The organism is Nonomuraea sp. NPDC049309 (genome assembly GCF_043196965.1).
In the GTDB taxonomy this organism is placed as follows: domain Bacteria; phylum Actinomycetota; class Actinomycetes; order Streptosporangiales; family Streptosporangiaceae; genus Nonomuraea; species Nonomuraea fastidiosa.
The window spans coordinates 686,757-744,427 of the sequence record NZ_JBICSH010000003.1 but is presented as its reverse complement, the minus strand read 5'-3'; the positions used below and the strand labels follow the sequence as shown (position 1 = coordinate 744,427).

Sequence of the window (57,671 nt, the reverse complement as noted above, 5' to 3'; positions counted from 1 at the left end):
GTGCCCCGGTCGCGGCGGCTGTCCAGGCCGTCGTCCTTGGGCTGGTCGGCCTGGTCGCCGGTCCTGCCGTCGCCGCCGTGCTTGTTTCCGTCGTTCTCGCACCGCTCCCCGGAGGCATCCGGCTTGTCACCGGTGCCCGGCTTCCCGTCCGCATCCGGCTTTCCGTCCGTGCTCGGCTTGTCGCCCGAGTCCGGCCGCCCGCTGGCGTCCGGCTTGCCATTCGAGTCCGGTTTGTCGCCCGAGTCCGGACGCTGCCCGGCATCGGGCTTCTCACTGGGAGCGTCGGGCTTCGCGGGCTTGGCATCGGGCTTGTCGCCAGGCTTGGCGTCGGGCTTGTCCTCAGGGACGCCGGGCTTGGCGGGCTTGTCGCCGGGCTTGTCGTCGGAGGCGCCAGGCTTGGCGGGCTTGTCGCCGGGTTTGGAGTCGGGTTTGGCGTCGGGCTTGTCCTCGGGGGCGCTGGGCTTGGCGGGCTTGGCGTCGGTGCCGTTCTTGCCGTCCGTCGCGGACTCCCCGCCACGGGGGTTCTCGTACCGCCCGCGTTCGCCCGGCACCTCCTTGGAGTCGTCGCCGGCGGTGCCCGAGCCCGCCTTCGGCGAATCCACCCGCTTCTCCAGCGTGGCCAGCCGCTTGTTGACGTCGCGCACCATCACGTCGATCGCGTCGGCGACCTGCACGGGACGGTGGGTGGTCTGGGTGGGCAGTCCGGCCTGGTGCAGGGCGTTGCGGACCCGCTCTTCGGTCGTACGCATCCGCTTCGCCGCCCGCTGCACCTCGGCCAGCAGGTCACGGACCAGCTTGGGGTCCATGCCGTCGTACTTGCCCATGCGCCACTCCCCGACGTCTAGCCGCTCCGCGCCTCACGTAACCACGGCGAGAGCGGCTTTACAGCCGGAATAAGCAGCGGGTATACGACCTAATCGTCGGTGGCGACGTAACCGATGATGCCGCGCAGCTTCTCCACCGGGATGGCCCCGCGCCGCAGCAGGCGGGGGACGGCGGTGGTGAGGTCGAGGATGGTGGACGGGGTGTTGTCGGTGCTCTTGCCGCCGTCGAGGTAGACCTCGATGGCGTCGCCGAGCTGCTCTTCGGCCTCGTCGACGGTGGTGGCGGCGGGCGAGCCCGACCGGTTGGCGCTGGAGACGGCCATCGGCCCGGTCTCCTTGAGCAGGTCGAGCGCGACCGGGTGGAGCGGCATGCGTACGGCGACCGTCCCCTTGGTGTCGCCCAGGTCCCACGACAGGGCCCTGTTGGCCTTGCAGATGAGCGTCAGCGGCCCGGGCCAGAAGGCGTCGATGAGGTCCTGCCCGTACGGCCCGAGGTCGTCGACGAGTGCGGTGGCCGCGCGTACGGTGCCGACGAGCACCGGCGGCGGCATGTCACGCCCGCGTCCCTTGGCCTCGAGCAGCTTGGCGACCGCCTCCGGTGTGAAGGCGTCGGCGCCGATGCCGTAGACGGTGTCGGTGGGCAGCACCAGCAGGTCGCCGCGGCGCACGGCGGCCGCGGCCTCCATCAGCCCGATCTGCCGCTGGTCCGGATCGGAGCAGTCGAAACGTCGTCCCACGGTTGGTATGCCTCGCTCCGCTCAGCGGTGAACGGCGCTGACGAGGCGCCCTCCTTCCTCCACGTACGGTCGCCGCGGCATCCAGGCGGCCAGGAGCGGGCAGCGCCGTTTGGCCTGCATCCTAGTCCTGGCCCAGCCTGGCCGTGACGAAGCGGTCTCGTCTGGTGAGGTCCTGCCGCAGGCGGACGTCGCGCCAGCCGTGATCCTCGGGGAACGTCAGGTAGACGGCCCTGCCCTGCTCGTCGGCGTGCTCCACGGCGACCCAGCCGCCGGGCCGCAGCAGCCGGCGCGCGGTGCGCTCGACGGCGCGGATCTCGCCGAGGCCGTCCTCGCCGGAGCCGTAGAGCGCCCGGGAGGGGTCGTAGTCGCGCACTTCGGGGTCGCGCGGGATGGAGCCCGGCGGGATGTAGGGCGGGTTGGAGATGACGAGGTCGACCTTGCCGTTGAGCTCGGGCAGCGCCTCTGCGAGGTCTTCGGGGTGCAGGTGGGTGCGCCCCTGGCCGAGCTCGGAGATGTTGCGCTTGGCCCACGTGTACGCCTCGGGGTCGACCTCCACGGCGTGCACCTCGGCCAGCGCCACCTCCTGGGCGATGGACAGCGCGATGGCGCCCGAGCCGGTGCCGAGGTCGACGACGAGGGGCGCGGTGACGTCCATCGCGCGCAGCGTCTCGATGGCCCAGCCGACCATCACCTCGGTCTCGGGGCGCGGCACGAACACGCCGGGGCCGACCGCCAGCTCCAGGTAGCGGAAGTAGGCGTGACCGGTGATGTGCTGCAGGGGCTCACGGGCCTCGCGCCTGGCGATGCCCTCCCAGAACAGCGCGTCGAAATCGGAGTCTTTGACGGTGTGCAGCTCGCTTCTGCGCACACCGTGGACGAATGCCGCGATCTCCTCTGCGTCGGTGCGCGGCGAAGGAACGCCTGCCTCGGCGAGCCGGGCGGTGGCGAGCGCGATCTCGTCCAGCAGCAGTGTCATGAGTGTTGTGCGAGCTTCTCCGCCATCTCGGCGTCGATGAGGGCCTGAGTGACGGCGTGGAGTTCGCCGTCGAGAACCTGGTCGAGGTTATACGCCTTGAAGCCGACGCGGTGGTCGGAGATGCGGTTTTCCGGGAAGTTGTAGGTGCGGACGCGCTCGGAGCGGTCGACGGTGCGGACCTGCGACTTGCGCTCCGCCTGGGCGGCGGCCTCCGCCTCCTCCTGGGCCATGGCGAGCAGCCGGGCGCGCAGGATGCGCATGGCCGACTCCTTGTTCTGGAGCTGGCTCTTTTCGTTCTGGCAGGAGACGACGACGCCGGTGGGGATGTGGGTGATGCGGACCGCGGAGTCGGTGGTGTTGACGCTCTGACCGCCGGGCCCGCTTGAGCGGTAGACGTCGATGCGCAGATCGTTGGGGTCGATCTGGACGTCGACCTCCTCGGCCTCCGGGTAGACGAGCACACCCGCCGCGCTGGTGTGGATGCGGCCCTGCGACTCGGTGACGGGCACCCGCTGCACGCGGTGGACGCCGCCTTCGTACTTCAGCCTGGACCACACGCCCTCGTCGCCCTTGGCGCGGATGCCGACCGTGACGTCCTTGTAGCCGCCGAGGTCGGACGGCTGGGCGTCGATGATCTCGGTCTTCCAGCCGAGCCGCTCGGCGTAGCGGAGGTACATCCGCAGCAGGTCGCCGGCGAACAGCGCGGACTCCTCGCCGCCCTCGCCCGCCTTGATCTCCATGATGATGTCCTTGTCATCGTTGGGATCGCGCGGGATGAGCAGGTGGCGCAGCCGCTCTTCGAGCTGCGGGATGCGGGCTTCGAGCTCGGCGGCCTCGGCCGCGAACGCCTCGTCCTCGCCGGCCAGCTCCTTGGCGGCCGTCAGGTCTTCGCGGACCGACTGAAGCTCGCGGTAGGTGGCGATGATGGGAGTGAGCTGGGAGTAGCGCTTGCCAAGCGTGCGGGCCTTGTGCTGGTCGGCGTGCACGGCGGGGTCGGCGAGCTGCGACTCCAGCTCGGAATACTCCTTGAGCAACTCGTCGAGGTTCACCGCGGGTCCTTCGTGTTTCGAGGTTCGGGCTTATCACCAACAACGCCGACCCGGCGCACGCGTGTGCGGCCGGGCCGGCGTACGTGGAGCTACTTGCCCGTGGACTTCTTGCCGAAGCGCTGCTCGAAACGGGCCACCCGGCCGCCGGTGTCGAGGATCTTCTGCTTGCCCGTGTAGAACGGGTGGCAGGCCGAGCACACGTCGGCGTGGATCACGCCGTTCTTGGCCGTGCTGCGGGTGACGAAGGTGTTGCCGCAGGAGCAGGAGACCTGCGTCACGTGGTAGTCAGGGTGGATGTCGGGCTTCATTGCTGTCCTTTCGGGGTGCGGCCGCCGGGTCGCCTTCACGCATGGCGTGAACCGGAGCCGCGAAATGGTCAGCTACCAGTGTGCCAGATCGTGAAACCATCCCAGGCCATCACGCATTCCCCACTCCCCTGATCAAGGCCGGATCACGGGGAAACGCGGGGAAACGCGGGGAGGAGCGCGGTGACCGGGCGGGGCGCCACGTGCGGCCCGATGGCGGGAACGTACGGAGACCGGCCGCGGGCGGGATCGCGTGCGGGCCGGTCCCGGACACGCGTGAGGGGTGGCGGTGGGCCCGCCACCCCTCACGACGCGCGCGCTATCCGCGGTCGTTGCTCACCGTGGTCGTCTGGACCTGCAGGAGGAACTCCGCGTTGGACTTGGTCTCCTTCATCTTCTCCAGGAGCAGCTCCAGCGCCTGCTGCATGTCGAGCGCGTGCAGCACCCTGCGCAGCTTCCAGACGATCTGCAGCTCCTCCTTGGCCATGAGGATCTCTTCCTTACGCGTGCCGGACGCGTCGACGTCGACCGCGGGGAAAATGCGCTTGTCGGCCAGGGACCGGTTGAGCTTGAGCTCCATGTTGCCGGTGCCCTTGAACTCTTCGAAGATGACCTCGTCCATCTTCGACCCGGTCTCGACCAGGGCCGTGGCGAGGATCGTCAGCGAGCCGCCGTTCTCGATGTTGCGGGCGGCGCCGAAGAAGCGCTTGGGCGGGTAGAGCGCCGTCGAGTCGACACCACCCGACAGGATGCGCCCGGACGCGGGGGCCGCGAGGTTGTACGCGCGGCCGAGCCGGGTGATCGAGTCGAGCAGCACGACGACGTCGTGGCCCAGCTCCACCAGGCGCTTGGCCCGCTCGATGGCGAGCTCGGCGACCGTGGTGTGGTCTTCGGCGGGACGGTCGAAGGTGGAGTGGATGACCTCGCCCTTGACCGACCGCTGCATGTCGGTGACCTCTTCAGGCCGCTCGTCCACGAGCACGACCATCAGGTGGCACTCGGGGTTGTTGCGGGTGATCGCGTTGGCGATCGCCTGCAGCACCATCGTCTTACCGGCCTTGGGCGGGGAGACGATGAGGCCGCGCTGGCCCTTGCCGATGGGCGAGACGAGGTCGATGATCCTCGTGGTGAGGACGTTGGGCTCGGTCTCGAGGCGCAGGCGCTCCTGCGGGTAGAGCGGCGTCAGCTTGTTGAAGTCGGGCCGGTTGCGGGCCTGCTCCGGGTCCATGCCGTTGACGGTGTCGAGGCGGACCAGGGCGTTGAACTTCTCGCGGCGCTCGCCCTCGCGCGGCTGGCGCACGGCGCCGGTGATGACGTCGCCCTTGCGCAGGCCGTGGCGGCGGATCTGGGAGAGCGAGACGTAGACGTCGTTGCTGCCGGGCAGGTAGCCGCTCGTCCTGACGAACGCGTAGTTGTCGAGGATGTCGAGGATGCCGGCGATCGGGATGAGGACGTCGTCCTCGTTGATGACGGGCTCGCCGCTGTCGTAGCGGTCGCGCCCGCGTCCGCGGTTGCGCTCCCTGAAACGTCCCCTGCGGCTGCGTCCGCTGCGCTCTTCCTCTTCGCCGCGCTGCTCGGTACGGTTGCCGGACTCGGCGGCCGCGGCGCGCTCGCGCTGGTCGCCGCGACCCCCATCGCGGCCTCCCTCGCTGCTGTTGCGCTCACCGTTGCGGTCGCCGTTCCGCTCGCCGCGCTCGCGGCGCTCGCCACGGCTGCGGCGCTCGCGCCTGCTCTCGCCGCGCTCGGAGCGCGACTCGCCCTGGCCGGCCTCGGCGGGCTGCGACTGCTGCTCTGCGACGGGCTCCGCCGGGGCCGCGGCGACCGGCTCCGGCGCGCTGGCGGCGGGCTCGGGCGCGGCTGCGGCGGGCTGCTGCGCGGGCTCTTCCGTGGTGGTCTTGGCGCGGGAACGTTCCCTGCGCGTACGGGTGGGTCGCTCCGCCGCTGGTGCCTCCGCAGGAGCCGCCGCGGGGGCCTCGGCCACCGTCGCGGCCTGCGCTGCGCCTTCTCCGGAACCGCCACCCTGCTTCTCCTGGATGGCCGCGATGAGCTGGCTCTTCCGCATGCGCCCGGTCCCGCTGATGCCCAGCTCCGCTGCGATCTTCTGCAGCTCGGGCAGCACCTTGGCGGACAGGCCGGTGCCGGAGCGACGCGCACGCGGCTTGGCCGCTGCGCGGGTGGGGGTGTCGCCGGACGCCGGCTCAGCGCCTGATGCGTCGGAGAGGAGTTCGGTGGTGTCGCTCAACTAAAAGGTCCTTCCCAGGGGTCGGGCGCCGGATTTGTTCTTCCGGGCGTCCCGGAGGTGCTTGCGATCCGGCGGGACAGACCGGGTCGGGGTGCACTCTGCGATCTTCGGCTGTCGCTTGAGACGGCCGCCACTCTTGGGGAGGGGTTCGTCAACGCCGCCGATGGCCCTTGGCGCGTGACTGACACCCCCCAGATTGCTGTCGCCAACCAGATGTCGAGATGATTCGAACGCGCAGGTCCCCGTCGTCGCCACCTCGCGTTGCGCCAACCGGGTGTGGGCCAACCGGAGGCAACGGATTCCGGGGAGACAGCCGCGCTGCCCACGCCTCGCGACGTGAAGCATGATGCAGCGATGTATGGCTGACAAGCACGCACCCACCAAGGGGGCATCTGGTGCGGCTATCAGCCTAACATCACCAGCGCACACGGCTATTCCCTGAAGGTCTAAAGAGGTTTCAGCGTGTCTCGGGGAACTGAACGTTCGCACCGACCGGGTCGACGTCCATTTGCTGGATGTGCCAGTCATTACCCACTTCTGGCGCGATCAAATCCTGCGAATCCGATGACGAAAACGCAAGGACCGTGGGCCCCGCTCCCGAAACCACCGCGGGCACGCCCACTGCACGGAGACGTTCTACCAGATCCGCGCTCTGTCGCATGGCAGGCGCGCGGTATTGCTGATGGAGCCGATCTTCTGTGGCGGCGAGCAGCAGCCCGCGCTCTGGCCGCTGGGTGAGCGCCGCGATCAGCAGCGCGGCCCGGCCGGCGTTGAAGGAGGCGTCCTCGTGGGGCACGTCCTTCGGCAGCAGCCCCCGTGCGGCCTCCGTGGACAGCCGCGTCGAAGGGACGCAGACCACCGGACGGATGCCCTGGTCAGGGACCAGTTTCAGCCTATGCGGCCGCCCGGTGTGGTCGGACCACGCGATGGTCAGCCCGCCGGAAAGACAGGGCGCGACATTGTCGGGATGGCCTTCCATCTCCGTGGCCAGCGCATAGACGTCGTCGTCGCTCAGAGCGGCCCGCGGCAGGTCGGGACCTGCTAGGGCGCGCGCGGCGAGAATGCCGGCGCACACCGCCGCCGACGACGACCCGAGCCCCCGTGCGTGCGGGATGCGGTTACGGCAGTGCAGGCGTATGCCCTCCGGCTGGGGCACTCCCATGCGGTCGAACGCCACGCGCATGGCTTTGACGACCAGATGCCCCTCGCCGGTATCGACCTCCCCCGCTCCCTCTCCCTCCACGACGACGTGGACGCCGCGCTCCCCGGTGAGCGTGGCCGTGACCTCGTCGTGGAGGCTCAGCGCGAGCCCGAGCGCGTCGTAACCCGGCCCGAGGTTGGCCGACGTCGCGGGCACGCGGATGTCAACGGTCCTCATTCGTTCACTTTTCCTCGTAATCCCCCGTCAGGCGAGGTTGAGCGCCGCCGCGGCGGCGTGGACGTCGATGGGGATGACCACCGGCGCGGGCGCCCCCGAGATCGCCCAGTCCGGATCCTTGAGCCCGTTACCGGTGACGGTGCAGACGATGCGCTGCCCCGGCTCCACCATGCCCTGCGCGTGGGCGTGCAGCAACCCCGCTACGCTCGCGGCGGAAGCGAGCTCGACGAAGACGCCCTCTTCCTGCGCCAGCAGCTTGTACGCCGCCGCGATCTGCCGGTCGGTCACCGCCTGGATGACGCCGCCCGACTCGTCGCGGGCCGCGGTGGCCAGCGACCAGGACGCCGGGTTGCCGATGCGGATGGCGGTGGCGATCGTGTGGGGGTGGGACACGGGCGCGCCGTGCACGATCGGCGCGGCGCCGCTGGCCTGGAAGCCGAACATGCGCGGGCGCTTGGTGGCCACCCCGTCCTCGGCGTATTCGCAGTAGCCCATCCAGTAGGCCGAGATGTTGCCGGCGTTGCCGACGGGGATGCAGTGGATGTCGGGGGCGTCGCCGAGCGCGTCGACGATCTCGAACGCGGCGGTCTTCTGGCCCTGCAGCCGGAACGGGTTGACGGAGTTGACCAGCGCGATCGGATATTCGGACGACAGCTTGCGCGTCATCTCGAGGCAGTCGTCGAACGACCCCTCGACCTGCAGCAGCGTGGCGCCGTGCACGAGCGCCTGGGCCAGCTTGCCCATGGCGATCTTCCCCCGCGGCACCAGCACGGCGCAGGTCAGCCCGGCGCGCACGGCGTAGGCGGCGGCCGAGGCGGAGGTGTTGCCGGTGGAGGCGCAGATGACGGCCTTGGCCCCGTCTTCGACGGCCTTGCTGATGGCCATCGTCATGCCGCGGTCCTTGAAGCTGCCCGTCGGGTTGGCGCCCTCGACCTTCAGGTAGACCTCGCACCCGGTGAGCGCGGAGACGCGATGCGCGGGGACCAGCGGCGTGCCGCCTTCGAGCAGCGTGATGACGGGGGTCTTCGCGGTGACCGGAAGACGCTCGCGGTACTCCTCGATGAGGCCACGCCATGACCTGCTCATAGTGACTCCCTACCTGCGCTGTTGGGCACAGAGTGTACGGGGTGCCGGGGACGGTCGCGGAGCGGCGTCCACAGGTCGGACATCCGCCGTACTTCTGTATTGGACAGTCGCGCTATTCAGGAAATACGCAGCATCTCCCGATAAGGTCTCGGCCAGGGGGTCATGACCATGAACGCGCGTCCTGCTCTGCGGCAGAACGACTATTCACCGGTGTCGGCACCGCCGCTCGGCGCCTGGTCACCCGCCCTTTCCGTGAGCGTGGTCATCCCCGCGCGCGGAGGGCAGGACAAGCTCGACCTGACGCTGGCGGCGCTGGCGGCCCAGACGTATCCGGAGCACCTCATGGAGGTGCTGGTCGTCGACGACGGCAGCGACCCGCCCATCCGCCTGCCCGAGATCCGCCCGTTCAACACCCGCCTGGTACGGGTGCGCGACGGCTGGGGCATCTCGAACGCGGTCAACACCGGGGCGAAGGCCGCCGACGGCGAGATCATCCAGCGGCTCGACTCCGACATGGTGGCCTGCAAGGAGCACATCGAGGCGCTGGCGCGCTGGCATCACGTGACCGACTACCTGGTCACGATCGGCATGAAGAAGTTCGTCGACGCGCCTCCCGTCACCCCTGAGCAGGTCTTCCGGGCGGGACACCTGGGAGAGCTGTTCGATCTGGAGACGGCGGTGGCCAGCTCGACGGAGGCCACGATCGCCAAGACCGACGGCCTGCGCAAGAGCCGCAACCCGTACCACGTGTGCACCGGACCGACCTTCGCCCTTCCCAGGGAGGTCTTCCACGCCGTGGGCGGTCTCGACCCGACGGTCGCGCGCGGCGAGGACACCGAGTTCTCCTACCGGCTGGCCATGCACGGCGTGGTCTTCATCCCCGACATGGACGCCCAGGCCGTGCATCTTGGACTGCCGTCGCAGCACCGCGACAGGGAGCGCGCGGTGCGGGCGGTGGAGCCGTACCTGGCGCACCGCATCCCGCTCCGCCGCGACCTGCGCAAGGAGCCGGGACGGCGGTGGCTGGTGCCGTATGTGGAGATCGTGTACGACATAGCGGGCGCCTCGGAGCAGCAGGTGCGGCAGGCGGTGTCCGCCGCGCTGGACGGCAAGCTGCAGGACGTCGTGGTGACGCTGGTAGGGCCGTGGTCGCGGCTGGCCGGCGGGCGTCACTCGCTGTCCGACCCGGACTTCGAGCCGCGGCTGCTGCGGGATCTGTTCGCGCACGACGAACGCATCAGGCTCATCGACGAGGCCGCGCCTTCGCCCGCGCCGATCCCGTTCCGCTACCGGGGCCCGGTGGACGTGCCGCTGCACCGGGTGACGCTGGAGCGCATGATCGAGTCGGTGCAGAAGGACCTGACCGGGGTGCTGGTCGTGGACCTGCCCGGCGGTCGCACGGCCCGGCTGGAGCGCACCTCGGCGCTGGGCCGGGCGCTGCTGCTCACCGGCGGAGGCGCGGTCGTGGACGGCGCCGACGGCGTGACCGACCTGAGCGGCGTCGACGACGTCGACAAGATCATCGAGGTCACGCACGGCGTACGGCACGAGCCGCCCGACCGCTTCTGGCCCGCACCCAAGCAGCCCGGCCAGCCGAAACAGCCCGCCCAGGCGCAGCGGTCCGGGCAGGCCGAGCAGCCTGGTCAGGGCGGCGCGGCCCCGTCGCCCGCGCCGAAGGCCGGTGCGCAGGCTCCGAGCGCGCCGCCGCAGAAACGGCTGCTGCGCCGCATCAAGTCGGCCCTCCGCAACACCTGACCGCACCCGCGGAAGGCCCGGCCCGCCAGCCGGGCCGAGGCCGCGGTCTCGGCGCCGTCCCGCGTGACGGCGGTCAGCGTTCGCGGCGCAGGGCGCGTCTGAACGTCGTCGAGACGATCGAGCGCAGGTTCTTCCTGGCCCGGTCGGCGGCGGCGAGGCGGCGGCGCAGCGTGCCGATCTCCCGCCGCAGCGTGCCGACCTCGCGCCGCAGCTCCACGGCCGACTTGCGCCAGTTGCCCGCCTCGTCGCGCCACTTGGCGACCTGCGCCCGCAGCCGCTCGGTCTCCTTGCGCAGCCTGGCCGCCTCCTCCAGCGCGGCCAGCCGCTCCTTGTACGCGCCGCGCCGCCCCTGCGGCGGCTCGGCCTCGGCGGCGAAGCCGTAGGAGGCGCCGTCGACCCAGAGCACGCCCGCGACGTCGTCCACCACGTCGTCGAGGTCCTCGCCCGCCTCGGCGACGATGCGGGCCCTGGCGAAGGCGGAGGTGCGTTCGAGGCGGGCCGCGACGACGCCGTCGGCGGACTCGTCGAGCAGCACGTTCACCAGCCCGAGCCCCTGCTCGCGGGCGAGGTCGAGGAGCCGGGCGAGGGTGTCGTCGCCGGGGACCCACCCGGCGGGCAGGCGCAGCGTGTACGGCACGGCGGGGTCGGGCTCAGCCGCGGTGACCAGGCGTACGCGGCCCTCGTGCCGGTAGTGGCCCTCGGTGAGCACCAGGTCGAGCGACGGGTCCTTGAGCGGGGCGCGGCGGTCGCGTTCGAGGGTGTCCCAGGGGCCGGTGAGCAGCACGGACACGTCGGGCACCGTGCCGGCGAGCAGCGCGTCCACGGTGGCGCGCACCGCGTCGTAGCCGGGCGCGGCGTCGACGACGGCGGTGACGTACGGCACCTTCCACTGCCGCCCCGGATGCCCGCGCAGCCACCGGTAGGCGGGGATGCGGTCGGCGACGAACGCGTGGCTGACCCGGTCGATGGGCGCCTTGTCGCGCATGCGCATGGTCGGCCCGATGTGGTAGGCGCGGGCGGCCGGCTCGGGGACGAAGACCGCGCCCGCCTGCCACAGCCGGTAGCCCATCTCGGTGTCCTGGCCGAGCACCAGGTCGTCGTCCATCGGCCCGGCGGCCTTGATGAGCGCGGCGTTGACGGAGGTCGCGCCGCCCACGTGGAGGCTGAACGGGCGCTGCGGGTTGTCGGTGAGCCCGTCGGTGCGCTCGACGAGGTCGACCAGCCAGGAGTGCGGCTCGGCGGGCTCGAAGGCCGCTTCGAGGTCGTCGGGCAGCTCGGCGGGCAGGGGCGCCTCGGTGAAGCGCAGGTAGCCGGTGACGGAGAGGTAGGGGGCGGCGTGGTGCCAGCGCATGTGCGCCTCGAGCGCACCGGGGGTGAGCAGCACGTCGGAGTCGAGCCAGTGGATCACTTCGCCGGTGGCGGCGGCCAGGCCGGCGTTGCGGGCGGCGGCGCGTCCCGGCTGCTCGCAGCGTACGATCCTGGTCAGCTCGGGCCGTTCGCCGCGCAGGCGCAGCGGCGGCCGGCTGCCGTTGTCGACGACGATGACCTCGGTGAGCGTGTCGGGGTAGGTCTGCCTGGCGAGGGCGGCGAGCACCAGGTCGAGCTTGTCCTGGCCGCCGTAGGCGGGGACGACGACGCTGACCGTGAGCCGCGGGTCGAGCGGTTCTTCGAGGGTGAGCGCGCGGTAGTCGTTGCCGCGTACGCGGGGGATCACGCGGCTTCCATCAGCAGGCTCGGGCGGAAGCCCCGCCACTGGTTGGCGGCCACCTTGACGAAGTGGGCCAGCGGAAGCTGCCAGGTGTGGTCGCGGCTGAGCCCGCGGCGCAGCATGTAGCCCAGGCCGTGGGTGCGGTAGATGGTGGCGTCGGCGCTCTTGGCCTTCTTGAGGAATTCGAGATCGACGGCCCGGGGCAGCGCGGGGAATCCGCCTATGTCGTGGAACTTCGACCGGGACACCATGATCGTGCCGCCCGCCACGTGGTCGGAGTAGACCTCGCTCGGGTAGCTCGCCCCGCTCGCGAACGTCGTGCGCCTGATCGTCGCCTCCAGCGGCTCCAGGTAGAAGAACTCGGCCGTGGTGCCCACCACGTCGGCCTTCGCGTACGTCATCGCCATGAACAGGTCGGCCAGGTGGCGGGGGCCGTACCAGTCGTCGTCGTCCCACTTCGCCACATAGTCGCCCTCGGCCTTCGCCGCCGCCCGGTTGAGCACCTCGCCGAACGGCACCGAGTCGTCCACCTCCACCCAGCGCACGGGCAGCGAGCAGGACTCGGCCGCCTCGCGCACCTCGTCGAAGGCCACCCCGTGCAGGCCGAGCACCACCTCGGCGGTGACGTCGCGCTGCCGCTCCATCTGCGCGAGCGCGGCGCCCACCAGCGCGGGCCGCTTGGTCGCCATGACGATGCTGACGGAGGGCGCGGACACCGGGTGCGCCAGGCGGCGCAGGCGTACGCTGTGCTCCTCGCGCCGCAGGTCGGCCAGCGAGCGCGGGGTGCCGTCGGCGGGGTGTGCGAGCCAGTCGCGGTCGGTGAGCAGCGCGGCGAGGTCGGCGGGCACCCACGCGGGCGCGGACGCGGCGGTCAGCGGCACGCCGGCGGCGGCCAGCCGCATGAGCCCGTCGAGCGGCACCTGCTCGTCCGGCCACTCGACCTCCAGGCCGCGCAGCGGGCGCAGGGCGGGCACGTCGGGCGGCCCGCCGTCGACCGCCCACTCGCCGCTCGCGCCGCCGTCACCGGCGGCCCAGTGGAGGCGGGCCAGCCCCTTCTCCGGCGTACGCGCGAAGCCACAGGGGGTCTCTGACATCGCTGGGTGCTCCTCGGGCACGGGTACGGAACGGCGCCTACCTTACGCCCGTTTCGCCGCCGATCTGACGCTTACTCCCCCTCGCGCGGCTCAGCTCGGGTCGTCGCCCTCCACGCGCATCACGCTGGCCACCGCGCGGACGATGTCGAGCTCGCGCAGCTCCTCCATGGTCGCCGAGAGCGCGGCGTCGGTGGCGCGGTGGGTGACGATGACGAGTTGGGCGTCGTCGCCGCGGCCCTCCTGGCGGACGGTCTGGATGGACACGTCGTGCTTGGCGAACAGCTCGGCCACCCGGGCCAGCACGCCCGGCTTGTCGGCGACGTCGAGCGCGACGTGGCAGCGCGTGACGGTCTCGCCCATGGGGTGGACGGTCAGCTCGGCATAGGTGGACTCCTCGGGGCCGCGGGTGCCGGCCAGGCGGTTACGGCCGACGGCCACCAGGTCGCCGAGCACGGCCGACGCGGTGGGCGCGCCGCCCGCGCCCTTGCCGTAGAACATGAGCTGGCCCGCCGACTCGGCCTCGACGAAGACCGCGTTGTACGCCTCGCGCACCCCGGCGAGCGGGTGGGTCCGCGGGATCATCGCCGGGTGCACCCGCACGCCGAACGAGCGGCCGTCGTCGGAGCGGGCGCAGATGGCGAGCAGCTTGATGACGTAGCCCATGGCCTTGGCGGAGGCGACGTCGGTGGCGGTGATCTCGGTGATGCCCTCGCGGTGGACCTGCTCGGCCCGCACCCGGCTGTGGAAGGCGAGCGAGGCGAGGATGGCGGCCTTGGCGGCGGCGTCGAAGCCCTCGACGTCGGCGGTCGGGTCGGCCTCGGCGTAGCCGAGCGTCTGCGCCTCCTCCAGCGCGTCGGTGAACGAGGCGCCGGTGGTGTCCATCTTGTCGAGGATGTAGTTGGTGGTGCCGTTGACGATGCCGAGCACCCGCGTGACGTGGTCGCCGGCCAGCGACTCGCGCAGCGGGCGCAGCAGCGGGATGGCCCCGGCGACGCTGGCTTCGAAGTACAGGTCGCCGTTGCCGGCCCTGGCCGCCTCGTGGAGGGTGGCGCCGTCCTCGGCGAGCAGCGCCTTGTTGGCGGTGACCACGCTCTTGCCCCGGGACAGGGCGGAGACGATGAGCGAACGGGCCGGCTCGATGCCGCCGATGACCTCCACGACGATGTCGATGTCGTCGCGGGTCACCAGCGACTCGGCGTCGGTGGTGAGCAGCGCGGGGTCGATCTCGACGTCGCGCTTGCGGCCGAGCCTGCGCACGGCCACCCCGGCGAGCTCGAGCGGCGCCCCGACGCGGGCGGCCAGGTCGGCGGCCTGCTCGTGCATGAGCCTGATGACCTGGGAGCCGACGACGCCGCAGCCCAGCAGAGCCACCTTCAGCGGTTTCACAGCTGCCCCCTCAACAGGTCTTCTTCGGTCTCGCCCCGCACGATCACGCGCGAGGTTCCGCCCGAGACGGCCACCACGGCGGGTCTGGGCAGGTAGTTGTAGTTGCTGGCAAGCGAGCGGCAGTAGGCGCCGGTGGCGGCCACCGCGATGAGGTCGCCTGGCGCGAGGTCGGACGGCAGGTGGAAGTCGCGCACGATGATGTCGCCGCTCTCGCAGTGCTTGCCGACCAGGCGGCTCAGCATCGGCGGGGCGTCGCTCGAGCGGCTGGCCAGCACGGCGGTGTACTCGGCGCCGTAGAGCGCGGTGCGGACGTTGTCGCTCATGCCGCCGTCGATGCTCACGTACGTGCGCAGGCCCTCGACGTCCTTGATGGTGCCGACCTCGTAGAGCGTGATGCCGCCGGGGCCGACGATGGTGCGGCCGGGCTCGACGGTGAGGCGCGGCACGGGCAGCCCGGCGTCGGTGCAGACCTTGGTGACGATCTCGCGCAGCCCGTCGGCCAGCTCCTTGATGTCGGGGGCGTCGTCGTCGTCGACGTACGCGATGCCGTAGCCGCCGCCGAGGTCGAGCTCGGGCAGCACGACGCCGTGCTCCTCCTTGATCTGCACGAGCAGGCCGGCCAGCCGCCGCGCGGCGACCTCGAACCCGGCCGTGTCGACGATCTGGGAGCCGATGTGGGAGTGCAGCCCGACGAGCTGGAGCTGGGGCAGGGCGAGGATCCTGCGCACGGCCTCGGCCGCGGCCCCCGAGCTGAGCGACAGCCCGAACTTCTGGTCGTCGTGGGCCGTGGCGATGAACTCGTGGGTGTGGGCCTCGACGCCGGTGGTCACCCTGACCATGACCTTGGGCCGCTTGCCGTGCTGCTCGGCGAGGTAGCCGAGGCGGGCGATCTCGTCGAAGGAGTCGACGACGATGATGCCGACGCCGGCCTCCAGCGCCCTGGTCAGCTCGGCGGTGGACTTGTTGTTGCCGTGCATGGTGATGCGCTCGGGCGGGAAGCCGACGCTGAGCGCGACGGCCAGCTCGCCGTTGCTCGCGACGTCGAGGCCGAGGCCCTCGTCGATGAGCCAGCGCACGATCTCCTTGCACAGGAACGCCTTGCCCGCGTAGTGGACCTCGGAGCCGGCGAAGGCCGTGGCGTAGTCGCGCATGCGCGAGCGCACGTCGTCCTCGTCGATGACGTAGAGCGGGGTGCCGTGCTCGCGGGCCAGGTCGCGTACGTCCACCCCGCCCACGGTCAGCGCCCCGTCGGTCCGGCTCGACGTTCGGGGCCAGATCGCGGGGTTGATCCGGTTGAGGTCGGCGGGCGCCTGCGGCGGGCGCTCCTGGGGCAGCATCTCGGCGTGCCGGTCCCCTGCGGGATGGGCGAATCGACTCACCCGATCGAGGCTATCGGAAGCGCAAGTAAGCCATGACCCTGTGACCACGTATCGAGACGCGATCAAGGTCTGGCAGGGTAATTTTTACTCTTTTTCGCCGTTTTACCGGATATTTTCTACTCACAGGCGGTCCGGGCCTGGAAGCACGATCCTTACCACATCCGCGACCCGCACCCTCGCGGCGTGCTCGGGCCCGGCCTCCTCGTCCCCCACGGGCACAGCGGGCGCGCGCTCGTGCGCGTCGTGGTAGGCCAGCGCCAGCCGCAGCAGGTACGCCTCCCACCCCGGATCCCTGCTCCTCCGCCGCCCCGGCAACTCGGCCAGCACCCTGAGCACCCGCCGGTGCGCCGGATCGCCGGGCACGCCCGCCGTACCCCTCGGCACCCCGAGATCGGCGGCCCACCGCGACACGGCGCACGCCCGCACGCGCGCGTAACGCACGACGAAGCCCGGGTTGTCCCAGGTGCGGGGGAAGTCGGGCCAGGACGGCTCATGCGGCACCGGCGCCGCCTCGACCAGCTCGAACGGGTCGTCGACGACGATGCGCAGGAACCCGTTGCGCCGCACCTCGACGGCGGCGACGCCGGCGATCGCGCGCACCCGGGCGGCCAGGTCCCCGGGCGGCATCCGGCGGCGCAGCGCGGCCGCGGAGACGTAGCCGAACTCGCGCTCCCACGTGCCGTCGGGCGCGGGCGGCTCGCCCAGCGCGGCGGCCAGCTCATCGAGCGTCATCGCGACGACCTTACGCGAGCAGAGCGCGGCCAGGCCCGCTGCCGCGCGGCCCGGCCGGCGCGCGGGTCAGATGAGGGCGTGCGGCTCGGCGGAGCCGTACTCGACGAGGTGAGCCGCGCCCAGCAGCCAGCGGTCCTCGTCGCGCACCCGCACGTACCCGAACCGGTCGGCCGAGAAGACCTTGACGCCGTCGGTACGGCACTGCCGCATGAGCACCTCGTCCCAGCCCTCGGTCAGGTCGGCGAAGCGCAGCTCGCGCATGGCGTTACGGCGGGCGAGCAGGGTGCCGCCGGTGATCTCGGGCAGGTAGGTGTACTCGGCCTCCGGCTGCTTGAGCAGCGTGGCCTGCGGCTTGCGCAGGTGGGCGTAGAAGGCGGCCTTGCCGACGATGTCGGCGGTCGTGAACAGGAACGCCCTGCGCAGGTCGGACAGGTAGTGAGGGCCGTAGACGTCGCGCGGGTCCATGACCGCGACGAGGTCGGTCTCGCACAGGTCGAGCCCGGCGTTGAGCATCGCGCCCTCGGTCATGGACGGCGACGGGCGGCGGTAGACGACCTCCACCTCCGGCAGCAGGTCGCGGGCCCGCAGCTCGGCCTCCGGCGGCCCGATGACGATGAGCTGGTCGACGCCCGACTGCCGGGCGACCTGCGCGAGCGCGTGCTCCATCGTGAACGGGTCGCGGATCGGCAGCAGCACCGTGGTGTTGAGCGTGGGCCGCGCGCTGGGCAGGCCGATCGCGTCCAGCATCTCGTCGATGCGCTCGCTCATCGTGCCCATCGCGTACGCCCGCCGCAGCGCCACGTGCGCCCGCCGCGAGTCCGGCTCGGTGCCGATGGGCGTGCCGCAGGCGGCGATCTCGGCGAGCCGCCACTGCGGGGTGCCCGGCGGGCAGTCGGCGGCGGCCGGCCAGCGGTAGGAGGTCAGCACGTCGGGGTACGACAGGTGCTCGGGCAGGAGCTGGTCGAGCGTGAGCACGCGGTCGATGCGGCCGCCGGACAGCGGCAGCGGGTTGTGCACCCTGGGCTGCACCCCGAACTGCAGGCGCGGCCAGGCCACGGTCAGGTCGGCGGTGAAGCGGTGCTCGAACAGGTCGGCCGCCGCCGCGTACGCCGACACGTCGCCCTTGGTGTGCCAGAAGACCGTGCGGATGCCGCGCTCGGCGCACCAGGCGAGCAGCGCCTTGAGCCCCTCGCCGGGCTCGCCGATGATCTCCTCGGCCCACGGGCCCTGCGTGACCGACTCCACGACGAGCAGGTGCGGCACCTCCAGCGGGAGCACCCTGGCGAAGTCGCGGGGCGTGAAGCCGGTGGTCTGCCGCCACTCGTAGCGCAGCAGCGCCTCGGCGTGCGGGTCGGCGATCACCGCGGCGGTCAGGTGCGGCCGGGTGTTGGGGCCGGTGGGGACGCGGAACGGCTTGAGCTTGAACGAGGTGCCTTCGAGCGTCCTGGTGGACGTGGTCGCCTGGTAGGCGGCGCCGGGACGCTCCTCCTTGGGCTTGCCGGCGGTGGTGGCCACCGGCTTGCGCTTGGGCGCCGTCGGGCGCTTGACCGGCTTGGCCGCGCCCTTGATGCCCTTGGCCAGGCGTACCGGGTTGCTCTTGCCGCTCTTGATGGCGTCGCCCAGCCGGTTCCAGCGGGCGACCTTGATCGACGAGAGCTTCCAGTTGGCCACCTCGGCCTGGAAGCGCTGCTCGGCCAGCTCCTTGCGCAGCTTGTCGGCGGCGGCCTGCTCGGCCGCGAGCCGTTCCTCCGTCTCGCTGAGCTTCTCGGCGAGCGCGTCCGCCTGCGCGGCGCGCTCCTCGGCCGCGGCCAGCTTGGCCTGGGCGTCGTCCAGCAGCCTGGCCAGCTCGGCGGCACGCTCGGCCTGCGCGATCGCGTCGCGCAACGCCCGGCGCGTACTCTCCAGCTCAGTCGACAAACCGGACCTCCACTCTCTCAGCCCGGCAAAGGATACTCTTTTGCGGGAAGCGTCTCGAAGGGATGAGATCCGGTGCAGTTCAACGTACGACCCTATGTCTGCGGCGCTCTCGGCCGGATCGATACCGCCCTGCTCGGCAAGCTGACCGCCGCGGGGCCGAAGGTCTGGCCGGCGTTGCAGTCGGACGAGGCCGCGCTGTTCAGCTCCACTCCGCTGCCGCCGTACCACAGGTCCGGCGAGGCGTACGCGTTCGCCTGGGGCGAGCGCCGGCCGAAGACGGCCGAGGAGGACTGGATCACGGTCGCCGAGACGTACGAGACGCCCGGACTGATCGGCGACGACCGCCGGGTGGCGCTGCACACGGGCGGGCTCGGCCTGGTGGACGTCTACTACGTGCGCCTGGACGACGCGGTCTACTTCTCGTCGCTCATCCAGCCGCTGCTCACCCTGGTGCCCATCGCGATCGACTGGTCGGCGTGGGCCTCGATCCTGCAGGTGACGTTCCCGCTGGGCGAGGCGACGCCGTACACGGAGGTCAAACGGCTGCCGGGGGCGAGCGCGCTGGTGTGGGAGCACGGCAGGCTCACCACCGAGCGGCGGCTGCCGCGCTGGCTGCGCACGGAGCCCTATGAGCGGTGGATCAGCCCCCAGGAGATCGTCGACCTGCTCGATCACGTCTACTCCGAGTACGACGGCCGCCCGCTGCTGGTGCCGGTGAGCGGCGGCTACGACTCGCGGCTGCTGGCCAGCGTGGCCAAGGCCAGGGGCGCGGACGTCGAGTCGTGGACGACCAGCCCCGACGACGGCACCGACACCGACATCGACTTCGCCAGGGCGATCACCAGGGAGCTGGGCATCCCGCACCGGGTGATCCCGCAGGACCCGGCCTCCTACCCGTCCGACGCGATGGAGGTGGCGCGCAGGCTGGAGTACCTGACGCCGCACCACGCCTGGTACGCCCCCTTCGCCAAGGAGGTGCACGGCGCGGGCCGGATCCTGGTGGACGGCCTGGCGGGCGGGCCGCTGCTGAAGAACTTCATGGTCAGCGGAGCCGCGCTGGAGGCGAGGACGCAGGCCGAGCGGTCGGCGGCGGTGCTGGACTCGCTCTCGCTGGGCCGGCCCTCGCAGCCGTTCCTGTCGAAGGCGGCGGCGCAGTGGATGGAGGAGACCGTACGCGAGCAGTTCCTCGCGACGACCTCCATGTTCCACGGCCACCGGGCGGAGCTGCCGCTGTCGGTGCTGCACACCAGGACCGTGCGGGGCATCGCGCGCTCGGCAGTGAACCTGGTGGGGCCCGAGGCGTCGTTCCTGGCGCCGTTCATCCACCCGGAGTTCTTCGACGCGGCGCTGTCGGTGGGGGTGACCCGCAAGCACCAGGGCAAGTTCTACCGCGAGGTGCTGCACGCCGCCAACCCGAGGGTGGCCGCTCTGCCCTCGACGAACGTGATCAAGCAACCGCTCAGGAGGGTGCCGCTGCGATCGGCGGCGGCTCCCGCCCGGAGCTACTCGCACCGGATGCTGGAGGTTCTGGCCGACCGGATACCGGCCCTGCTGTCGGACGAGATGCACGAGGTGATCGCCGGTGGTCCCGACGCTCTGACCAGGTTCAACGGGTGGAACGACCGGTTCTGGGTGCGCGGTCTTGTGCTGTTCGGCCTCTGGCTGAGCGACTTCGAGAACGACCTCTCGGACCTCGCGCCACCTTTTTAGTGAACTCTGGGTAACAGGGCGATTACATACGGATCTCTCGGGTATTAACGGTCGCACAGCAGAAGCGGGTTCCGGAGAGCCAACGGGCTGGTAGTGTTCGGCCCGTAAGCGCCGCAACAAACGGGCACCAGATCACAAATCCGGTCCCGTCAAGGGCAGTGGGGATCGCAGGGATGACGACCCCACGCGGCGCGGTCACCAACTAACAACGCCGGGGCAACCGGTGACTTCGTCCTGCCCACATCTCTTCCTGTGAGCGACATCATGATCAACGCATCCCCAACGCCGGAGCCGGTCTCCGAGGACTTCATCTCGGAGGATCCGCTCTGGTACAAGCGGGCGGTGTTTTACGAGGTTCTCGTCCGGGGGTTCAAGGACTCCAACGGCGACGGGACCGGTGACCTTCGCGGTCTCATCGAGAAGCTTGACTATCTCAAGTGGCTCGGTGTGGACTGCCTGTGGTTGCTGCCGTTGTACGAGTCGCCGCTGCGCGACGGCGGTTATGACATCTCGGACTACATGAAGATCCTTCCGGACTTCGGAGACCTGGGGGACTTCGTACAGCTGGTCGAGGCCGCCCACAGCCGCGGCCTGCGGATCATCACGGACCTCGTGATGAACCACACCAGCGACCGGCATCCTTGGTTCCAGGCGTCCCGGCATGACCCCGAAGGGCCGTACGGCGACTTCTACGTGTGGGCCGACCACCCCGGCGGCTACCCCGACGCGCCGATCATCTTCGTCGGTGCCGAGGAGTCCAACTGGACGTACGACCCGGTGCGCAAGCAGTACTACTGGCACCGTTTCTTCCACCACCAGCCGGACCTGAACTATGACAACCCGGCGGTGCAGGAGGCCATGCTGGAGGTCCTGCGGTTCTGGCTGGACCTCGGCATCGACGGCTTCCGCCTGGACGCGGTGCCGTACCTGTTCGAGCGCGAGGGCACGGCCTGCGCCGGGCTGCCGGAGACGCACGCGTACCTGAAGAAGATCCGGGCCGAGGTGGACCGCCTCTACCCCGACCGCGTGCTGCTCGCCGAGGCCAACGGCTGGCCCGAGGACGTCGTGGAGTACTTCGGCGACCCGACCACGGGCGGCGACGAGTGCCACATGGCGTTCCACTTCCCGCTGATGCCGCGCATCTACATGGCGGTGAAGAAGGAGACCCGCGAGCCGATCTCCGAGATCATGTCCCGCACCCCCAAGCTGCCCGAGAACGGCCAGTGGGGCATCTTCCTGCGCAACCACGACGAGCTGACGCTCGAGACGGTGACCGAGGAAGAGCGCGACTACATGCACAAGGAGTACGCCAAGGACCCGCGCATGCGGGCCTACCTCGGCATCCGGCGGCGCCTGGCTCCGCTGCTCGACAACGACCGGGACCGGATCGAGCTGTTCACGGCGCTGCTGCTGTCGCTGCCCGGCTCGCCGATCATCTACTACGGCGACGAGATCGGCATGGGCGACAACATCTGGCTGGAGGACCGCGACTCGGTCCGCACGCCGATGCAGTGGAGCCCCGACCGCAACGCCGGCTTCTCCACCGCCGACCCCGGCCGCCTCTACCTGCCCGCGGTCATGGACCCGATCTACGGGTACCAGGCGGTCAACGTGGAGGCCCAGCAGCGGCACGAGGGGTCGCTGCTGCACTTCACCCGCAGGATGCTGGCCATCAGGCGGCAGCACCCGGTCTTCGGCGTGGGGGCGTACACGGAGATGTGGTCGTCCAACCCGTGCGTGCTGACGTACGTGCGCGAGGACGGCGACGACGTGATGCTGTGCGTCAACAACCTGTCGAAGTTCCCGCAGCCGGTGGAGCTGGACCTGCGCCGCTTCGAGGGCTGGATCCCGGTCGAGGCGCGCGGCGGCGTGCAGTTCCCGCGCATCGGGGAGCTGCCGTACCTGCTCACGCTGCCGGGGCACGGCTTCTACTGGTTCGCCCTCAAGAAGGACGAGCAGACCGAGCAGGCCGCCCAGAGCTCGCAGAGCGAGCAGGCCGGGCAGCCGAAGGGTGAGCTGGAGACGGTCAGCGAGAAGTGATCGGCACCTGGGCACGGGCCGCACGGCGCGCAGGGATCAGCGCGACCGCAAGGGCCGTGCCCACCGCCACCAGCACGGTCACCGCCAGCGTCAGCGGCGACGGCGCGCGGCCGATGCCCGCGCCGACGCCGCTGTTGTGGCCCTGAAGGTCGATCAGGCCGGTGACGACGCTGACCCCCGCCGCCGCGCCCGCGCCCACGCCGAGCACGACCAGCAGGCCCGTGCCGGTCACCAGCGTGGCCATGACCTGGCGCGGGGTCAGCCCCATGGCCTTGAGCACGGCCAGGTCGAAGGCGTGGTCGCGCAGGCCGAGGGCGCTGGCGGTGAGCAGGTTGGCCAGGCCGATGAGGGCCAGCACGGCGATCATCAACACGATCACCACACGGATGATCGACAGCCGGTCCGCCGGGTTGACGGCCATCTGCACATCGAGGCTCTCCCCCGACTCCGCGAGCAGCCTCCCCCGCACCTCTCCGGGGTCGGCCCCGGGCTTGAGCGCCAGCGCGTAGTACTCGGGCGGCACGGAGTCCTTGGCCGCCAGGCTGTCGATGCCGACCGAGAGCACCTCGCCGTCCTGCTCGGGCTCGACGGTCCTGCCGACGATCCTGACGATCAGCGGGGTGCCGCCCACCGTGAGCCGCACCCGGTCGCCGATCTTGACGCCCAGCAGGTCGAGCAGGCCCTGGCCGGCCACGGCCTCGCCCTGGCGGTCGTACATGCGGCCCTCGACCACCGGGAACGGGTAGGGGTCGGTGGAGCTGCCGATCGCCCGCACCCTGACCGAGCGGGCCTCACCGGGGGCGAGCGCGTTGACGTCGGTGCCCGCGTAGACGGCGCTGACGTCGCGGTCCTGCCGGGCCAGCCGCTCGGCCGCGGCCGGCTCCATCTTCCCCGGGCGCACGTAGAGCGCGGCGTGCTGGCCCACCTGTTCGGGGTGGGCCAGGAAGTTGTCCAGCGTGGCCCACACGCCGAGCCCGATGGTGATCATCATCATCGGCACGGCGAGCCCGAACGCCGTCAGGAACGCGGGCACCCTGCGGGTGAAGGCGTCGCGGGTGCCCAGCACGAGGGCGGGCGGGAGGCGTACGAGGAGGGCCAGGCGGGCCAGCCTGGACAGGCGGCCCTGGGGCGGCGCGGCGGGCGCGGCGGGGATCGGCGGCGTGCGGCCGCCCCGCCAGGCCGGCACGCCGACGGCGGCCAGCACGAGCAGGGCCGTGCCCGCGACGATGGCCAGCACGGGCACGGGCGCCACGGACGTGGGACCGAGCACGGCGACCATCAGCGCCCAGCCCGCGACCGTGCCGACGGCCACGCCGAGCAGGCCGAGCGCGCCGTGCTCGACCAGGAGCAGCAGCGCGATCTGACCTCTGGTGAAGCCCATGGACTTGAGCGTGGCGAGGTCGCGCAGCTGGCCGAGCACCCGGCCGCCGGCGGCGTTGGCCAGCGCGAGCGCGGCGGCCACGATGCCCACCACGCCGAAGAGCGCGAGCAGCGTGCCCAGCAGCCGGTTGTCCAGCTCCATGGCGGCGCGGACCTCGCGCCAGGTGTAGACGCGCTGGAGGCGGTCCTCGAGCATGACCACGACGCGCTGGGAGACCACCTGGGAGGCCTCCGGGTCGTCCAGGCGCAGCCCGGTCACCCATTCGCTGCGGCCCAGCATGGGCTCGATGCGGTCCAGCATGAGCGGCAGCACGTACGCCAGGCCCGGCGTCCACTCGGGGTAGAAGCCCTGCTCGGCGGAGTCGGCGATGCCGCGTACGTACAGGGTGTGGCGCTTGCCGCTGAGCGCGATGATCGTCAGCGGGGCGCCGATGCGCAGCCCGAGCGACTCGGCGAAGGAGCGCTCGACCACCACCCCGTCGGGCTGGGACGGATCGAGCCACCTGCCTTCGGAGACCACGGGGTGCGAGACGGCGGGCGGCTTGGCCGGCATGGCGCGCAGCGAGGCCGGCTCCTTCTTGCCGTCCTGCGCCACGGTGACGGGCGCCGACCGGTAGGGGCCCGCGATCCGGGTGACGCCGTCGATGCCGCCCAGGGCGGCCGGGGGGCTGTCCTTGGTGTAGAGCCACACGTGCGCGCCGTCGGTCTGGGCGAACAGGCTGCGCCACGGGTTCGTGCCCTCTTCGAGCAGGGTCGCCGCGGTGATCAGCGCGGCGACGATGCCGGCCACGACCAGCACGGTCAGCGCGGCCTGGCCCTTCCTCGCCCGCAGATCGGCCCTGATCCACCGGCTTCCGGCCAGTGTCGCGCTCATCGGAGGTCGATCACCTCGCCCGCGGTGCGGGTGCGGCGGCGGGCGATGCGGCCGTCGTCGACGATCTCGCCGTCGAACAGCGACACCACCCGGTCGGCGAGGCTCGCCACGCGGGCGTCGTGGGTGACCATGACGATGGTCTGTCCCTCCTTGTGGACCTTGCTGAGCAGGTTGAGCACGTCACGGGTGTTGCGGCTGTCGAGGTTGCCCGTGGGCTCGTCGGCCAGCAGCAGGCTCGGCTGGTTGGCCAGCGCCCTGGCGAGCGCGACCCGCTGCTGCTCACCGCCGGAGAGCTGGGCGGGCGCGGCGTCGGCCTTGTCGCTGAGGTTGAGCGCGGTCAGCAGGCTCTCGCGGCGCTCGCGCGCGACCTTGGGCGAGGCCCCGGCCAGCAGCGCGGGCAGCTCGACGTTGTCGCCGACGGTCATGTTGGCGACCAGGTTGAAGAACTGGAAGACGAAACCGATCTTCTTGCGTCGCAGCAGCGCCCAGGCGCTCTCCGAGAGCGTGTCGACGCGCTTGCCGTCGAGCCAGATCTCCCCGCTCGTCCGCGCGTCGAGCCCGCCCAGCATGTGGACGAGCGTGGACTTCCCCGAGCCCGACGGCCCCATGATCGCGACGAACTCGCCGGAGTCGACCTGGAGGTCCACCCCGCGCACCGCGGGGACCGGCACCGCGCCATCCTGGTAGATTTTGACCAGATTGACCGTTTTTACAACCGAGCTCATGCCAGATCCTCCTGGCACCTCTCGAGCCAGTCAAGATCCGCCTGCAGATGCAGCATGGCTCCTTCGATGAGCAGCATCGCCACGCGGTCCGTCGGCGAGGTGGCGGCCAGGAGGTCGTTGAGATCGCTCATGAGTGACAGATAGTGGCGGCGCTGGCGGTTGATCAGGACCATCCGGTCGGCGATGCCGGTGAGGGGGGCGAGCACGAGCTTCATGAAGAACTCGTCGCGCACCCGGGGACCCTCGGTCGGCTCGTCGACCCAGGCCTCCAGCACCTCTCGGCCCTTGGCGGTCAGATAGTAGACCTTCTTGTTGGGCCGGTTGGACTGCTCGACGTCGACCGACCGGACCAGGCCGTCCTTCTCCAGCCTGCCGAGGGTGACGTAGATCTGCCCGATGTTGGGGGAGGGATAGGCACTGCCGAAGGTCTGCTCCAGTGCCTGTTTGAGCTCGTAGCCGTGAGCCGGCTCTTTGGCCAGGAGCGCCAGCAGGTGAAGCCGCACCGCCACCTCCCCGCGTCCTGTTACGTAGGCGTTACGAAGCAATCCGTTGACCTACAGATTACAGGTGTGCATAACATGAATCCATCTACCTAACACGTATGTAAAACACTCTGAACACGGAGGAAACAGGGTGCTTCGTCCGCTGCCGCTGCTCCTGGCCGTGACCTTGGCGGCCGGCTGCGCGGCGACGGGCGATGCGGGCGGCGGCGAGAAGGGAACGAGCGGAACAGGCCCGATCACCTTCGCCACCGGACGCGACACCACGGCGTACCTGCAACCCCTGCTGGACCGCTGGAACCAGGCCCACCCGGCCGAGAAGGTGACGCTGCTGGAGCTGCCCGAAGCCGCCGACGAGCAACGCGCTCAGATGGCGGCGAACCTCCAGGCCCAGAGCAGCCGGTACGACGTGCTCGGGCTTGACGTCTTCTGGACCGCCGAATTCGCGGAGAACGGCTGGATCATCCCCCTGGAGCGCGGGTTGTTCCCGCTCGACAGGTTCCTGCCGCCCGTCGTGGAGACGGCGATCTATAAGGACAAGCTGTGGGCCGTCCCGTACACCAGTAACGCGGGGCTGCTCTATTACCGGAAGGACCTGGTCAAGAAGCCGCCCAGGACGTGGGCCGAGCTACGCGACCAGGCCCGCCAAATCACGAAAAAGCACAACATAGGAGGCTATGCCGGGCAGTTCCTGGCCTACGAGGGGCTCACGGTCAACTTCTCCGAAGCCGTCCAGTCGGCCGGCGGCGAGATCGTCAACCGCGACGGCACCGAGGTGACCCTCGACCCGGCCAAAGGTGCGACCGCGATCGAGTTCCTGCTCCAGGGACTGCGCGAAGGATGGATCCCCCGTGAGTCGCTGAGCTACAAGGAAGAGGAGTCCCGCCTGGCCTTCCAGGAGGGACGGCTGGCCTTCGCCCGCAACTGGCCGCACGCGTACGGACCGGCCAAGGCCAAGCTGGGCAAGAAGCTGGGCGTGACCCGGCTGCCCGGACTGAACGGCCCCGGCTCCAGCACGCTGGGCGGCGCGAACCTGGCGGTCAGCGCCTTCTCCAAGCACCAGCAGACCGCGCAGGAGTTCATCCGCTACTTCACGAGCCTGGAGAACGAGCGCCGGGTCCTCACCGAGGGCTCGTTCCCGCCCGTATGGGCCGAGCTCTACGACGACCCCGAGCTCATCAAGCGCTTCCCCTACCTGCCCGTGCTCAAAGAGAGCATTCTCGCCGCCCGGCCACGGCCGGTGAGCGCCAACTACACCCAGCTGAGCCTCGTGATCGCCAGTTCGGTCGCAGAAGCGCTCAGCAATCCCTCCCCCGGGGCCGCAGAAGATGTGGCGGCCTCCATGAAATCCGAACTCGAAGAGATCATCAGAACCCAGTGAGGCAGCCATGCGAAAAGGCAGAGCAGCAGCGATCCTGGCCGGGCTCGCGGTAGCCGTCGCCGCCTGCGGCAACGCGCCGACCACCACCGAGCCCACGGCGTCGGAGTCGGCCTCCGCGTCCGACGGCGGCGACAAGCCGCTCCAGGGCGTCAAGCTCGAAGTCGCCGCCAAGTGGACCGGGGCGGAGCAGAAGAACTTCGAGCAGGTGCTCAAGGCCTTCTCCGACAAGACCGGCGCCGAGGTCACCTACGCCTCCACCGGTGAGGACACCGGCGCCTACCTCGGCCCGCGCATCCAGGGCGGCAGCCCGCCCGACGTGGCCATCCTGCCGCAGCCGGGCCTGGTCCAGCAGTACGCCGAGCAGGGCGCGCTCAAGCCGCTCACCGACGACGTCGTCAAGGAGATCGACGCCAACTACACGCCGTACTGGAAGGAGCTCGGCTCCGTCGACGGCAAGGTGTACGGCGTGCTCGTCAAGGCCGCGCACAAGTCGCTGGTCTGGTACCGCTCGCAGGCGTTCGACGACGCCGGCGTGCAGCCGCCCACCAACTGGGACGAGCTGGTCAAGGCCGCGCAGACCCTGGCCGACTCCGGCACCCCGCCGTTCTCGTTCTGCGGCGCCTCCGGCTGGACGCTCACCGACCTCTTCGAGAACGTCTACCTGTCCACCGCCGGTCCGGAGAACTACGACAAGCTCTCCAAGCACGAGATCCCGTGGACCGACGACACCGTCAAGACCGCCCTGGAGAAGATCCAGCAGATCGTCTCCAAGAGCGAGTTCCTGGTGGACGGCACCTCCGGCACCATGCAGACCGACTTCCCCACCTGCGTCAGCAAGGTGTACGGCACCGACAAGGCCGCCATGGTCATCGAGGCCGACTTCGTGGCCGTCGAGGCCGACCAGTCGGGCGCCAAGGTCGGCGAGGAGGCGAAGTACTTCCCGTTCCCCAAGGCCGGTGACACCACCCCGGTCGTGCTCGGCGGCGACGTCGCCGTGGCGATGAAGGACAGCCCCGGCGCGATGGCGCTCGTGCAGTTCCTCGCCTCCAAGGAGGGCGGCGAGGTCTGGGCCAAGCTCCCCGGCTACCTGTCGCCCAACAAGAACGTCTCCCCCGACAACTACCCCGACCCGCTGACCAAGCAGCTCGGCCAGACCATCGTCTCCGCCGGTGAGGCGGTCCGCTACGACATGTCCGACCTCGCCCCCAGCGCGTTCGGCGGCACGGACGGCAAGGGCGAGTGGAAGGTCCTGCAGGACTTCCTGCGCAACCCCAGCGACATCAAGGGCACCCAGGAGGCGCTCGAAGCCGAGGCCAAGAAGGCCTGGAAGTAAAGAGGTAAGGCCGTGACCGAACGGTTGGACGGCCGGCAGGACTCGCCCGTGGCCACCGCGGGCGAGCCTCCCACCGGACCGGCTGAAACCCCCCGCACGAGACAACGCCTCGGCCCCTCCCCGGCGGTCGCCATCGCCTTCCTCCTCCCGGCGGCGCTGCTGCTGGGCATCTGGGTGGTCTATCCGATCGTCTACTCCGTCTTCCGGAGCCTGTTCGACGCCGCGGGCACCGGATTCGTGGGCCTGGGCAACTACGCCACGATCTTCACCGATTCGGGCATGCTCACCACGATCCGCAACAACCTCATCTGGGTCGTCGTCGCACCGATCATCGTCACCACGCTGGGACTGATCTTCGCGGTGCTGACCGAGCGGATCAAGTGGGCCACCGCGTTCAAGCTGATCGTGTTCATGCCCATGGCCGTCTCCCTGATGGCCGCAGGCGTCATCTTCCGCCTCGTCTACGAGGAGAACCCCGACAAGGGCCTGGCCAACGCCATCCTCACCACCGTCCACGACACGTTCTCCTCCTCGCAGGGCTACCCCGAGGCCCGGCCGCGCGAGGGCGACCAGTCGCCCGTCGCCGCCGACAACGGCGCGGTCGTCACCAAGCAGCCCGTCCAGACCGGGCAGCCGGTGCTGATCCCGATCGTCGGCGTCAAGCCGGACGTGCTGCCCTCCGACGCCCAGCCCGCCAAGGCCGCCACGGCCGGACCCGGACTGTCGGGAACGGTGTGGTTCGACTTCACGCCGGGCGGCGGCGGCCAGGTCAACGTCGTGGACGGCACCGAGAAGGGCCTGCCCGGCATGACCGTCGAAGCCGTGCAGAACGGCGAGGTCAAGGCCACCGCCACGACCGCCGCCGACGGCACGTTCCACTTCAATGACCTGCCCGACGGCGCCTACACCGTACGGCTGCCGAAGGACAACTTCGAGGCCGCCTACAACGGCCTGACCTGGCTCGGCCCGACACTCATCACCCCGGCGATCATCGGCGCGTTCGTCTGGGTCTGGGCCGGATTCGCCATGGTGCTCATCGCCGCCGGCCTCGCCGGCATCCCGCGCGACGCGCTGGAGGCCGCCCGCATCGACGGCGCCACGGAGTGGCAGGTGTTCCGCAAGATCACCGTGCCGCTGCTCTCGCCGGTCCTGCTCGTCGTCTTCGTGACGATGATCATCAATACCCTGAAGGTGTTCGACCTGGTGTTCATCATCGCCCCGTCCTCGGTGCAACCGCAGGCGAACGTGGTCGCGCTCGAGATGTGGCGCGTGTCGTTCGGCGGCGGGAACAACCAGGGGCTGGGCAGCGCACTGGCCGTCTTCCTGCTCATCCTGGTCCTTCCCTTCATGATCATGAACATCCGACGGTTCCGGAGGGGAGAGCAATGACCACCGCGACCGCCACCGCATCCTCCGGCGCGCCGTCGGGGGTGGCCTCGGGCGCGCCGCAGCGGGGCACGCTGGGCAAGATCGTCGATCGCGTGGGCGGCGGCCTCGTCCAGGTCGTCATGATCGTGCTCGGCCTGTTCTGGCTGGTGCCGACCCTCGGCCTGCTCGTCGTCTCCCTGCGCACGACGCAGGTCAACAACGCCGAGGGCTGGTGGACGATCTTCACCAAGCCGACCGAGCTGACCCTGCAGAACTACGCCAACCTGCTCGGCAGCGGGTTCACCGCCTCGTTCTGGAACACCGTCCTCATCACGGTGCCCAGCACGATCCTGGTGATCGGCATCGCGGCCATGGCGGCGTACGCGTTCGCCTGGGTCGACTTCCCCGGCCGCGACCTCGCCTTCCTCGTCGTCGTCGGCCTGCTCATCGTGCCGATCCAGATCGCGCTGATCCCCATCGCGTCCTTCTACGGCGCCACCGGGATCTTCGGCTCGATCCCCGGCGTGGTGCTGTTCCACGTCGCCTTCGGCCTGCCGTTCGCGATCTTCCTGCTGCGGAACTTCTTCGTCGGCATCCCCGCCTCGCTGCTGGAGGCCGCCCGCATGGACGGCGCCTCCGAGTGGAAGATCTTCCGCTCGGTCGTCTTCCCGCTGGGCAAGCCCGCCATCGCCTCACTGGGCATCTTCCAGTTCCTGTGGGTGTGGAACGACATGCTCATCGCGCTGGTCTTCGCCAACACCGGCAACCAGCCGATGACCAAGTACCTGCAGTCTCAGATGCGGCAGTTCGGATCGAACGTCGACATCCTGTCGTCGGGCGCGTTCATGTCGCTGATCATTCCGCTGATCCTGTTCTTCGCGTTCCAGCGGTACTTCGTCCAGGGCATGATGGCCGGCTCCGTCAAGTGACCGGCCGCTGAGCGGCGCCCGCTCGCCTCCTTCTCGGGGCGGGCGGGCGCTCGCGTGTTCCGGTCCGGCACCCGCGCGCTCCGGGAAGGCGCGCTCGCGCGTTCCGGGGCGGGCGAGCGCTCCGTGTTCCGGTGGCACGGGGCGCACGCGGGCACGCCAGGCGCGCGTATGTGATCATTCTGGTACGGCCGGGCAAGACGTTTCGGCGGCAAGCCGTACCAGACCTGACTAAGCTCAACCTTCATGGCCGGTCGTCCACTGCACGAAGTCGTCGAAGCCGGATGGGCCCGCGCGCTGGAGCCCGTCGCAGATCGGATCGCCCAGATGGGCGACTTCCTGCGCAAGGAGCTCGCCGAAGGCAGGCAGTACCTGCCCGCCGGCGCGAACGTCCTGCGCGCCTTCAACCAGCCCTTCGACGACGTCAAGGTGCTCATCGTGGGGCAGGACCCCTACCCCACCCCCGGACACCCCGTCGGGCTGTCGTTCTCCGTCGCCCCCGGCGTCAGGCCCCTGCCGGGCAGCCTGGTCAACATCTTCAAAGAGCTGGAGAGCGACCTCGGCCTGCCCCGCCCCTCCAACGGCGACCTCACCCCGTGGGCCGAGCAAGGCGTGCTGCTGCTCAACAGAGTGCTCACCGTCATGCCGGGCAAGCCCGCCTCCCACCGCGGCAAGGGCTGGGAAGAGGTCACCGAGCAGGCCATCCGCGCCCTCGTCGCCCGCGGCAAGCCCCTGGTCGCCATCCTGTGGGGCCGCGACGCCCGCAACCTCGCCCCCATGCTCGGCGACGTCCCGCGCATCGAATCCGCCCACCCCTCCCCGCTCTCCGCGCGCAGCGGCTTCTTCGGCTCGCGGCCCTTCAGCCGCGCCAATGAGCTCCTCATCCAGCAAGGCGCCGCGCCTGTCGAGTGGAAGCTGCCCTAGCATCGTCGCCATGAGTGATGAAGAACCGAAGTACCTGCGCCTCACGGTCGAGCTGACCGTCGAAGTGCTCGACATGGACGCGCTTCAGGCGGCGGCGCTGCGTGAGATCAGGCACCCCGACGCCGACCTGACCGAGGAGGAGCGTACGGAGCAGGCCGAACTGGTCGCATCCGACGACAGCGGCGCCTCCGCCCTGCAGTGGCTGATCGAACCCGATCACGTGCTGCAGCTCGTCGACCACATCGACGAGATCGAACCTCGCGAAGCCGTCCTGGGCGTCGAGCCGTCCGAGGGGCCCAGCGAGGAAGAGGACGAGGAAGAGCACGACCACGCGTGACCGTACAGCGGCGGCCACGGCGTTTTTCCCGAGCGTCGTGGCTCTTCGCTCGATCACCCTCCCCCCTCTCCCCCCTCTCCGAGAACCAGAACGGCCCCTCCACCTTCCCGAGACCAGACGACCTCTCCACCCTCTCCTCAGACGGCCCCTCCGCCCTCTCCGAGAACCAGGACGGCCTCTCCCCCTTCTCCCCGACCAGACGGCCTCTCCGCCCTCTCCGAGAACCAGGACGGCCCATCCTGCCCTCTCCGGGAACCCGGCGGGCCGTTTCAGGTTGAGGCCGGCCGGGACAGGTGCCGCCTCTCGCCCCGCCTGACCTCGATGCGCTCTCCGGCTGAACAGATGGTGGGCAGGAGCACCGACCACGGGCACCATTGGCACGAGCGAGCCCGCGATTCACACCGGCACAGCCCACGGAAGCACGGGCCGGCCCTCGACCCACGCCGGACGACCCCGGCAGGAACCCAACGCGCAGAAGACCCACGGGCTAACGGAAGACCCACGCCAGACGACCCCGACAGAAACCCAACGCGCAGAAGACCCACGCCAGACGACCCCGACAGAAACCCAACGCGCAGAAGACCCACGGGCTTAAGGCGAACCCACTGGAGCGCAGGACCCCCGCAGGCAGCGTCGGCCCACAGGAAAACCCTCCAGCGCTCGCTGGCTAGGATCTTCTTCTGAGATCACCGAGAGGAAGCTCCCATGATCGTCGCATTCTCCATCACCCCGCTGGGCGTCGGCGAGGGAGTCGCCGAGCACGTCGCCCGCGCCGTCAAGGTCGTCCGCGACAGCGGTCTGCCCAACCGTACGGACGCGATGTTCACCACCATCGAAGGCGAGTGGGACGAGGTCATGGACGTCGTCAAGCGCGCCGTGGACGCCGTGGCCGAGGTGGCGCCGCGAGTCAGCCTCGTACTGAAGGCCGACATCAGGGAAGGCGTCACGGACGGCATGACGTCCAAGCTCGAGTCCCTCGAACGCCACCTCTCCTGACCGCAGCCCTCGATCTCACGCCCGAGCGCTGAGACCGGCTGCTCGACCCGAGCCCCACCGGACTGATTCCGCAGCTCCTAGAACTGCTCGGCCCCGCCCCACAACCCAAGGACCACTTAAACGGGTCCCGCTACCGGAGGAGCGCTCAGACCGGCCCCGCAACCCGAGGAGCGCACTAACCGGTCTCGCAACCCGTGGAGCGCTCTAACCGGCCCCACAACCCGAGGAGCGCACCAACCGACCCACAACCCGAGGAGCGCTCAGACCGGTCCTGCAACTCAGGGACGAGACCGGCCACTCAACCCGAGAGGTCAAACCAGCCGCTCGAGCCCGAGCGCGTTCGAGCGCTCTCCGGTGACGGCATCGACGCAGTGCCCGCACGCCATGCCGCTCACCTCGCACACGCCATGCCGCTCACCTCGCACACGCCATGCCGCTCACCACGTAAGTGCTGGTGGTCCCCCCGTCACCTCCTCCCTGGGGTGCCCGCCAGAGCGCCCACCACGACGCGCCCCTGAGCGCTCGCCGGCCGCCTGGCCGTCCTTTCCCAGCCGCCCCCGCCCGCGGGAAGCATGCGGGTGACCATGTGCGCCTCGCGCATCCGCCCGTCGTTCGCGAACCACCCGGAAGAAGTACACCTCCATCGACGAACTCCTTCTTCCGCCGCTGAACGTGCAGCGTGTATCGGGCGCACTGAACGTGCAGCGTGTACCGGGCGGCGAGCCGGTCGCCGTCCGCCACCGCCTCGTGCACTTCCATGTGGCTGACCGGCCGGCTCCTGCGCAACGGACGAGTGTGCGCGATCAGCTTCTCCCGGTCCATCCGGTGTCCGTCGGCCACCTCGACGGTGTCCGGCGTGTGGTAGCGGTCCACGATCGCCGCCGCGTCCTCGTCGCCGCGCAGAAGGCGGCGTGCTGCCCGCTTCCACGATGAGCGCGAGGTGATGAGCGCGAGGTCCACCAGGGCCGTACGGCACCGGCCGGCTTCGGGAGGCGGCGCGCCGCTCACTCCGCCCAGCCCCGTAAGGCGACGCGGCGCTCCCCCTACCCGCCTCAGATGACTGCGCCCTGCTCGCTCGCCCGGTTAGCACGAGAACGCCAGGGCCGTACGGCACCGAACCGCTTGCGCGGACCACAAAGACCAAACTCAAGATATATCTTGACCGTCGCGAACTACGCGACATATCGTGTCTCGCGTAAACGCGATAGTACGCGACTCGGAGGTAGCGGGCAATGGAGCTAGAGCGGGTGCAGGTCCTGGTGGTCGGCGGCGGGTACGCGGGATTGAGCGCGGCGACGCTCCTGGCCTGGCGTGAGATCCCCGTCATGCTGGTCGAGCGGCACGCTAGCACGTCCGTGCAGCCCAAGGCCTTCGGTGTGGGGCCGCAGGCGCTCGAGATGCTGCGGATGGTACCGGGCATCGAGGAGGAGCTGAGCGCCATCTGGGCCGGCATCGGAGACGACATGCGTATCGCGATCGCCTCGAGCCTCGCCGACCCGAATCCCCACATCCTCATCCACGAGGACGAAGATCTCGCCTGGCTGTCCGAGCTCAGCCCCGCCCCCAGGGTCGGCGCGCCGCAGGCGGAGATCGAGCGCGTCCTGCGCGGAAAGGCCGAAGACCTCGGCGCCGACCTGCGCTTCTCCACCGAGCTGATCTCCCTTGAGCAGGACGGCACCGGCGTGACCGCGCGGATCAGGGACGAGGACGGCGACCGCCTCGTTCGGGCCGACTACGTGGTGGCCGCCGACGGCTCCCGCAGCCCGCTGCGCAAGGCGCTGGACGTCCCGACCTCCGGCAAGGGGCCGCTGAGCCGGATGCGCTCGATCATGTTCGACGCCGACCTGTCCGGCCTGGTCAGGGACCGTGAGGTCACCCTTTGGTACCTGCAGAACGACGTCTTCACCGGTGTGATCGTCACCGGCACCGGGACCGGAAGCCACGTGCTCGGCGTCAACCTCAAGGACGGCGAGACCGAGGCCGACTTCACCGACGAACGCTGCGTCGAGCTGATCCGCCTGGCCACCGGGCGGCCCCACCTCGACGTACGCGTCATCGATCGGCCCATGTTCAACATCTCCCACGTACTGGCCGACACCTACCGCGTCGGGCGGGTGTTCTTCGCCGGCGACGCCGCCCACACCATGCCGCCCACCGGCGGGCAGGGCGGCAGCACCGCCATCGAGGACGGCTGCGACATCGCCTGGCGGCTCTGGCTCGTCCTCACCGGCCAGGCGGGGCCGGACTTCCTGGACACCTACGACGCCGAGCGACGTCCCATCGGCAAGCTGATGGCCGACGCGCAGCTCGCCAACCTCGGCGTACGCATGCCGCCCGAGGCCCGCGTCGGCTACCCCGAGCCCCTGGAGGACCCGACCGGCGTGCTCCTCGGCCGCCGCTACCACTCCACGGCCATCATCGACGAGCCCGGCGACGACGGCTCGCTCCTTGAGGACCCGCGCGTCCCGACCGGGCGGCCCGGCAGCCGGGCCCCGCACGTCGTCCTCGACTGGGCCGGCCGGCGGATCTCCACCATCGACCTGTTCGGCTCCGGCTTCGTCCTGCTGGCCGCCAAGCCCGGCGGCCAGGCGTGGGTGGACGCCGGGCGGCTGGTCAAGGAGCGGCTCGGGATCCGCCTCACGCGGCTGCTCGTCGGCGACGAGCTGATCGACGTGGAGGGGTGCTTCACCAAGCGGTACGGCGTGACCGAGAGCGGCGCCGTGCTCGTGCGGCCGGACGGGTACGTGGCCTGGCGCTCCCCCGAGGCCGACCCCGACCCGATGGGCACCCTGGAGCGCGTCCTCCGCCGCATCCTCAGCCGCTGAGCCCCGGCTCGCCCAACCTCTGACCGGGAAACCCCACCCTCTGATCGAGGAGGCCCCGCCTCTGAACGGGGAGGCTCGGCGGGGCCCGGCATGGGCGGGCGTCAGCAGACGACATCGAACCCGACAAGGTCCGGCGAAGGGGACGTCGACAGACTGCATCGGATCCGACGGGACCCAGCGAAGGGGACGTCGGCAGGTGCCATCGAACCCGACGGGACCCAGCCAAGGCGAACGCCAGCAGACGACATCAAGCCCGACGGGGCAAGCGAAGGCGGACGTCGGCGGGTGGCATCGTGCCCGACGCGGTCCGGCGAAGGCGAACGCAGAAGACGGCATCGGATCCGACGAGGCCCTGCGAAGGCGAACGCCGGTAGGCGAGTTCGGGCCATCGTTGAAGGGTCATGCGGCCATGGCGGCGTCGAAGTCGCCAGGGGTCGGCCTGCTCCGGTCGTGCGCGACCTCTGCGGCTTGCTCGCCTGGGTCGATCGCTCTGCGCGCGGCTCGGGTAGCCGAGGTGATCGCGGTCACGGTGGCCGAGTCGCCGGGATCGTCCTCCGCAAGAACGGTGAAGCGGGCGTCGGAGGCGAGCGCCGTCACGGAGGCTGAAGCGAGTGAGCTCTCCGCAGCAACGGCGCCGCAGGCGGCAGAGGTCAGAGCCGTCACGGAGGCCGAGGTGACAGCGGACTCCGCAGGTGCGGGGGCACTGCGGGTGTCGTGGGCGGTGGAGAGGGGCGTGGCCGGAGTGGCGGAGCCAGCCGCCGGCACAGCGGCCGAACTGCCCGAGGCTCCCCCGGCAGCAGCGGCGCGGGTGTCACGAGCGGCCGCGGCGACAGCGGCCAGAGCACCGGAGGCTTCCGCAGCTTCCGAAGCACCGGAAGCGCCCGAGGCGGCGACCAGACTGGCGGGGACAAGCCGAGTGACCCGTGCCCGAGCACCGGAGGCTCCCGCAACCTCCGAAGCGCCGAAAGCGCCCGAGGCGGCAACCGGACGACTGGTGAGGGCGAGCCGGGTGACGGCGGCCGGAGCCTCGGAGCCTTCCGCGGCATCCGAGGTGACCGAGGTGCCTGTAGCTCCGGCCCTTTCGATGGCAGGGGTGAGCGGGGTGACGGCGACAGAAACACCGGAGGATGCCACAGCGCCGGAGGTGCCAAAGGACCCCGCAGCCCCGGCCCTCCCGCTGACAGGGGCAAGCCGAGAGACGGCGGCAGAAACGCCGGAGGATGCCACAGCGCCTGGGGTGAGCGAACTTCCTGCGGTCCCGCCCTCGCCGCTGGTGGGGGCGAGTGGGGTAACGGTGAGCGGAGCATCAGGGTCTTTTGTGACGGCAGCCGTACGGGGGGCGGGCGTGAGAGCGGTGGTGGTCGTCGCGGCTGGAGGGGTCGGGGTGGCTGGGGTGGCTGCGGGCTCGGTTGTGCGGGTGGCGGGGGTAGAGATGGTGGTCTGGGAGCGGCGCGCGGGGGCGTGGCGGGCGGCATGCGTGGCGCAGAGCCAGGAGTTGAGGGAGCCGCTGAAGCCCGAGGGCGGGCCGACCTTGAGGCAGGTGATCCGGCCGGCGCCGGGCGCAGGGCCGATCTTGAGGCGGCGGACGCCGCCCGTGCGGCCCAGCTCGGCCGCGTCGGCGTCGTACGGCGTGAGCTGGACCCCGAAGGGCAGACCACCGTCCGGCTGGTCGGAGAGGTGGATGCGGAGGAAGTCGTCGATCTTGCGGGCGGCGGCGCCCGGGTGGGCGTTGAGATAGGACAGGTGGTCGGTCACCAGGCGGTTGGCGACCGTGCGCAGGAGGTTGGTCGCGCAGAGGTTGTGGGCGCAGGAGGCGCCGTCGAGGGTGACCTCGGGGAGGGCGAAGCGGCGCAGGCCCCTCGACGTGACCCGCAGGCAGTCGCAGGCGCTCAAATCGGAGGGGTCGCAGGGCGGGCAGGTGGCGGCGTCGTGGACCTGGACGTCCCACGACAGCCAGTCGTCGGTGAGGCGGAAGTGGGTGGGCTCGCCCGAGCAGCGGCCGCAGGTCAGGATGGTCGTGGCGGTCAGCGGGTCGATCAGGATGCCATCGCACTCCTTGGCCAGGGCTCGGGCCGCCGCTCTCGCCACCTGCGCGGCGGTGGGCAGCCGGTACGGCGGCGCCGTCGAGGTGACCACGAGGTGCTCCTTGGTGCGGCGCAGGCGGCGCCTGTCGTCGTCGGTGAGGCCGGTGCCCGCCGATCTCCACGGCGTGGGGTGGTGGGTCACCGTGAGCATCCCGGTGGACGCGGCGGTGATCGCCGCACGCCGGTAGGGGGCGCCTATCCGCCAGGGGATGAAGGACGCGGGATCGAACGGCAGGTGCTCCATGGCGACGACGAAGCGGCAGGTCGTGGTCGCAGGCAGGGGGAGAGTGATCTTCATGTGGTCGTGCCTTCGCGGGAACGTGGGTGAACGGACTGCGACGATCCGGCCAAGGGAGCCCAGCTCCGGATCAGGAGGCACCCAGGATCGGTGAAGGCGGGTGGGGTCCGCGGGTCCGAACCCCATTCTGTGGACAGGTGTTTCTTCTGCGCGGTGCTCTGTGGAAAACCGTGCCGTCCGCACTCTGCGGGCGGCACGGGTCAGTGGGGGTTCTCCCGGCGATCCGCCAGGCGACGCGGCGGGCGACCAGTCAGCGTGGGCGCTCCAGGTGGTTCGCCAAGTGAGACCGGAGGTAGGCGGAGGGAGGTGGCCAGGGGGACGGGTGCTCGCCACTCACCGGGCGGTCAGACGGAGCGAGTGATCGCTACTCACCGGCCGCTCAAGCGGGGCGAGTGATCGCCAGTGACCGGGCGGTCAGGCGAGGCGGTTGCTCACCAACGACCCCGGGTGGTCAGGCGGAGCAAGTGATCGCCACTCACCGGCCGCTCAAGCGGGGCGAGTGATCGTTCGTGACCGGGCGGTCAGGCGGGGCGGGTGATCGTCAGGGACTGGCCGGGCAGGCGGAGCCCGTCCTCCCCGAACGTCACCGGCTCGTCCGACGCCAGCAGCACCGTCCCCCTCCCCACCGGCACCGTCACCGTCTCCTCCGCGAAGTTCACCGCCACCGCCAGCGCACCCCGCCACATGACCAGCCACCGCGACGAGGGATCGACCTCCACCCGCACCCGGTCGAGCCGCGGGTCGGACAGTTCGGGCATGGCCTTGCGCAGCGCGATCAGGTCGCGGTACCAGCACAGCAGCGACCAGTGCGCCTCCTCCTTCACCTCGCTCCAGTCGAGCTTGGAGCGCAGGAACGTCTCCTCGTCGGAGGGGTCGGGCGCCTCCCACCGGTAGCCGAAGCCGACGAACTCCCGTTCGCGCCGCGTCCCCTCGCTCTCCCGCAGCTCGGGGTCCACGTGGTCGGAGAAGAACAGGAACGGCGAGCGCGCGCCCCACTCCTCCCCCATGAACAGCATCGGCGTGAACGGCGAGGTGAGCAGCAGCCCGGCGCCGAGTTTGAGCGCCGTCAACGGCAGCCGGTCGCCGAGGGGGCGGTTGCCGATCTGGTCGTGGTTCTGCAGGCAGGCGACGAGGCGGTGACCGGGCACGCCGGCGAAGGAGGCGCCGTGGGTGCGGGAGCGGAAGCTGGAGTACGCACCGTCGTGCACGACCCCCTGCGTGAGCACCTTGGCGAGGGCGGACAGGTCGGCGAAGTCCTGGTAGTAGCCGTGACTCTCGCCGGAGACCGCGCAGTGCAGGGCGTGGTGGACGTCGTCGTTCCACTGCGCGGTCATGCCGAGGCCGCCCGCGTCGAGCGAGCGGACCATGCGCGGGTCGTTGAGGTCGGATTCGGCGATCAGCGACAGGGGACGTCCGACGGCGCAGGCCAGCGCGTCCACTTCGGCGGCCAGCTCGGCGAGCAGGTGGGTGGCGCGGCGGTCGTGGAGGGCGTGCACGGCGTCGAGGCGCAGGCCGTCGATGTGGTAGTCACGCAGCCACTGCAGGGCGTTGCCGATGAAGTAGCGGCGCACTTCGTCGGAGTGCGGCCCGTCGAGGTTGACCGCCTCGCCCCAGTAGCTGCCCTCGAACCCGGCGAAGTACGGCCCGAACGGCCGCAGGAAGTTCCCTGACGGCCCGAGGTGGTTGTAGACGACGTCGAGGATCACGCCGATACCGGCCCGGTGGCAGGCGTCCACGAACATCTTGAGCCCGTCGGGTCCGCCGTACGTCTCGTTGACGGCGTACAGATCGACCCCGTCATAGCCCCAGTTGCGCGTGCCGGGCACGGGCGCGACCGGCATGATCTCGACGAAGTCCACGGCGAGCTCGACGAGGTGCGGCAGCTTCTCGATGGCGGCGGTGAACGTCCCCTCCTGGGTGAACGTGCCGATGTGCAGCTCGTAGATCACGCCGCCGCGCAGGTCGCGGCCTTTCCAGTCGTGGTCGGACCAGGTGAAGCGGTCGTGCTCGTAGACGGCGCTCGGCCCGAAGACGCCCTCGGGCTGGCGGCGGGAGCGCGGGTCGGGGAAGGGGCCGTCGCCGTCCACCAGGTACGCGTACCGGGTGCCGTGGCCGGCCTCCGCGACCTCCAGCGACCACCACCCTCCTTCGCCGCGTTCCATCGCCCGGCGGGAGCCCAGGGTCTCGACTTCCACCGCCGTCGCCTTCGGTGCCCAGACCTCAAAGATCATGTCTCTCCAGGAGTGCGACCGGGTACTGACCGAGCAGGTGAGCGAGCGGGATGCGGCCGGTGTGCAGGCGGCCGGTGAGCAGGTCCCTCCAGGTGCCGGAGGGCAGCGTCAGCGTGGTGGCCCCCCATCCGCCGGCGGCGGCCAGGCGTACGGGGAGCCGGGTCGCCACCGCGACGGCGCGCGGCCGGTCGCCCCTGGCGAAGGCGATCACGTGCCCGGCGCGTTCGCCCTCGGCCCGCAGCGGCAGGTACGCGGCCTCGCCGCCGAGCCGCCGCCGCAGCCGCAGCGCCTGGGTGGTGACGAGCAGCTTGGCGGAGTCCCATGCGGTCTCGGGTTTGCGCGGGTACGTCACCGGCCGCCGGTTGTCGGGATCGACCAGCGAGAAGTCGGTGGTCTCGTTGCCCTGGTAGACGTCGGGGACGCCGGGCATCATGAGCTGCACCAGCTTGGCCCCGAGCGAGTTGGACATCGCGTACGGGTCGATGCGCTCGGTGAACCCGCCGACCGGCAGGCGCACGGCGGCCTCGGCGAAGGCCCGCAGCCGCCGCTCGTAGGCGGGGTCGGGGCTGACCCAGGAGATCGCGGTCTTGGCCTCCCGTGCCGCCTTGAGCAGGTAGTCGGTGAAGCGCTCGGCGGAGATCGGCCAGGCCGCCATGAGGTTCTGCCAGGCCAGGTAGTCGAGGTGCGGGTCGAAGCTGACCTGCGCCGACCACTCGGCCACGGCCGCCGCCCACTCCCCCGGCATCTCCGACAGCACGGCGAGCCGCGCCCGTACGTCCTCCGAGCGTTTGGTGTCGTGAGTGGACAGGGTGGTCATCGTGTACGGCGGCATCCGCGCGCAGAACTCGTGGAACTCCTCCACCGGGATTCCGAAGACGTCCGGCTCGCCGCCCACCTCGTTGAGGCAGGCCAGCGGGAACCACCGGTAGAGCGCGGTGTCCTCGACGCCCTTGGCCATGACGGGGCCGCACGCCTGCTGGAAGCGCACGATCGACTCGGCGGAGCCGTACAGGACCTCCTGGACGAGCGGGCGGACGGCGGGCGAGCAGGTCGCGGCGGCCCGCTCGACGATTTCGACGGACTCGGGCGGCGGCGGCTCGCCCGGCACCACGTACGCGCGGTAGACCGGCATCGCGGCGAGCAGCTCCCGCACGGCCTCGGGCGAGCACCGGGTGACCCTGGCCAGCCGCGCCACCTCGGCACCGAAGAACAGGTCGATCACCTCGCGCTTGGCCTGCGCCATCACCTGCCGGTAGTCGGCGGGCTGCCCGGTCAGCCGGGTGAACAGCTCGATCAGCGGCTGCTCGCCGTCGGGGTCGACGAACAGGCCGTTGACACGATTGAGCGCGTCGTAGCCGGTGGTGCCGTCGCACGCCCAGTCGGCGGGCAGCCGTTCAGGACCGATGAGGATCTTTTCGACGACCGTCCAGGCGTTGCCCGCGCGGGCGCGCAGGCGTTCGAGGTAGCCGCGCGGGTCGGCGAGGCCGTCGGGGTGATCGACGCGCAGCCCGTCCACCAGCCCTTCGTCCAGCAGCCAGAAGATCACCTCGTGGGTCGCGAACATCACCGCCGGGTCCTCGACGCGCAGCCCGATCAGCGACGACACGTCGAAGAAGCGCCGGTAGCCGGGGCCCTCGCGCCAGTCGACCAGCCGGTAGTGCCCCGGGTAGGGGAACGCGTGCTCGTGGTAGCGCAGCACGTCGCCGTCCACGACGGGCTCCATGTCGTCGCCGAGCACGGGCAGCGCGACCTTCCCGTCCACCCAGTCGATGTCGAACCAGTTCGCGTACGGCGACTCGGGTCCGTCCTTCAGCACCGACCAGAACGCGGCGTTCATCGTGTTCATGTGGTTGGGCACGATGTCCACCACGATGCCCAGGTCGTGCGCGGCGAGCTGCTGCGCCATCTCCCTGAACCCGGTCGCGCCGCCGAACTCCTCCCTGATGCGAGAGTGGTCGGTCACGTCGTAGCCGTGCCGCGACTCGGGCGTGGCCTGCAGGATCGGCGACAGGTACACGTGGCTGACGCCGAGGTCGCGCAGCTGCCCGGCGATCTCGGCCACCTCCGCGAAGCCGAAGTCCGGGGTGAGCTGCACCCGGTACGTGGACGTGGGCCTGGCCACGGCGGGCTCAGACACGGCGCAGCACCCGTACGCTGCGGCCCGGCACGTCGATGGCGTCCCCCGCCTTCACCATGCGGGCGTCGAGCCTGATCGGCATGGCCGTGTCGATCTCGGTGTGCCACATCTCGCCATAGTCCTTGGGGATCGTGAACGTGATCGTGTCGTGGTGCGCGTTGAACAGCAGCAGGAACGAGTCGTCCCTGATCGGCCGGCCGCGCCGGTCGGGTTCGGTGATGGCGTCGCCGTTGAGGAAGACGGCCAGCGACTTGGCGTAGCCGACGTTCCAGTCGCCGTCGGTCATCTCCTCCCCCGCCGGGGTGAGCCAGGCGATGTCGTTAAGGCCGCGTACGGGCTTGCCGTAGAAGAAGCGGCGGCGGCGGAAGACCGGATGCTTCTTGCGCAGCGCCGCCAGGCTCTGGGTGAACTCGAGCAGCAGCCAATTCTCCCTGACGTCGGACCAGTCCACCCAGGTCAGCTCGTTGTCCTGGCAGTAGCCGTTGTTGTTGCCCTTCTGGGTGCGGCCCAGCTCGTCGCCGTGGGAGAGCATCGGCACGCCCTGCGACAGGAAGAGCGTGGTGAGGAAGTTGCGCTTTTGCTGCTCGCGCAGCGACTCGACGGCGATGCCGGCCGGGCCCTCCTCGCCGCAGTTCCACGACCGGTTGTCGTCGGTGCCGTCGCGGTTGCCCTCCTTGTTCGCCTCGTTGTGCTTGTGGTTGTACGACACCAGGTCCTGAAGCGTGAACCCGTCGTGGCAGGTCACGAAGTTGATCGAGGCGGCCGGGCGGCGGCTGTCGTCCTTGTAGAGGTCGCTGGAGCCGGTGAAGCGCGAGCCGAACTCCGGCAGCGTCGCCGGCTGGCCGCGCCACAGGTCGCGGATGGTGTCGCGGTAGCGGCCGTTCCACTCCGTCCAGCGCGAGGGGAAGTTGCCGACCTGGTAGCCGCCCGGGCCGACGTCCCACGGCTCGGCGATGAGCTTGACCTGCGACAGCACCGGGTCCTGCTGCACCAGGTCGAAGAACGCGCTCAGCCGGTCCACCTCGTGCAGCTCCCTGGCCAGCGTGGATGCGAGGTCGAACCGGAAGCCGTCCACGTGCATCTCGATGACCCAGTAGCGGAGCGAGTCCATGATCATCTGCAGCACGTGGGGGGAGCGCATGAGCAGGCTGTTGCCGGTGCCCGTGGTGTCGACGTAGTAGCGCGGGTCGTCCTCGACCAGCCGGTAGTAGTTGACGTTGTCGATGCCGCGGAAGCTCAGCGTCGGCCCGAGATGGTTGCCTTCGGCGGTGTGGTTGTAGACGACGTCGAGGATCACCTCGATGCCCGCCTCGTGCAGCGAGCGCACCATCGCCTTGAACTCCAGCACCTGCCCGCCGCGCTGCCCCTGGCTGGAGTAGCGGTTGTGCGGGGCGAAGAACCCGATCGAGTTGTAGCCCCAGTAGTTGGACAGGCCGCGCTGCTCCAGGATGTGATCGGTGACGAACTGGTGCACCGGCATCAGCTCGATCGCCGTCACCCCCAGCTTGGTGAGGTGGTCGAGGATCTCCGGGTGGCCGAGCGCCGCGTACGTGCCGCGCAGATGCTCCGGGATCTTGGGGTGGCTGATCGTCAGGCCCCGTACGTGGGCCTCATAGATCACCGTGTCGTGGTACGGCGTCGACGGCGGCCGGTCATGGCCCCACCCGAAGAACGGGTTGATGACGACCGAGCGCGGCACGTACGGCGCCGAGTCGAGATCGTTTCTCGAGTCGGGCTGGCCGAAGCGGTAGCCGTAGACCGCCTCGTTCCACCGCACGCTGCCCTCGATGGCCATCGCGTACGGGTCCAGCAGCAGCTTCGCCGGGTTGCAGCGCAGCCCGCGCGCCGGGTCGTACGGCCCGTGCACGCGATAGCCGTACCGCTGGCCGGGACCGATGCCGGGCAGGTAGCCGTGCCAGATGAACCCGTCCACCTCGGTCAGCGGCACCCGCGACTCGACGTTGTCATCGTCGAACAGGCACAGCTCGACCTTGTCCGCGACCTCGGTGTAAAGCGAGAAGTTCGTGCCGGCCCCGTCGTACGTGGCCCCGAGCGGATAGGGGTCTCCCGGCCAGATCTCGATCATCGAGGCTCCCTTGCGGTCTTTCCCCATGTTCCGTTCCCCCGCTCCACGCGACAAGCCCGCCCCTCGGACGACCCTGATCCTTCCCACGCCACGCCGCTGATCACTCCGCCGGGCCCCAGGTCAACGGGGCAGGCCGTCCCCGACGGCGCGAAAGCCGCCGATCGGCCCCGAGCGCCTGACCGAGACGCGCCAATGCACGGCCCACGTGGTGCCGGATTCGGAAAAACCCAGGTAGTGACACACAGCACGGGTGCGGGTCCGTCAAGATGGACCGATGAGCGTTGAGTTGATGGTCTGGGACGAACCGGTGCCGATCAGCAGGGATCAGGCGCGCGCGACGTACCTGGCGGTCAAGCGGACCGAGCCCGGCGGCGGCCCCGTACCCGACGTCGCCAAGGAACTCCCGGGGGAGATCACGCTCTACCCCGGGCACGTGCTGGTGACGATGGACCTCGACACGATGGACGAGGTCTCCGCGCAGGTCTTCACCGTGGCCCGCGCGCACGGCATGGTCTGCTACGACCCGCAGCGCGACCTGGTGCACAACGTCGCGCCGCTCGGCGTCTACGAGGGCATGCAGCTCCACACCGGAGACGGCATGATCGTGCACGACCCGGATCTCGGGCTCGTGCACGACGTGCTCGGCACGATGTCGGCGCAGAACCCGTTCGTCGCCCTCGTCAACTTCGGGCGGCACTTCATCCAGGTGTCGCCCGGGTACGAGCTGGAGTACAAGGAGGGGACGCTGGTCCGGACGATGGTGGAGGAGCTGGCCGAGGTCCGCCAGGCGTTCCACGAGTACGCGACCGGCGAACGGGGCTTCCTCGGCCGGCACACGTGGTCTCCGTGACCGATGCGGCAGGATCTGGGCGTATGAGAACTCTGTACCCGCCCATCGACCCGTACGACTCCGGCCTGCTCGACGTGGGCGACGGCAACCAGATCTACTACGAGGTCTGCGGCAACCCCGAAGGCAAGCCCGCGGTCATGCTGCACGGCGGTCCCGGCGGCGGGTGCAGCGCGAACCACCGGCGCCAGTGGGATCCCGAGCGTTACCGCATCGTCCTGTTCGACCAGCGCAACTGCGGCCGCAGCCTGCCGCACGCCTCCGACCCGGAAACCGACCTGAGCACGAACACGACCTGGCACCTGGTGGCCGACATGGAGCGGCTGCGCGAGCACCTGGGCATCGAGCGGTGGCAGGTGTTCGGCGGATCGTGGGGCAGCGCGCTGGCCCTCGCCTACGCCCAGACGCACCCAGGCAGGGTGACCGAGCTGATCCTGCGCGGCATCTTCACGCTGCGCCCGCAGGAGCTGCACTGGTTCTACCAGGAGGGCGCCTCGTACGTCTTCCCCGACCTGTGGGAGCGGTTCCTGGAGCCGATCCCGCAGGACGAGCGCGGCGACCTCATGGCCGCCTACCACCGGCGGCTGGAGGGCGACGACGACGCGGCCCGGCTGGCGGCGGCCAGGGCGTGGTCACAGTGGGAGGGCGGCACGGTCACGCTGCTGCCCGATCCCGAGCTGGTGGACGACTTCGGCGAGGAGCGCAAGGCGATCGCGTTCGCGCGGATCGAGAACCACTACTTCGTCCACGGCGGCTGGTTCGAGCCCGAGCAGCTCATCCGCGACGTGCACAAGATCCGGCACATCCCCGCGGTGATCGTCCAGGGCCGCCAGGACATGTGCACGCCCGTGGCCACGGCCTGGGACCTGCACAAGGCGTGGCCCGAGGCGGAGTTCCACGTGGTGGCCGGGGCCGGGCACGCCTACTCGGAGCCGGGCATCCTCGACCGGTTGATCGCGGCCACGGACGGGTTCGCGGACTCCGGGAAGTAGCGGGGCAGCCGGGCGCGCAACAGCCGTACGGCGGGGGTGACCGCCCCCACCACGAGCAGCGCGAACAGCGGCGCCAAGGTCACGCCGAGCAGGAAGCCCGCGGCCACGTCGTGCGGGTAGTGCACGCCCACGAAGACCCGCGAGAACGCCATGACGGCGGCCAGCGGGAAGACCACCCAGGCCAGGGCGCGCCAGCACAGCATGAGGGTGGCCGCGGCGCCGGCGGCGATCACGGAGTGGTTGCTGGGGAAGGACCAGTCGTCCGGCGGCGGGCAGGCGGCGATCGTCGCGATCCCGCCCCGGCACGGCCGGTCCTCCTTCACGAACACCTTGATGACCTCGCTGAGCACGTACGCGAGCACGATCCCGGCCGGCCCGGCGACGACCAGCGCCAGGTCACGCGCGGGCCCCCGCCAGGCCCGCACCGCGGCCGCGACGAAGAGCAACGCGAACACGAAGAGTCCCGCGTCCGTGCCTATCTCGGCGACGGTGTGCAGCCATGCGGGGGTGCTGAGAGCGAAGTCGACGATGTCCTGATACACGCCTGTCCAATCGATGAATATCCGATGGACAGCACCTTACGAACAGGAAGCCGCCAACGCCTCCACCATAGGGGTGAATGTCGTCAAGTCAGGAGCTGACGCGCCAGAGCCTCGTGTTTCGCCTCCAGCTCGGCGCGGCTGATCAGCCCGCGGTCGAACGCCTCGGTGGTGGCGTCGCGCTCGGCGACGTAGTAGGCGGCCATGATCTCGCTGCGCAGCGGGGTGAAGCCGCGCTCGACGCAGTCGGCGAAGACGGTGACCTTCTTGTCGACCTGGTCGGCGGCGACCGTACAGGCGAGATCCCGTTCCCTGAGCTGCTGAACCGCTTCACGAAGGGTCACGGGGCCAAGAGACCCGTTGAAACGGGTATCAAGAGTGATCTTCACGTTCTTTACGCCTCCGAACGTGTGAAACATTCGGATCTAGGCCGCGTATTCCCAGGTGAGAGCGGGTAAGAGGGCCTTCGTGATCGGAGCGCACGTGATCGTCGGTTATGCGAACGACCCGGGCGGGCGGGACGCCCTCGCCCTGTCCGCCGCGATCACCCGTGTCACCGGTGGCGAGCTGACCGTCGCCACGATCTACCCGCCGAACAGCCCGGGTCTGGCGGTCGAGGCGCAGGCCAACCTGGCGCACGCGGCCGAGGAGCTGGGGCCGGTTCCCGCCGAGTTCATCACGTTCGAAAGCAGGGGCACCGGACGCGGGCTCGCGGTGCTGGCCAGCAGGATCAAGGCCGACCTGATCGTGGTCGGGTCGGCGGACGGCGGGCAGCACGGCCGCATCACGATCGGCTCGACCGCCGACCACCTGCTGCACATGTCGCCCGAGGCGGTGATGCTGGCGCCCGCCGGTTACGTCCCGCCCGACGAGCCGGCCAGGCTCACGCTGGCGTACGTGCACCGGCCGCAGTGCGACGCCGCGGTCGAGCAGGTGGCGCAGGCCGCGCTGCGGCTCGGCGTGCCGCTGCGGCTGATCACGCTGGACCTGCGCACCGAGGATCAGGGCAGGCTCCGCGACGATCTCGCGCTGGCGGTGCGGCTGGCCTGGGAGACCACCGGCATCGAGGCGGAGGCCGAGGTGGCCGAGGGACACGACGTCGCCGCCGCGATGGCCGGCGCCGAATGGTTGGACGGCGAGCTGCTGGTGTGCGCGGCGAGCGAGGACGCCCAGCCGCACCGGGTGTTCCTGGGCGAGCTGGCGATGAAGGTGCTGCGCGCCTCCCCCCGCCCGGTCACGGTGCTGCCGCGCGGCTTCGGCTAGCGGCGCCCGATCACCGGCTCGTGCAGGCGCTACGCCGGCACCTCGTGCCCACCTCGTCGTGCCCCACCTCGTCGTGACCCACCTCGCCGCGTTCGGCGAAGCTCCAGGCCTGTTCGCAGAGCTCGCGGCCGGCCGGCTCGGCCGCGTGCAGGCTGTGCTCTGCGACGAGGTCGAGGATGAGGGCGGCCGACCAGCTGAAGTCGCGCGAGCCGTGGCCGCGCAGGGTGAACGGGTCGAAGTACTCGCGAAAGCCCGACCGGTACACCGCCCGCCGCATGGCGTCGGCCACCGAGGCGGCGAGGTCGGGGCGGCGGTCCCTGAGCCCGTGCCAGACGAGCCAGCTCAGGTTGATCCAGCTCGGGCCGCGCCAGTAGCGGGCGGGGTCGAAGTCGGCCGCGTCGACGGCGTAGCTGGGCAGCGGCTTGTCCGCCAGCCCGAACCGGTCGAGCGCGGTCGTGATCAGCGCGCCGGCCACCTCATCGGGCAGATCGGGCAGCACGAGCGGGGTCAGCCCGGCCGCGCTCGCGGACTCGACGAGCTTGCCGGTGCGCACGTCGCGGGCCTGGAAGAGCCCGCCGTCCCACAGGTGCTCGACCATGGCGGAGGTGACGGCGGCGGCCTCGCGCTCGTGCGGCCCGGGGTCGAGCCCGAGCACCCGCGCGATGCCGGCGAGCGCCGACTCGGCCAGCCCGTACGCGGCGTTGAACAGCGGATCCTCCACCCGGAACGCCCCGGGATCGGTGTAGCCGGACTCGCGGTAGGACTCGGCCAGCGCGATGTAGCGGGCGTAGTCGCGGTCGGTGGGCCGCTCGTCGGCGCTGACCGCCTCCAGGTCCCTGCGCACGAACCCGCCGGACGGCGCGTCCACCGCGGCCAGCGGCACGTCCCAGGCCGGGCTGTTGTCCATGCCCGACTCCCAGGGGTGCAGGATCGCGATGAGCCCTTCGGGCGAGCGCCGCTGGGCCCGCAGGAACTCCTGCTGGGCCACCAGACGCGGGTAGATGCGCCGCAGGAAGGCGTGGTCGGGCTCGGCGAGGTACGTCTTCCAGGCGGCCAGCGCGTGCACGGGCGGCTGCACGATGCCCGAGGTGCGCACGCCGGAGGGCGCCCGCGCGGCCCAGAAGGCGGGGCCCGGGTAGTAGGCGCCCTCGGGCACCTCGGGGTTGAACACGATGTGCGGCACCCGGCCGTCGCTCCACTGCGCACCGAACAGCGTCAGGAGCTCCGTCCTCGCCCGGCGCGGCGACAGGCGGGCGTTGCCGATCGCCACGAACGCGGAGTCCCAGCTCCACTGGTGGGGGTAGAGGCGACGGGAGGGGACCGTGTAGCTGCCGTCCCAGTTGCCGACCAGGACGCGCACGGCGTCGCGGAGGATCATAGGTATTTCCTGATGAAGGCGGCGGTCTGGGGCAGGACGATCTCGGGTTCGCCGCGCAGGCGGCAGTCGAGCGCGAGATAACCGTCGTAACCCACGGCGTCGAGCGTCGCGAGCTGGGCGCCCCAGTCGAGGTGGCCGGTGCCGGGCTGGTTCCCGTTGGACTCGCCGATCTGCATGTGCGCGAGCCAGGGCGCGGCGTCGATGAGGGCCCGGCAGGGGTCGTCCTCCTCGATGTTCATGTGGTAGGTGTCGCCGACGATCCTGATCGAGTCCATCGAGCAGTACGACACCGCCTCGGCCAGGGTGTTGACCATGTGGTTCTCGTACCGGTTGAGCGGCTCCAGCATGATCAGCACGCCGTTGCGCTGCGCGTGCTCGCCGAGGATGCCGAGCGCCTCGGCCAGCACCTCGCGGTCCTCCTCGGGGCTGCGCGGCGGCTCGAACGGCGGCAGCCTGCGGGAGAACCGCCCCCAGGAGGCCGGGGTGATGACGCCGATGCCGCCCAGCTCGCCGATGACCGTGAGCTGCGATCTGAGCTGCTGGATGGCGTCCTTGCGCTTGGCCGGGTCGAAGTCGCCGATGAAGTGGGGCATGTCCACGCAGACCGTCGGCATGACGACGCCGTCGGCCCGCGCGCGCTTGAGCTCGGTGAGCCTGCCGGCGAAGTGGAAGTCGCCCTTGCCGCGCAGCTCGATGGCGTCGAAGCCGGCGTCGACGGCGAAGGCGAACTTCTCCTGCAGGCTGCGGCCGGGCAGCAGCTGCTCCTGTACGGCGAGCTTCACGGTCACTCCTTGAATTCGAAGACGAGCTGAAGCACCTCGGACCGGTGCTTGTCGAGCAGGCCGAAGGCCGCGCCCCGGCAGGACCCGGCGGCGGGCGCGCGGGCGGCGCCGACGCGGGCGAGGACACCGGTCAGCGGGTCGGCGCCGGGCGGCGGCGGGTGGCCTTCGAGCTCGGCGTGGCGTGCGGGCCCGCACAGTGTCCGACGCAGCGTCCAACGCGATGTCCGACGCAGCGTCCCGCGCGGTGTCCGGCGCGCGACCGGTGGGCAGGCCGGCGCGGACACGGCCCGTCTTTTCGAAGGCGATGTGCGCATTCCCCACCACTTACGCTTAATGATCAAACAAAAGACGAAGCTTTAGTGATTGTTTGCAAGCACTAGTTGCGCCGGTGACACGCATAAGTCTACGACTTCCACCGGAGGTTGCTGATGAAATTGGGGTTTGTGACCGCGTGTCTTCCGGAAAGCGGCCTTACCGGCGCTACCTGCCGGGCGGCGCGACAGTGCCACAAGGCCCTGGTCGCAGCGGGTCTGCGACTCCTGATCACCACAAGTACACCGAGGTAGATTCTTTTGACAAAGCGGTGAGCGAGCGCATGCGAAGAATCTTCACGCATACCTGACTGAAGCGATCCGCGACAATCGCTTATCGCACGTTGCGGCACCTCGTGCAGGGGTAAGTGCGGCTTATCCCGACCGGAGGAGCGTGCCATGCCGACGAAGGTGACCGCCGTCCTCTCCGTCGCCCTGCTGGCCGCCGTCTCGCTCGCGGCCTGCGGCGACGACGGTGGGCGATCGGCGGGCGACGAGATCACGGTCTGGACCGAGGAGAACCTCGAGGACCGGATGGCCGTGCAGAACGCCATCGCCACCGAGTTCACCAGGAAGACCGGGATCAAGGTGAAGCTGGTCGGCGTGGCCGAGGACCAGTTCAGCCAGACCATCACGGCCGCCGCCGCGGCGGGCGACCTGCCGGACGTCATCGGGGCGCTGCCGCTCGCCTCCGTACGCGAGCTGGAGGCCGGCGACCTGCTCGACACCGAGACACCGGGGCGGATCGTCGACCGGCTGGGCCGCGGCACGTTCTCGCCGCGCGCCCTGGAGCTGGACAGCTCGGGGCAGACGCTGCTCGCGGTGCCCAGCGACGGCTGGGCACAGCTCATCCTCTACCGCAAGGACCTCTTCGAGGCGGCCGGGCTGCGGCCGCCCGACACCTACGAGGCGCTGCAGGAGGCCGCGACCAGGCTCAACACCGGCGGGGTCGCCGGCATCACGCTCGCCATCGCGCCCAAGGACACCTTCACCGCGCAGAGCTTCGAGCACATCGCCCAGGCCAACGGCTGCGAGCTGGTGGACGGCTCGGGCAACGTGACGCTCGACTCGCCGCAGTGCACCAGAGCGTTCGAGTTCTACGCGAACCTGGCGCGGAACCTGTCGGTCAAGGGCAAGCAGGACGTCGACTCCACCAGGGCCACCTACTTCTCGGGGAAGGCGGCCATGACGATCTGGTCGTCGTTCATCCTCGACGAGCTCGCCGGCCTGCGCAAGGACGCGCTGCCGAGCTGCCCGCAGTGCCGCGGGAACCCCCAGTGGCTGGCCGAGAACACCGGCGTCGTCACCGCGCTCAAGGGCCCCGACGGCAGCGCACCCGCGCAGTACGGCGAGATCGTCTCCTGGGCGATCACCCGCGACGCCGCCAAGGAACCGGCGAGCGCGTTCGTGACGTACATGATGAACGAGGGCTACGAGCGCTGGATCGGCATGGCGCCCGAGGGCAAGTTCCCCATCCGCAAGGGCTTCGAGGAGAAGTGGGACGCGCTGCCCGCCGGCGTCGACACCAAGAAGCCGCTCGCCGACGTCTACCCCGGCGACGTGCTCAACGCCCTGCGCAAGAGCCCCGGCACCATCGCCCGCTGGGGCATCTCGCAGGGCCAGGGCAAGCTGGTCGGCGCCACGATGGGCGAGCTGCCCGTGCCCAAGGCGCTCAGCATGCTCGTCGACGGCTCGCTGACCCCGCAGGCCGCCGCCGCGCAGGCCAAGCGCGAGGTCGAGAGCATCAAGCGCGGGATCCGCGAGTGACCGCCGGCCGCATCGACCCCGTGTCCCGGCCGCGCGGGCGCACGCTGCGGCAGCAGGAGAGCCGCGCCGGGGCCGTGCTCATCTCGCCGACGCTGATCATCACGCTGGTCGTGGTGGTGCTGCCGCTGCTGTGGGCGATCATGCTGGCGTTCCAGGACGTCCGGCTGATCAACATCAGGCAGTCGGGCCTGTTCGGGAACTACACGCTGGAGAACTTCGCGTACGTGGTCTCCGAGCCGGGCTTTTGGTCGTCGCTGGTCAACACGCTCGTCTACACCGTCGCCGGCACGGCGCTGTCGATCGCGATCGGGCTGGTCACGGCGCTGGCGCTGCGCGACAGGTTCAGGGGGCGCACGCTGGTCAGGGCCGCGATCCTCATCCCGTACGTGGCCCCGGTGGTGGCCGTGACCTTCCTGTGGGAGACGATGCTCAACCCGCAGTACGGCATCGTCAACACCTGGCTGGCCGAGCCGATCGCGTTCCTCACCCAGGCCAGGGGCGAGTTCCTCGGCGTGCAGGTGCCCGTCGCGCTGCTCACCGTCATCGCCTTCGAGGCCTGGCGGTACTTCCCGTTCGCGTTCCTGTTCATCCTGGCCCGGCTGCAGGCGCTGCCCAAGGAGCTGGACGAGGCCGCCATCGTGGACGGCGCGACCCCCACCCAGCGCTTCCGCTACGTGATCATGCCGCAGCTGTGGCGCATCATCGCGCTGCTGTCGGTGCTGCGGTTCGTCTTCACCTTCACCAAGTTCGACGACGTCTACCTGCTGACCGGCGGCGGCGCCGGCACCGAGGTGGTCAGCGTGCGCGTCTACAACTTCCTCACCTCGCGCGACGACATCGGCGCCGCCGCCGCGCAGGCGATCGTGCTGGCCGTGTTCCTGGTCGTCTTCCTGGCGATCTATCTCAGGTTCTTCGCGGGAGGCGAGCGTGAGCAGGGATAGGTTCGAACGGGCGCTGCTGCGGGCGGTCAAGCCGCTGGTGATCGCGTTCCTCTTCCTGATCACCGGGTTCCCGTTCCTCTACATGGTGATGCTGTCCGTACGCGACATCCAGGAGCTGATCCTGGAGCCCGGCTCGCTCTGGCCGTCCGCCTTCACCCTCGAACCGTACGCGGACGTGCTGACCCGGCAGGGCTTCCTGACGTTCCTCAGGAACAGCACGATCGTCGCGGTCGTGTCGGTGGCGGTCACGTTGCTGGTGTCGATACCCGGCGCGTACGCGGTGGCGCGGCTGCGTTTCTTCGGCCGCCGCCAGGTGCACTTCCTCTTCCTCGCGGTCTACCTGTTTCCCGCGATCGTGCTGGCGATCCCGCTGTTCGTGTTCTTCACCATGATCGGCCTGCGCGGATCCCTCGCCGGCCTGATCCTCGTCTATATCGCGCAGACGGTGCCGGTCACGGTATACATGCTCCGCAACTACTTCGAGACCGTGCCGCAGAGCGTGGAGGAAGCGGCCGCGATCGACGGATGCTCGAGGCTGTCGACCATCTGGCGGGTGGTGCTGCCCCTGTCCAAGCCCGCCCTGATGGCCACCGGCCTCTACGCGTTCATGATCGCGTGGAACGAGTTCCTGTTCGCCCTGCTCTTCCTCGTGGACCATAGGGAGAGCTGGACGGTGTCCTTGGGGCTCTCGCAGCTCGCCGGAAGCATCGAGATCCCCACGACGGTCTTGATGGCGGGGTCGGTGGTGCTCACGCTGCCCATCGTGATCGTGTTCTTCGCCAGTGAGCGGCTGCTGACGGAGGGCCTCACCGCAGGAGCAGAGAAGGGATAGACCATGCTGACGGCAGGGCAGATCCTCCAGCTCATCCGCAACGGCTCCTGCCGCACCCGCAAAGAGCTCATCGAGCACACCGGCCTGTCCCGCTCCACCATCACCGAGCGGGTCGATCGCCTCATCGCCGCCGGATACATCCACGAGTCGGGCGTCGGCGCCTCCGGCGGCGGGCGGCCGCCGTCGGTGCTCGACGTCCACGCCGCCAGCCGGCTCATCCTGGTGGCCGACCTGGGCGCCACCCACGCCAGGGTGGCGCTCACCGACCTGACCGCCCGCCCCATGGCGGAAGAGCACGCCGACATGCGCATCGAGCTGGGCCCCGAGGCGGTGCTGTCGTGGGTGCGCGAGGCGTTCCAGCGCATGCTCGACAGGGCCGGGCGGCCCGCCCGCGACGTGTGCGGCATCGGGCTCGACGTGCCCGGCTCGGTCGACCACGCCTCCGGGCACGTCATCAGGTCGTTCCTCATGCCCGGCTGGGACGACCACCCGGTGCGCGAGGCCATCGGCGAGTCGTACGACGTGCCCATCCTGGTCGAGAACGACGCCAACGCGATGGCGCTCGGCGAATGGTGGTCGTCATGGCGCGGCACCGCGGCGCTCGTCCTGGTCAAGGTCTCCACCGGCATCGGCGCCGGCATCGTCCTCGACGGCCGGATCCACCGCGGCGTCGAGGACGCGGCGGGCAACATCGGCCACGTGCGCCTCAGCGAGACCGACGACCGCGTCTGCACCTGCGGCTCGCGCGGCTGCGTCGCCTCGCTGGCCAGCGGGCAGGCCCTGGCCGCCGACCTCGGCGCCGGCTCCAGCCGCGAGGTGGTCAAGCTCGTGCAGGCGGGCGACCCGGACGCTATCGCCCGCGTGCAGGAGGCCGGGCACACGCTCGGCGTCGTGCTCGCCACCGCGGTCAGCCTGCTCAACCCCGGCGTGCTCGTGCTCTCCGGCGACATGGCGCGCACCGGCGAGCACTACCTGACCGGCATCCGCGAGAGCGTCTACCGCCGGAGCCTGCCGTACACGACCCGCAACCTGCCCATCGTCACCGGGACGCTGGGCGAGCGGGCCGGGATCGTGGGCATGGCGGTGCTCGTCATGGAGCACGTGCTGTCGGCGGCGGCCGTGGACGCCGCCCTCGCCGCCGCCGAGGCCGGTTAGCCGCCCGGGACGCGGCGCGTCAGGCCGGCGCCAGGGTGCGGCGCAGCTCCCCCGCGGCCTCCACCAGCGAGGGGCCGTACCACGTGAGCAGCCGCCCGCTCACCGGCACGCACCTCAGACCAGGGAACGCCTCGGGACCGTCGGTCGCGCTGAAGGCGTAGGGCTCGTCGGGCAGCACCACGAGGTCGGGGCGGCGGGCGTTCAGCTCGCCGAGCGGGATCTTGGGGTAGCGCTCGGGGTGGTCCGCGTACAGGTTGTCCACGCCGAGGTGCCGCAGCACGTCGCCGGTGAACGTGTCGCGGCCCACCACCATCCAGGGCCGCCGCCAGATGGGGACGATCGCCGTACGCCTCGGGCCGTCCCAGGGCTCCCGCCACGCCTCGCGCGCCCGAGCCAGCCAGTCCGGCGGATCCGTACGGCAGGCGTGCACGAACATCCGCTCCAGCGACGCGAACGCCTCCTCCAGCGTCGCGATCTTCGTCACCCAGACCGCGATGCCCGACTCGCGCAGCGCCTCGATGTCGGACGGGCGGTTCTCCTCGGCGTTGGCGAGCACCACGTCGGGCCGCAGCCGCCTGATCGCATCGAGATCGGGATTCTTGGTGCCGCGCACCCGCGCCACGTCGAGATCCGCCGGATGCGTGCACCACTTCGTGGCCCCGACCAGCGCGTGCGGCACCGTGGCCGCCACCGACTCGGTCAGCGACGGCACCAGCGAGACGATTCGCCGTACTTCGCCGGGAATCTTGACGGCCGTGCCGGTGTCATCCACATTGACAGCGTAGATCCACGACTTTGTGATCAATTCGTCGGCTGCGGGCCGTAGACTCAAGCTGAAGATCTTCCACTCGATGATCGGGGGGACGACGGTTGGAGCACGAGTCGCTCGGTTTCGACCCCAACACGCCAAGCGTGGCCCGGCTTTATGACTACTACCTCGGCGGCAAGGACAACTTCCCCGCCGATCGCGAGGCTGCCGAGCGCATCCTCAAGGTCGCCCCCGAGCTGCGAGCCGCCGCCAGGGCCAACCGCGCCTTCCTCGGCCGGGCCGTGCGCCACCTCGCCGAGGCCGGCATCACGCAGTTCCTCGACATCGGCACCGGCCTGCCCACCCAGGGCAACGTCCACGAGGTGGCGAAGAAGGTCGTGCCCGACGCCAAGGTGGTCTACGTCGACCGCGACCCCGTCGTGCTCGTGCACGCCAGGGCGCTGCTCGCCGGCCAGGGCGACACCACGGTCATCGAGGGCGACCTGCGCGAGCCCGCGGCCATCCTCGACCACCCCGAGGTGCGCGCCACCATCGACTTCAGCAAGCCCGTCGGCCTGCTGCTGGTGGCGATCATGCACTTCATCAAGGAGGAGGAGCGGCCCGACGAGATCATGGCCACCCTGCGCGAGGCCCTCGCGCCCGGCAGCTACCTCGTGATGTCCCACGGCACCAGCGACGCCAGGGCCGAGGCCGTCAGCCAGGGCACCCAGGTCTACCAGAGCGCCAGCGCCCCGCTCGTGCTGCGCGACAGGGAGCGCATCCGCGAGCTGTTCACCGGCTTCACGCTCGTCGACCCCGGCCTGGTGTGGCTGCCCGAATGGCGGCCCGAGCAGGCCGACGTCATCGACTTCATGGACAATCCCGCCTCGTCGCTCATCCTGTGCGGCGTCGGCAGGAAGGACTGAGCACATGCGCGTCGGGCTGGCCGTTCCGCAGTACGGCAGGTTCGCCTCGCTCGCCAGCGTGCTGGAGGTGGCGCGGGCGGCCGAGCAGATGGGCTTCCACAGCCTGTGGGCAGGCGACCGGCTGCTCACCCCCGTCCGGCCGAAGGACCGCTATCCCGGCGGCGACGGCTCCATCCCCGAGGCGCACCGGGTCTTCCTCGACCCGTTCTCGGTGCTGTCGGTCGCCGCGTCCGTCACCACGTCCGTACGCCTCGGCACCAGCGCATTGAACGCCTGCTGGTACGCCCCCGCCGTGCTCGCCCGCTCCCTCACCACCATCGACCACCTGAGCGGCGGCCGTCTCGACGCCGGGCTCGGGCTCGGCTGGTCGTCCGACGAGTACGCCGCCGCCGGCGTACCGTGGCAGGACCGTGCCCGCCGCTACGACGCCACCCTCGACGCGCTCGAGGCCATCTGGACCACCGATC

The 57,671-nt window shown here is 70.5% G+C and carries 47 protein-coding genes (2 of these 47 cut by a window edge); 20 read left to right on the top strand and 27 right to left on the bottom strand.

Annotation, left to right across the window (positions count from 1 at the left end; genetic code table 11):
* From ACGFIM_RS23995 to thrC, 8 genes are all read right to left on the bottom strand, one after another.
* Positions 1–824 carry the start of a hypothetical protein gene (locus ACGFIM_RS23995; RefSeq protein WP_393203732.1) on the bottom strand. Its footprint begins 2,320 nt before the window's first position, so 824 of the gene's 3,144 nt are visible here — the first part of the coding sequence; it begins with the start codon at positions 822–824; its stop codon lies off the left edge, out of view.
* Between the two features lie 89 nt (positions 825–913).
* A complete protein-coding gene (locus ACGFIM_RS23990) occupies positions 914–1,561 on the bottom strand; it encodes an L-threonylcarbamoyladenylate synthase (RefSeq protein ID WP_393203730.1) in 648 nt (215 codons plus the stop codon).
* Between the two features lie 121 nt (positions 1,562–1,682).
* The gene (gene prmC, locus ACGFIM_RS23985; protein ID WP_393203728.1) at positions 1,683–2,537 is read right to left on the bottom strand and encodes a peptide chain release factor N(5)-glutamine methyltransferase; all 855 of its coding nucleotides are present in this window, start codon (positions 2,535–2,537) and stop codon (positions 1,683–1,685) included.
* On the bottom strand, positions 2,534–3,586 hold the full coding sequence (gene prfA / locus ACGFIM_RS23980) for a peptide chain release factor 1 (RefSeq protein WP_393203726.1): 1,053 nt from the start codon (positions 3,584–3,586) through the stop codon (positions 2,534–2,536). Before prfA ends, prmC begins: the two co-directional genes overlap by 4 nt.
* 89 nt (positions 3,587–3,675) lie before the next feature.
* Complete coding sequence (gene rpmE, locus ACGFIM_RS23975) at positions 3,676–3,894, bottom strand: 50S ribosomal protein L31 (RefSeq protein WP_364060932.1); 219 nt, start codon at positions 3,892–3,894, stop codon at positions 3,676–3,678.
* A 316-nt stretch (positions 3,895–4,210) separates the two neighbouring features.
* The gene (gene rho, locus ACGFIM_RS23970; RefSeq protein ID WP_393203724.1) at positions 4,211–6,133 is read right to left on the bottom strand and encodes a transcription termination factor Rho; all 1,923 of its coding nucleotides are present in this window, start codon (positions 6,131–6,133) and stop codon (positions 4,211–4,213) included.
* Between the two features lie 457 nt (positions 6,134–6,590).
* Positions 6,591–7,511 (bottom strand): homoserine kinase, encoded by a 921-nt coding sequence (gene thrB / locus ACGFIM_RS23965; protein WP_393203722.1) that lies wholly within the window; start codon positions 7,509–7,511, stop codon positions 6,591–6,593.
* 27 nt (positions 7,512–7,538) lie between these two features.
* A complete protein-coding gene (thrC, locus tag ACGFIM_RS23960) occupies positions 7,539–8,597 on the bottom strand; it encodes a threonine synthase (RefSeq protein WP_393203720.1) in 1,059 nt (352 codons plus the stop codon).
* A 168-nt stretch (positions 8,598–8,765) separates the two neighbouring features.
* Here thrC and ACGFIM_RS23955 point away from each other — a divergent pair, with 168 nt between their 5' ends.
* Positions 8,766–10,352, top strand: coding sequence for a glycosyltransferase (locus ACGFIM_RS23955; protein WP_393203719.1), 1,587 nt, complete (start codon positions 8,766–8,768; stop codon positions 10,350–10,352).
* Positions 10,353–10,425: 73 nt separating this feature from the next.
* On the opposite strand, the gene ACGFIM_RS23950 is transcribed toward ACGFIM_RS23955, so the two are convergent.
* The 6 genes from ACGFIM_RS23950 to ACGFIM_RS23925 form a co-directional block, all read right to left on the bottom strand.
* On the bottom strand, positions 10,426–12,066 hold the full coding sequence (locus ACGFIM_RS23950; protein ID WP_393203717.1) for a glycosyltransferase family 2 protein: 1,641 nt from the start codon (positions 12,064–12,066) through the stop codon (positions 10,426–10,428).
* Complete coding sequence (locus ACGFIM_RS23945) at positions 12,063–13,154, bottom strand: glycosyltransferase family 2 protein (protein ID WP_393203715.1); 1,092 nt, start codon at positions 13,152–13,154, stop codon at positions 12,063–12,065. Before ACGFIM_RS23945 ends, ACGFIM_RS23950 begins: the two co-directional genes overlap by 4 nt.
* A 90-nt stretch (positions 13,155–13,244) precedes the next feature.
* Complete coding sequence (locus ACGFIM_RS23940) at positions 13,245–14,540, bottom strand: homoserine dehydrogenase (RefSeq protein WP_393203713.1); 1,296 nt, start codon at positions 14,538–14,540, stop codon at positions 13,245–13,247.
* Positions 14,537–15,919 carry a diaminopimelate decarboxylase gene (lysA, locus tag ACGFIM_RS23935; protein WP_393203712.1) on the bottom strand — a complete coding sequence of 461 codons (1,383 nt, stop codon included), beginning with the start codon at positions 15,917–15,919 and terminating at the stop codon, positions 14,537–14,539. The genes ACGFIM_RS23940 and lysA overlap by 4 nt, the downstream gene beginning before the upstream one ends.
* A 120-nt stretch (positions 15,920–16,039) precedes the next feature.
* Entirely contained in the window at positions 16,040–16,651 is a 612-nt protein-coding gene (locus ACGFIM_RS23930) for an anticodon-binding protein (RefSeq protein ID WP_393203710.1), read from the bottom strand.
* A gap of 66 nt (positions 16,652–16,717) precedes the next feature.
* Complete coding sequence (locus ACGFIM_RS23925; RefSeq protein WP_393203708.1) at positions 16,718–18,568, bottom strand: hypothetical protein; 1,851 nt, start codon at positions 18,566–18,568, stop codon at positions 16,718–16,720.
* A gap of 72 nt (positions 18,569–18,640) precedes the next feature.
* Here ACGFIM_RS23925 and ACGFIM_RS23920 point away from each other — a divergent pair, with 72 nt between their 5' ends.
* Both ACGFIM_RS23920 and treS read left to right on the top strand, forming a co-directional pair.
* Entirely contained in the window at positions 18,641–20,278 is a 1,638-nt protein-coding gene (locus ACGFIM_RS23920) for an asparagine synthetase B family protein (protein WP_393203706.1), read from the top strand.
* A 264-nt stretch (positions 20,279–20,542) separates the two neighbouring features.
* Positions 20,543–22,318 (top strand): maltose alpha-D-glucosyltransferase, encoded by a 1,776-nt coding sequence (gene treS / locus ACGFIM_RS23915; RefSeq protein ID WP_393204176.1) that lies wholly within the window; start codon positions 20,543–20,545, stop codon positions 22,316–22,318.
* On the opposite strand, the gene ACGFIM_RS23910 is transcribed toward treS, so the two are convergent.
* Genes ACGFIM_RS23910 through ACGFIM_RS23900 form a run of 3 tightly spaced genes read right to left on the bottom strand, consistent with a single transcriptional unit; the run spans position 22,305 to position 25,800 of the window.
* A complete protein-coding gene (locus ACGFIM_RS23910; RefSeq protein WP_393203704.1) occupies positions 22,305–24,572 on the bottom strand; it encodes an FtsX-like permease family protein in 2,268 nt (755 codons plus the stop codon). The genes treS and ACGFIM_RS23910 overlap by 14 nt on opposite strands.
* A complete protein-coding gene (locus ACGFIM_RS23905) occupies positions 24,569–25,297 on the bottom strand; it encodes an ABC transporter ATP-binding protein (RefSeq protein WP_393203702.1) in 729 nt (242 codons plus the stop codon). Before ACGFIM_RS23905 ends, ACGFIM_RS23910 begins: the two co-directional genes overlap by 4 nt.
* On the bottom strand, positions 25,294–25,800 hold the full coding sequence (locus ACGFIM_RS23900) for a PadR family transcriptional regulator (protein ID WP_364060889.1): 507 nt from the start codon (positions 25,798–25,800) through the stop codon (positions 25,294–25,296). Before ACGFIM_RS23900 ends, ACGFIM_RS23905 begins: the two co-directional genes overlap by 4 nt.
* Before the next feature lie 130 nt (positions 25,801–25,930).
* On the opposite strand from ACGFIM_RS23900, the gene ACGFIM_RS23895 reads away from it, so the two are divergent.
* From ACGFIM_RS23895 to ACGFIM_RS23860, 8 genes are all read left to right on the top strand, one after another.
* Positions 25,931–27,178 carry an ABC transporter substrate-binding protein gene (locus ACGFIM_RS23895; RefSeq protein WP_393203700.1) on the top strand — a complete coding sequence of 416 codons (1,248 nt, stop codon included), beginning with the start codon at positions 25,931–25,933 and terminating at the stop codon, positions 27,176–27,178.
* A 7-nt stretch (positions 27,179–27,185) separates the two neighbouring features.
* On the top strand, positions 27,186–28,511 hold the full coding sequence (locus ACGFIM_RS23890; protein WP_393203698.1) for an ABC transporter substrate-binding protein: 1,326 nt from the start codon (positions 27,186–27,188) through the stop codon (positions 28,509–28,511).
* Between the two features lie 12 nt (positions 28,512–28,523).
* On the top strand, positions 28,524–29,900 hold the full coding sequence (locus ACGFIM_RS23885; RefSeq protein ID WP_393203696.1) for a carbohydrate ABC transporter permease: 1,377 nt from the start codon (positions 28,524–28,526) through the stop codon (positions 29,898–29,900).
* On the top strand, positions 29,897–30,808 hold the full coding sequence (locus ACGFIM_RS23880) for a carbohydrate ABC transporter permease (RefSeq protein WP_393203694.1): 912 nt from the start codon (positions 29,897–29,899) through the stop codon (positions 30,806–30,808). The genes ACGFIM_RS23885 and ACGFIM_RS23880 overlap by 4 nt, the downstream gene beginning before the upstream one ends.
* 243 nt (positions 30,809–31,051) lie before the next feature.
* Complete coding sequence (locus ACGFIM_RS23875) at positions 31,052–31,729, top strand: uracil-DNA glycosylase (RefSeq protein ID WP_393203692.1); 678 nt, start codon at positions 31,052–31,054, stop codon at positions 31,727–31,729.
* A 10-nt stretch (positions 31,730–31,739) separates the two neighbouring features.
* Positions 31,740–32,066 carry a hypothetical protein gene (locus ACGFIM_RS23870; RefSeq protein WP_393203690.1) on the top strand — a complete coding sequence of 109 codons (327 nt, stop codon included), beginning with the start codon at positions 31,740–31,742 and terminating at the stop codon, positions 32,064–32,066.
* Between the two features lie 705 nt (positions 32,067–32,771).
* A complete protein-coding gene (locus ACGFIM_RS23865; protein ID WP_364060873.1) occupies positions 32,772–33,062 on the top strand; it encodes an MTH1187 family thiamine-binding protein in 291 nt (96 codons plus the stop codon).
* 1,232 nt (positions 33,063–34,294) lie between these two features.
* On the top strand, positions 34,295–35,887 hold the full coding sequence (locus ACGFIM_RS23860; RefSeq protein ID WP_393203688.1) for an FAD-dependent monooxygenase: 1,593 nt from the start codon (positions 34,295–34,297) through the stop codon (positions 35,885–35,887).
* A gap of 399 nt (positions 35,888–36,286) precedes the next feature.
* Here the strand turns inward: ACGFIM_RS23860 and ACGFIM_RS23855 are convergent, their stop codons facing one another.
* The 4 genes from ACGFIM_RS23855 to glgX all read right to left on the bottom strand — a co-directional run bounded on the left by ACGFIM_RS23855 (position 36,287) and on the right by glgX (position 44,723).
* Entirely contained in the window at positions 36,287–38,215 is a 1,929-nt protein-coding gene (locus ACGFIM_RS23855) for a hypothetical protein (protein WP_393203686.1), read from the bottom strand.
* A 575-nt stretch (positions 38,216–38,790) separates the two neighbouring features.
* Positions 38,791–40,500 (bottom strand): malto-oligosyltrehalose trehalohydrolase, encoded by a 1,710-nt coding sequence (treZ, locus tag ACGFIM_RS23850; protein ID WP_393203684.1) that lies wholly within the window; start codon positions 40,498–40,500, stop codon positions 38,791–38,793.
* Complete coding sequence (treY, locus tag ACGFIM_RS23845; RefSeq protein ID WP_393203682.1) at positions 40,490–42,637, bottom strand: malto-oligosyltrehalose synthase; 2,148 nt, start codon at positions 42,635–42,637, stop codon at positions 40,490–40,492. The genes treZ and treY overlap by 11 nt, the downstream gene beginning before the upstream one ends.
* Positions 42,630–44,723: a glycogen debranching protein GlgX gene (gene glgX / locus ACGFIM_RS23840; protein ID WP_393203680.1), complete on the bottom strand. Its 2,094-nt coding sequence runs from the start codon at positions 44,721–44,723 to the stop codon at positions 42,630–42,632. Before glgX ends, treY begins: the two co-directional genes overlap by 8 nt.
* A gap of 274 nt (positions 44,724–44,997) precedes the next feature.
* On the opposite strand from glgX, the gene ACGFIM_RS23835 reads away from it, so the two are divergent.
* A complete protein-coding gene (locus ACGFIM_RS23835; RefSeq protein ID WP_393203678.1) occupies positions 44,998–45,573 on the top strand; it encodes a hypothetical protein in 576 nt (191 codons plus the stop codon).
* A 23-nt stretch (positions 45,574–45,596) separates the two neighbouring features.
* Positions 45,597–46,562, top strand: coding sequence for a prolyl aminopeptidase (pip, locus tag ACGFIM_RS23830; protein WP_393203676.1), 966 nt, complete (start codon positions 45,597–45,599; stop codon positions 46,560–46,562).
* Here the strand turns inward: pip and ACGFIM_RS23825 are convergent.
* Positions 46,493–47,104, bottom strand: coding sequence for a phosphatase PAP2 family protein (locus ACGFIM_RS23825; RefSeq protein ID WP_393203674.1), 612 nt, complete (start codon positions 47,102–47,104; stop codon positions 46,493–46,495). The two genes, pip and ACGFIM_RS23825, sit on opposite strands and share 70 nt — an antisense overlap.
* Before the next feature lie 83 nt (positions 47,105–47,187).
* Positions 47,188–47,445, bottom strand: coding sequence for a hypothetical protein (locus ACGFIM_RS23820; RefSeq protein WP_393203672.1), 258 nt, complete (start codon positions 47,443–47,445; stop codon positions 47,188–47,190).
* 124 nt (positions 47,446–47,569) lie between these two features.
* Between ACGFIM_RS23820 and ACGFIM_RS23815 the strand changes: the two genes are divergently transcribed.
* The gene (locus tag ACGFIM_RS23815; protein WP_393203670.1) at positions 47,570–48,364 is read left to right on the top strand and encodes a universal stress protein; all 795 of its coding nucleotides are present in this window, start codon (positions 47,570–47,572) and stop codon (positions 48,362–48,364) included.
* 10 nt (positions 48,365–48,374) lie between these two features.
* Here the strand turns inward: ACGFIM_RS23815 and ACGFIM_RS23810 are convergent, their stop codons facing one another.
* From ACGFIM_RS23810 to ACGFIM_RS23800, 3 genes are read right to left on the bottom strand one after another with little or no spacing between them, the layout of a single operon-like run.
* Complete coding sequence (locus ACGFIM_RS23810; RefSeq protein ID WP_393203668.1) at positions 48,375–49,742, bottom strand: amylo-alpha-1,6-glucosidase; 1,368 nt, start codon at positions 49,740–49,742, stop codon at positions 48,375–48,377.
* Positions 49,739–50,524, bottom strand: a complete 786-nt coding sequence (locus tag ACGFIM_RS23805; RefSeq protein WP_393203666.1) for a sugar phosphate isomerase/epimerase family protein — start codon at positions 50,522–50,524, stop codon at positions 49,739–49,741. The genes ACGFIM_RS23810 and ACGFIM_RS23805 overlap by 4 nt, the downstream gene beginning before the upstream one ends.
* Positions 50,525–50,526: 2 nt before the next feature.
* Positions 50,527–50,808 (bottom strand): hypothetical protein, encoded by a 282-nt coding sequence (locus ACGFIM_RS23800; RefSeq protein WP_393203664.1) that lies wholly within the window; start codon positions 50,806–50,808, stop codon positions 50,527–50,529.
* Between the two features lie 426 nt (positions 50,809–51,234).
* On the opposite strand from ACGFIM_RS23800, the gene ACGFIM_RS23795 reads away from it, so the two are divergent.
* The 4 genes from ACGFIM_RS23795 to ACGFIM_RS23780 are packed head-to-tail and all read left to right on the top strand — an operon-like array spanning position 51,235 to position 55,530.
* A complete protein-coding gene (locus tag ACGFIM_RS23795; RefSeq protein ID WP_393203662.1) occupies positions 51,235–52,602 on the top strand; it encodes an ABC transporter substrate-binding protein in 1,368 nt (455 codons plus the stop codon).
* A complete protein-coding gene (locus ACGFIM_RS23790; protein WP_393203660.1) occupies positions 52,599–53,543 on the top strand; it encodes a carbohydrate ABC transporter permease in 945 nt (314 codons plus the stop codon). Before ACGFIM_RS23795 ends, ACGFIM_RS23790 begins: the two co-directional genes overlap by 4 nt.
* Positions 53,530–54,375, top strand: a complete 846-nt coding sequence (locus ACGFIM_RS23785; RefSeq protein ID WP_393203658.1) for a carbohydrate ABC transporter permease — start codon at positions 53,530–53,532, stop codon at positions 54,373–54,375. The genes ACGFIM_RS23790 and ACGFIM_RS23785 overlap by 14 nt, the downstream gene beginning before the upstream one ends.
* A 3-nt stretch (positions 54,376–54,378) precedes the next feature.
* The gene (locus tag ACGFIM_RS23780; protein ID WP_393203656.1) at positions 54,379–55,530 is read left to right on the top strand and encodes an ROK family transcriptional regulator; all 1,152 of its coding nucleotides are present in this window, start codon (positions 54,379–54,381) and stop codon (positions 55,528–55,530) included.
* A gap of 19 nt (positions 55,531–55,549) precedes the next feature.
* Here ACGFIM_RS23780 and ACGFIM_RS23775 read toward each other — a convergent pair whose 3' ends face one another.
* On the bottom strand, positions 55,550–56,302 hold the full coding sequence (locus ACGFIM_RS23775) for a helical backbone metal receptor (protein WP_393203654.1): 753 nt from the start codon (positions 56,300–56,302) through the stop codon (positions 55,550–55,552).
* A 98-nt stretch (positions 56,303–56,400) separates the two neighbouring features.
* On the opposite strand from ACGFIM_RS23775, the gene ACGFIM_RS23770 reads away from it, so the two are divergent.
* Entirely contained in the window at positions 56,401–57,204 is an 804-nt protein-coding gene (locus ACGFIM_RS23770; RefSeq protein WP_393203653.1) for an SAM-dependent methyltransferase, read from the top strand.
* Between the two features lie 4 nt (positions 57,205–57,208).
* Positions 57,209–57,671 carry the 5' portion of a TIGR03619 family F420-dependent LLM class oxidoreductase gene (locus tag ACGFIM_RS23765; RefSeq protein WP_393203651.1) on the top strand. The gene runs 446 nt beyond the window's last position, so 463 of the gene's 909 nt are visible here — the first part of the coding sequence; the start codon lies at positions 57,209–57,211; its stop codon lies off the right edge, out of view.

Bases quoted from the DNA above. Each gene is read 5' to 3' on its own strand.
- ACGFIM_RS23910 (WP_393203704.1), bottom strand. From the start codon at position 24,572: ATGAGCGCGACACTGGCCGGAAGCCGGTGGATCAGGGCCGATCTGCGG.
- ACGFIM_RS23810 (WP_393203668.1), bottom strand. From the start codon at position 49,742: ATGATCCTCCGCGACGCCGTGCGCGTCCTGGTCGGCAACTGGGACGGC.
- ACGFIM_RS23855 (WP_393203686.1), bottom strand. From the start codon at position 38,215: ATGGAGCACCTGCCGTTCGATCCCGCGTCCTTCATCCCCTGGCGGATA.
- ACGFIM_RS23955 (WP_393203719.1), top strand. From the start codon at position 8,766: ATGAACGCGCGTCCTGCTCTGCGGCAGAACGACTATTCACCGGTGTCG.
- ACGFIM_RS23795 (WP_393203662.1), top strand. From the start codon at position 51,235: ATGCCGACGAAGGTGACCGCCGTCCTCTCCGTCGCCCTGCTGGCCGCC.
- thrC (WP_393203720.1), bottom strand. From the start codon at position 8,597: ATGAGCAGGTCATGGCGTGGCCTCATCGAGGAGTACCGCGAGCGTCTT.
- ACGFIM_RS23870 (WP_393203690.1), top strand. From the start codon at position 31,740: ATGAGTGATGAAGAACCGAAGTACCTGCGCCTCACGGTCGAGCTGACC.
- ACGFIM_RS23780 (WP_393203656.1), top strand. From the start codon at position 54,379: ATGCTGACGGCAGGGCAGATCCTCCAGCTCATCCGCAACGGCTCCTGC.
- ACGFIM_RS23865 (WP_364060873.1), top strand. From the start codon at position 32,772: ATGATCGTCGCATTCTCCATCACCCCGCTGGGCGTCGGCGAGGGAGTC.
- treS (WP_393204176.1), top strand. From the start codon at position 20,543: ATGATCAACGCATCCCCAACGCCGGAGCCGGTCTCCGAGGACTTCATC.
- ACGFIM_RS23890 (WP_393203698.1), top strand. From the start codon at position 27,186: ATGCGAAAAGGCAGAGCAGCAGCGATCCTGGCCGGGCTCGCGGTAGCC.
- ACGFIM_RS23880 (WP_393203694.1), top strand. From the start codon at position 29,897: ATGACCACCGCGACCGCCACCGCATCCTCCGGCGCGCCGTCGGGGGTG.
- pip (WP_393203676.1), top strand. From the start codon at position 45,597: ATGAGAACTCTGTACCCGCCCATCGACCCGTACGACTCCGGCCTGCTC.
- ACGFIM_RS23945 (WP_393203715.1), bottom strand. From the start codon at position 13,154: ATGTCAGAGACCCCCTGTGGCTTCGCGCGTACGCCGGAGAAGGGGCTG.
- ACGFIM_RS23835 (WP_393203678.1), top strand. From the start codon at position 44,998: ATGAGCGTTGAGTTGATGGTCTGGGACGAACCGGTGCCGATCAGCAGG.
- treZ (WP_393203684.1), bottom strand. From the start codon at position 40,500: ATGATCTTTGAGGTCTGGGCACCGAAGGCGACGGCGGTGGAAGTCGAG.
- ACGFIM_RS23860 (WP_393203688.1), top strand. From the start codon at position 34,295: ATGGAGCTAGAGCGGGTGCAGGTCCTGGTGGTCGGCGGCGGGTACGCG.
- prmC (WP_393203728.1), bottom strand. From the start codon at position 2,537: ATGACACTGCTGCTGGACGAGATCGCGCTCGCCACCGCCCGGCTCGCC.
- ACGFIM_RS23930 (WP_393203710.1), bottom strand. From the start codon at position 16,651: ATGACGCTCGATGAGCTGGCCGCCGCGCTGGGCGAGCCGCCCGCGCCC.
- rpmE (WP_364060932.1), bottom strand. From the start codon at position 3,894: ATGAAGCCCGACATCCACCCTGACTACCACGTGACGCAGGTCTCCTGC.
- ACGFIM_RS23905 (WP_393203702.1), bottom strand. From the start codon at position 25,297: ATGAGCTCGGTTGTAAAAACGGTCAATCTGGTCAAAATCTACCAGGAT.
- thrB (WP_393203722.1), bottom strand. From the start codon at position 7,511: ATGAGGACCGTTGACATCCGCGTGCCCGCGACGTCGGCCAACCTCGGG.
- glgX (WP_393203680.1), bottom strand. From the start codon at position 44,723: ATGATCGAGATCTGGCCGGGAGACCCCTATCCGCTCGGGGCCACGTAC.
- ACGFIM_RS23875 (WP_393203692.1), top strand. From the start codon at position 31,052: ATGGCCGGTCGTCCACTGCACGAAGTCGTCGAAGCCGGATGGGCCCGC.